Origin of the sequence: Rhodoplanes tepidamans (genome assembly GCF_030813915.1) — a bacterium.
GTDB lineage: Bacteria > Pseudomonadota > Alphaproteobacteria > Rhizobiales > Xanthobacteraceae > Rhodoplanes > Rhodoplanes tepidamans.
This window is the reverse complement of the sequence record NZ_JAUSUJ010000018.1, coordinates 1-56,045: the sequence shown is the minus strand read 5'-3', so window position 1 is coordinate 56,045 and position 56,045 is coordinate 1. Positions and strand designations below refer to the sequence as shown.

The window sequence follows — 56,045 nt, the reverse complement described above, 5'->3', positions numbered from 1 at the left end:
GTGGACGTCGATGTGCCGCGCATTCACGTAGATCGAATGCGGATTGTCCCAGAAGCCGACCCAGTCGCGGATGGTGGTCATGTCAGTGCCCGCCCTGAATTGCCGGTCGTTCCGGGGCGGCGCGTCAGCGCCGAGCCCGGAACCCATAGTCCCTGTGTGTCGTGAGCCATCGAGACCGGGCGTATGGATTCCGGGTTCGCGGACCTGCGGTCCGCGCCCCGGAATGACGGAGAATGCCATGCGCTCCGCGGCCCGCTCTGCGGCGGCACGATCAGCAGGCGGTAGGGGGCCGGCCGGTTGGTGTCGCCGAAGAAGGTGCGGGTGACGACGAGGTCGACGGTGCGGGCCTCGGGCTCGGTGCGGGCGCGCGCCGCGAGCGCCTGGAGGCACGGCCGGTCGTCGGCGCGGCAGACCGCGACATAGCCGTCGCGCAGCAGCCGGTCCGGCGAGATCCAGGGCGTCGGGGCGAGCGTGAAGCCCGGCACCGAGTCCGGATGGTCGGGATGATAGAACGCGATCGCGGCGCCGAGATCGGCGTCGCCGATCACGATCGGCAGCCGCGTGCCGGTGGTCGCCACCCATTCGCGTCCGACCGCCTCGGCGAGCGGCGCGTAGTAGGCGCGGCCCTCCTTGTTGCCCTCCCAGTGGCGCAGCAACGCCAGCCCCGGCGCGGCGGCCAGCACCACCAGCGTGACGATCGCCACGGCGCCCGCCACGGCGGTGGCGGCGGGGCGCGAGATCGTCGCCTCGGGCGGGGCGAGCAGCACGACCGGCAGCAGGAACCAGGCCTGCATGGTCCACAGCGAGGTCAGCTCGACGCCGACGAAGGGCGCCGACACGGCCGGGATCAGCAGCGGCAGGACGAGCAGATGCACCAGCATCCGCCGGTCGGGATCGGCCGGCCACAGCGTCGCGGCGACGAGCGCGCGGCCCGGCCGCACGATCGCGAGCCACACCAGGACCGGCACCGCCACATAGGCGACGGCGCCGATCAGATACAGAAAGGCCTTCCACAGGATCGCGCCGAGAGTGGCGCCGCCGTGCACCGCATAGGCGTAGCCGAACGGCTGGAATCCGGTCGTGGCGAGCCACCACAGATGCGGCGACAGCACCGCGAAGCCGGCCAGCATCGACACCCAGGGCGACGGCGACTTCAGATAGCTCCAGCGGGCCGGATGCAGCAGCGCGGCGAGCGGCAGGGCGGCGATCAGATAGATCGAGTAGTACTTGCCCAGCATCGCCAGCGCGCAGGCGGCGCCGGCGGCGGCGGACCACAGGATCGTCCGCGTCTCGAAGGCGCGCAGGAAGCACAGCACCGCGAGCGGCCAGGCGAGCAGCAGCGTCTGGTTGGAGGCGAAGCGCTGGCCGTGGAACTGATAGAACGGCGTCAGCAGCAGGAACAGCAGCACCAGCACGCGCTTGTCGCCCGACACCCAGCGGCGGGCGATGCGGTCGACGACGAACAGGGCGGCGGCCGCGTTGGTCATCGCCAGCAGGTGGAACGACCAGTCGGCGACCGGGAACACCGCGAACCACCCGGCCGCCATCAGGCCGCCGAGCGGCGGGTGCTTGTAGTAGCCGGGACTCGGATGCCGGCTCCAGGCGTAGATCTCGACGAGGTCGGGATGGAGGTCCAGCGACGCGTAGGAGATCACCTGGAACGCCGTCCAGGCCGCCACGAACAGGGCGAGCAGGATGGCGGTCGCGGTGCCGCTGTCGGCGCGGTCGAGCCAGGCGCCGATCACGCGGTTCGGCAGGGCGGGGCGGACGGGAGTCGCGGCCGTGCTCATGAGCCGACGGAGGCCCGGCGCGGTGCGGTCTCGCGGCCGGCGGCGGCGGGCGGCGCCGCCGACGTCTCGGTCTCGGCGACCAGGAAGGGCGGCCAGTTGCGGGTCTCGCGCAGCACCCGGCCGATATACTCGCCGATGATGCCGAGCACCAGGAACTGGCCGGCGCCCAGGATGGCGATCGCCGACATGGTGGAGGTCCAGCCCGCCACGGTGTGGCCGATGGCGAGGAAGCTGACGATCGAGTAGACGAGCAGCAGCACGCCGATCAGCGCGAAGACGAGCGCGAGGTGGATGGCGATGCGCAGCGGCTTCACGCTGTGGGCGATGATGCCGGTGACGGCGAGGTCGATCATCCGGCGCAGCGTGTAGGACGACTCGCCCTCGCTGCGCACGCCCTGGCGGTACGGCACCTTGACCAGCGGATAGCCGAGCCAGCGCACGAGGCCGCGCAGGAACAGGTCGTGGTCGTCGAAACCATTGATGGTGTCGACGACGACGCGGTCGAGCAGCAGGAAGTCGGCACTGCCGGGCTCGATGCGGACGTCGCCGATGGAATCGAGCAGCCGGTAGTAGAGCCGCGACGTGAGCCGCTTGAAGGCCGAGACGTCCCCGGCCGCGGTCTCGCGCTGGGCCGCGACGATCTTGGCGCCCTCGCGCCACCGGGCGAGAAGCTCGGGGATCAGCTCGGGCGGGTGCTCGAAGTCGCAGTCCATCAGCACCACGGCGTCGCCCCTGGCGTGCCGCAGGCCGGCCCGCAGCGCCGACTGGTGGCCGAAGTTGCGGGTGAAGGAGACGTAGCGGACGCGCGGGTCGGCGGCCGCCAGACGGCGCAGCTCGGCCAGCGTGCCGTCCTTGGAGCAGTCGTCGACGAAGACGATCTCGAAGCGGGCGAACGCGTCCGACCGGTCGGCGCTCAGGATCTCGGCCAGGCGGGCCGCCATCGGCCCGACATTGCCGGCCTCGTTGTAGGCGGGCAGCACGACCGAGAGGAGCGGCCCCTGGTCCGTCGTCCGCCGATCCGATCCGACCGCCACGAAGCTCTCCCGGTCTCGTTGTCGCGGGCCTTGCCGGCCCGGCCGGCGGGGCCGGCCGGGCGTGTCAGGGCACAGACGGGGGGAAGAATCAAGCCTCGCCGGGGCGCTCCGCCGGGGCCGGGCCGGCCGGAGGGGCCGGCGGCGGCGGTGCCGGGGTGGCGAGGTGCAGCCCGACCGCCACCGCCGCGAAGCCGACCATGACGGCCGCCATGGCGCTCGCCCCGAGGGTGTCGAACAGGGCCGCCACGATCGCGGAGGACAGGGCGCCGACCACCATCTGGGCGCTGGTCAGCACCGCGGAGGCGACGCCGGCCCGGTGCGGCAGGTCCCGCATCGCCGCATAGGACACGTTGGGCCCGACCAGGCCCACGCTGAACGCCGAGACGAACAGGAGGGCGACGATCGGCACCAGCCGCCCGGCGAGCGGTCCGGCCAGCGCCACCACCAGCAGCGTCGCCGCACCCGTCATCAGGGCGAGCCCGGCGCGCACCAGCGTCACCGGTGCGACGCCGCGGCCGAGCAGGGCGCCGTTGAGCAGCGTGCCGCCGATCGCGCCCGTCACCGGCACGGCGAACACGTAGCCGTAGGCGGCGGCCGACAGCCCCATGAAGCCGATGAACACGATCGACGAGCCGGAAATGTAGGCGAACAGCACGCCGAAGCACGCGGCGTTGAGCAGCGACGCCTTGAGGCTCACCGGATGGGTCAGCACCTCGCGATAGCCGGCGACGAGCTGGCGCGGCGCCAGCGCGTCCCGGTTCCGCTGCACGATCGATTCGCGGAATCCGAGTGTCACGGCGGCGAGCAGCGCGGCGCCGAACACCGCCATCAGCGCGTAGCCGGCCCGCCAGCCGCCGAACGCCAGCGTGTAGACCCCGATGGTCGGCGCGGTCAGCGGCATGATCGCGTTGATCGCCATCACCCAGGAGATCTTCTTGCGCGCCGCGATGCCGTCGAACAGGTCGCGGATGGCGGCGATGACCAGCACCGTGCCGGCCGCCGCGGCGAGCCCCTGGAACAGCCGGGCGGCGAGCAGCACCCCGATGGTCGGCGCCGCCGCGCACAGCACGCTGGTCAGGGCGTAGAGCGAGAGCCCGGCGAGCATCACGGGCTTGCGGCCGAAGCGGTCCGACACCGGCCCGTAGACCAGCGGGCCGGCCGCGAAGCCGAGCATGAACCAGCTCAGCGTCAGCGCGACGGCGGGCTCGCCGGTGCCGAGATCGGCGGCGGTCGCGGCGAAGGCCGGCAGACCGAGGTCGATGGACAGCGGCGGCAGGGCGACCAGCGAGCTGAGCAGGACCGTGAAGGCGAGGGAGGACTTGTCGAGCACGGGGGATCGCCGGACCGGAGATGCCGCGCGGAGCGGCCGAGCCGGCGGCATAGGCCCGGGACGCCCCGCCGTCCAGCCGCGCCCCGGCATGGCGGCCGCGCCGCCGACGGCCGCCTGGCGCAGCGGCGCGATCGTGGCGGGTCAGGCGGCGTGCTCGGCCTTGCGGCGCTCGGCGGCCGCCTTGGTCTCGGCGGCCCACAGCTTGACCAGCGGGCCGGCCTTGCCGTGCACCGGATCGCTCGCCGGCAGCGGCACCTGGGGAATGGCGGCCGTCGCCTTGGCGTGCTCGGCCTTGCTGCCGCGGCAGAGATCGTAGGTGCCGCTCGGCGGATAGGCGCCGATCACCACGAGATCGGCGGTGGCATGAACGCGCTGGTGGCCGGTGCCGGCCGGCAGCACGACGACGTCGCCGACCTTGAGGTCGACCTCGGCGCCGGTCTCGCCGCCGAAGCGCACGCGGGCGCGACCGCGGGCGATGCCCATCACCTCGTGGATGCGGGAGTGGTAATGCGCGTACGGGTAGATTCCGTTGCGCCACACCCCGACCCAGCCGTGACGCTGGAACGTCTTCTCGATCAGGTCTTCGGGATGCGGCGATCCCTTCATGTCGATCGCGTCGCGGAACACCACGAAGGACAGGGTCGGGTTGTTCGGAACGATCCCGTCGTCGGTGAACCGGAACGTCTCCGGGGCATGCCGTGGAAGCTTTGCGTGCATTCGTCCATCCTGGCCACCGCGCACGTGCGGCGTCGCGGGCGCAGTCTGCTGCCCCCGGCTTAAGGCGTACTTAAGCCGGATGTTCCAATTCGGCTGCGTCGCGACCGTAGGCCGGTGGCCGGACCCCAGGAGACGCTCCGGGAGCCGTCGGTGGCCTGCTTGGCGGCGAGCGTGCGCTCGGCGAGCTGGCGGACCGCGGCGGTGCGCGGCAGCGGGGCGAGATCGAGCTCGGCGTCGCTGCGCTCGCGCGGCCGGCGCAGGTCGGGCGGCAGGCGGGATCCCGGGGCGTGGTCGCGCCGGTCCGGGTGCTCGGCCGCCGCGGCGGCCTCGGCCGTCCACAGGGTCAGGAGCGGGCTGGTCTCGCCGTTCAGCGGATCGGACGGCGGCAGCGGCACCCGACGGACCAGCTCCCGCGCCTTCAGGCAGTCGAACATGTTGGGGCGCCAGAGGTCGTACTGGCCGTTGGGCGGATAGGCGCCGATCATCAGGAGGTCGGCGCTCGCCATCACGCGCTGGTGCGCCGTGCCGGCCGGCAGCACCAGCACGTCGCCGACCGCGAGATCGACCTCGACGCCGGAGCGGCCGCCGAGCCGCACGCGGGTGTGGCCGGCGGCGATCGCCATCGCCTCGTGGACCCCGGCATGGTAGTGCGGATAGGGGTACATCTCGTTGCGCCACATCCCGATCCAGCCGTTGCGCTCGAACGTCGCCATGATCCGGTCGGCATGGCGGGCCGAGCCGGCGAGGTCGATGCCCTGGCGGACCACCACGCAGGACAGGACCGGGTTGTTGGGGACGAGGCCGTCGTCCGCGAACCGGAACCGCTCGGGGACCGGGCACGTATTCCGAACATTTTGATTCTTCTTGAACATTCGTGCCTCCACCAGATCGCCGTGCGGGGGTGCGGTCGGCGTGGCCCCCTGTCTGGTGGCGGCGCTTTAAGCGGTGCTTAACCGGGAGCTTTCAATTCGGAAGCGTCGGGTGCCTGCAAAACGGAGATGCGAATCGTCCGTCCTAGGCCCGCCATAGCCGGATTCGCGCAGGCGTCCGAAAACAGCGGGCCTTCAATGCGGAAGGCGTCGAAGGCGGGAAAACTCGCTCAAAAGGACCGGATGCGGAGGAAAGCCCCGGCGGTCCGGCCGGCTTCGTCGCTCGCCACCGGATGAACGAAGCAGAGCAGCCGGGACGCCCAGCGGGCGCGACCAATGGGACGGCAGCCCGGGTCCGCCTGGTGCCGGGGGGCAGGCCGCGTGGGCGCCAAGATGGAACCGGCGGCACAGCCTGTCGATCGTCGTCGTCCGCGCAGGCGCAGGCGGACGCCCCAGGATCCACCGGACTCCGTTGCTTCAGTCGGGAGGCTGCGGCGTACTGGGTGCTCCGCCTTCGCGAGGGCTTTGCGTAGTCGGTCATTCCGGGACGGCGCGTAGCGCCGGACCCGGAATCCAGCTCAGAATGCCGAGTTCGTCGCTGGATTCCGGGTTCGCGCCTTTGGTGCGCCCCGGAATGACGAATTCTGCAAAGCCCTCGCCTTCGCGGAGCTCGACGGAGGAGAGGCTCGGGGCGGACGGTCTGAGGATGGCCCTGCGGCGAACCGGGGTCTTGGTCCTCCGACCCCCGTGTCAGGCCTGCTTGCGATCGCGCATCAGGCCGGCGAAGCGCTGGAACAGGTAGTGGCTGTCGCGCGGGCCGGGCGAGGCCTCGGGGTGGTACTGGACCGAGAACACCGGCCGGTCGGTGAGGGCGAGGCCGCAGTTCGAGCCGTCGAACAGGGAGACGTGGGTCTCCTTGACGTTGCCGGGCAGGCTGTCGCGGTCGACCGCGAAGCCGTGGTTCATCGAGGTGATCTCGACCTTGCCGGTGTCGAGGTCCTTCACCGGGTGGTTCGCCCCGTGGTGGCCCTGGTGCATCTTCCGGGTGGTGCCGCCGAGCGCGATGCCGAGCATCTGGTGACCGAGGCAGATGCCGAAGGTCGGCACGCCGGTCTCGACCACGGACCGGATCACCGGCACGGCATAGGCGCCGGTGGCGGCCGGGTCGCCCGGGCCGTTGGAGAGGAAGACGCCGTCCGGCTTCAGCTCGAGGATGTCCTCGGCCGAGGTGGTGGCCGGCACCACCGTCACCTTGGCCCCGATACCGGCCAGCAGCCGCAGGATGTTGCGCTTGATGCCGTAGTCGATGGCGACGACGTGCAGGTCCGGGGTCTCCATGCGGCCGTAGCCCCGGCCCCACACCCACTCGGTCTCGTCCCAGGAGAATCGCTGGCCGGATGTCACCCGCGGCACCAGGTCCATGCCGACGAGGCCGGGCCACTCCGCCGCCTCCGTCTTCAGGGCGTCGAGGTCGAAGCGGCCGTCCGGCGCGTGGGCGATCACGGCGTTCGGCATGCCCCTGGTGCGGATCAGGCTGGTCAGCGCCCGCGTGTCGATGCCGCCGAGGCCGACGATGCCGCGGGCCTTCAGCCAGGCGTCGAGGTGGCGGGTCGCCCGGTAGTTCGACGGCCGGGTCACGGCCGAGTGGAGGATCACGCCGCAGGCGCCCGGGGTGGCGGCCATGTTGACGGTCTCGATGTCCTCCTCGTTGGTCCCGACATTGCCGATGTGGGGGAACGTGAAGGTGATGATCTGGCCCGCATAGGAGGGGTCGGTGAGGATCTCCTCGTAGCCGGTCATCGCCGTGTTGAAGCACACCTCGCCGACCGCGTGCCCGGCGGCACCGAGGCCGAACCCCTCGATCACGGTGCCGTCCGCGAGGACGAGCAGGGCGGTGGGCTTGGGGTCCGCCCAGGCGGAGGTGTCGTTCGACATGGCGTCTCGGTCCAAGGCGTCTCGATCGGGATCGGGGGGCGGCGGGGGATTGCGGTAACCGAGCCCGAATTCTCCGGGCGACGGGCGGGCCGCGCTCTGGCCGTCCCGCCTTATTTGCGTATAAAAGGCGCCGAAGCAAGGTTCGGGGGCGCAGGAAAGGGTGCACGATGCTGCGTGACGACATCAACGCTGCGTTGAAGGAGGCCATGAAGGCGCACGACTCGCGCCGGGTCTCGACGCTGCGGCTGGTCAACGCGGCGCTCAAGAACGCCGACATCGAGGCGCGGGGCCAGGGCAAGGCGGCCCTGACCGACGAGGACGTGCTGGCGCTCCTGCAGAAGATGGTGAAGCAGCGCCAGGAGTCGGTCGACCTCTACGAGAAGGGCGGGCGGCCCGAGCTCGCCGCGCAGGAGCGCGAGGAGATCGAGGTCATCTCCGCCTATCTGCCGAAGCAGCTCTCCCCGGAGGAGACCGAGGCGGCCGTCAAGGCGGTGATCGCCGAGACCGGCGCGTCCGGCATGAAGGACATGGGCAAGGTGATCGCGGTGCTGCGCGAGCGCCATGCCGGCCAGCTCGACATGGGCAAGGCGAGCGGCCTCGTGAAGGGACTTCTGAAGTAGGGCGCGTCCGCCCCCCGAGGGCGCGCTCCGGACGCACGATCGCGGACCGCCCGGTCGGGGGTACGCACAAGGTCGTGCTCCACAAGCCGGCCGGCGCGGGCTAAGTCACCCGCCTCGGCACGAGGATGATCCGCCCCGCCGCGCTCGGCCGGAGGCGAGGCGGAGGGTGTTCCGGGGCCGCGGCTGTTCCGCCGCGGCGGCGGCCGACGATTGTTCGAGCTGTTCCATGCAGATTTTTTACGCGTCCCGCGACGGCCAGTCCCGCAAGATCGCGACCCATGTGGCGGGTCGCCTCGCCGCCCGCGGCATCACGGCGACCCCGATCGATCTCGCCACCGCCCAGCCGTCGGCGGCCGATCTCGCGCGGGCGCCGCTGGTGGTCGCCATCATGTCGATCCGCTACGGCAAGCACCTCGCCGAGGGGCTGCGCTTCGTCGAGACCTTCAAGGGGCTGGCGGCGCCGCCGCCGCTGGTCCTCGCCTCGGTCAACCTCACGGCGCGGAAGCCCGGCAAGGACACGGCCGAAGGCAACGCCTATCTGCGCAAGCTGATCGCCAAGAACGGCCTGAAGCCGGCGCTCGCCGCCGCCTTCGCCGGACGGCTCGACTATCCGCGCTACGGCTTCTTCGACCGCCACATCATCCGCTTCATCATGCTGATCACGGGCGGTCCGACCGACCCGACGACCGTGGTCGAATACACCCCCTGGGACCGGGTCGACGCCTTCGCCAACGACATCGCCGCGCTGGTCGACGCCGGCCGGAACGAGCAAGGGGGACGATGATGGGTTCGGCAGACACGATCGATCCGGTGCGCAGCGACAGCGTCCGGATCGGCATGACGCTGTCGCAGTTCACGATCGGCTGCGAGTTCCTCACCGCCAGCGGGCGCTGGCGCTGCACCGACGTGGGCACCCGCACCATCGTCGCGATCCGGCTCGACCTCGACCACGACCCGACCTGGTACGAAGGCCCGCCCTACGCGGTGCCGGAGCACGTCTTCGACGAGTACGATCTCGAGGACTGCAGCCCGGCCTCGCCGGAGGCCTACTACGACGACAGCGGCCGCGAGCGCCTGGTGCCGCTGCCGCGGGGATGATCCTCGGGTAGCCCGGCTGGAGCGGAAGCGACAGCCGGGACGTCGAGCGTCGAGCTTGCGGCTGCGCCGAGCCCGGATGTCGCTGGCGCACCATCCGGGCTACGAAGGGGTCCTACTCGCCATTCGCTGTTCGCTTCTTCCGTGCCTGCGCCATGTAGGACCGCAGCACCGCGTTGATCCGGCGCTGATAGCCGGGCCCCTCGGCCTTGAAGAAGGCGAGCACGTCGTCGTCGAGGCGGATCGAGATCGCGGTCTTCTTCGGCGGCACGACCAGCACGGCCTGCGACCAGTCGACGTCCACCGGCACCGCGTCGGGATCGGCCCGGACCGCCTCGGTGATCTCCTCGTCGGTGAGGGCATCGACCGCCGTCCAGTCAGTCTTCCCGGTTCGCGGAGCGTCCCAGGACACGATCGTGGAACCGTCGTCGCTCGTCCCGGCGGGCGCGTCGGGCCGAGATGATCCAGCAGAGGTCGCCGCGGAGCGTGCAGGCGACCGCGACCTCCCTGCCGTCGATCCATCCGAAGACCTGGTATCTGGTTTCGCCATGACGGTCCGATCGCCGTATGAAGACCTCTCCGTCGAAGACGGCGCGCGCGTCCTCGAAGTCGATCCTGTGGGTCCGCAGGTTGGTCTCGCGCTTGTTCGGGTCCCAGCCGAAACGCTGAATCCCCGTGAAGCTGAATCCCCGTGAAAAGATGCTGCAGGTCGTCGTCCGTCATGGCGATCCATCTCCGGGACGACGATGCGACCGTGCCGTGTGGATCCGCCATGCAGGTTGTGCCGAGATTCCGGCCGTGAGCGTGACCTCTGTCGTGTATATACGGACGTATGACGAAACATCAAGGCGCGGGCGGTACGCGCCGTTCGCCACATCGCCCGTCGCGGGTCGCGCCCCTGTGGAAACCCGGGACAACCCGGCTTCGCAACCCTGGCCGAGTCGCCGCCCGGCGCGGCGCCTTATATTGGCGGCACGGCCGGCCTAGGGTCCCGAATCACCATGCGGTTTCCGCCCGAGTTCCTCGACGATCTGCGCGCCCGCCTTCCGGTCTCGGAGGTGGTGTCGCGGCGCGTCAAGCTGAAGAAGGCGGGGCGCGAATGGAAGGGCCTCTCGCCCTTCAACAAGGAGCGGACCCCCTCGTTTTTCGTCAACGATTCGAAGGGGATGTGGTTCGACTTCTCGTCCGGCAAGAACGGCAACATCTTCGACTTCGTGATGGCCACCGAGGGGCTCTCGTTCCCCGAGGCGGTCGAGCGGCTCGCCGGGGCGGCCGGCCTGACGCTGCCGCGCTCGACGCCGGAGGCGGCCCAGCAGGCGCGCCACAGCCGCACCCTGCTCGACGTGGTCGAGATGGCGGCGAAGTATTTCGAGGCGGCGCTGCAGAGCCGGGCCGGCGCCCGCGCCCGCGGCTACCTGGCCGACCGCGGCCTCGATCCGGGGACCCAGCAGAAGTTCCGCATCGGCTACGCCCCGCCCGACCGCTTCGCCCTCAAGGAGCACCTGGGCCGCGAGGGCGTGTCGGTGGAGGACATGGTCGAGGCCGGGCTGCTGGTCGCCGGCGACGACATCCCGGTACCGTACGACCGCTTCCGCGACCGGGTGATGTTCCCGATCGGCGACCTGCGCGGCCGGGTGGTCGCCTTCGGGGGCCGGGCGCTCGACAAGGACGTCTCCGCAAAATACCTGAACTCGCCCGAGACCTCGCTCTTCCACAAGGGCGGGCTCCTGTACAACGGGGCGACCGCGCGGGCCGCCGCCCACGCCGGCGCGCCGCTGATCGCGGTCGAGGGCTATGTCGACGTCATCGCCATGGTGACGGCCGGCTTTCCCGGCACGGTGGCGCCGCTCGGCACCTCGCTCACCGCCGACCAGCTCGCCCTGATGTGGAAGATCGCCGACGAGCCGGTGCTGTGCTTCGACGGCGACTCCGCCGGCCGCCGCGCCGCCTACCGGGCCGTCGATCTCGCCCTGCCGCTGCTGCAGCCGGGCAAGAGCCTGTATTTCGCCACCCTGCCGCAGGGGCACGACCCCGACGACCTGATCCGGGCGAGCGGCAAGGGCGCGATGGCCGACGTGCTGGCCGCCGCCCGGCCGCTCGCCGACATCCTGTGGATGCGCGAGACCGAGGCCGGCCGGTTCGACACGCCGGAGCGGCGGGCCGGCCTGGAGGCGCGGCTGGACGCCATGCTGGGCGGGATCGCCAACGAGTCGGTGCGGAAATACTACCGGGCCGATCTCGGCGCCCGGCTGCGCGGGCTGCTGTCGCCGGAGACGGCCGGCGGGGCGGGCCGCTACCCGGCCCGGGCCTCGGGCGGCGGCTTCAGGGCGGACTTCAAGGGGGGCGGCCGCGGCCGGGGCTTCTCCCGCGGCGGAGCCGGCCGCCGGCCGGGCGGGCCGGAGCCCGCCCCGATGGTGCTGAGTCCGCGCATGTCGACCAGCCCGCTGGTGCGCGGCGCCCGCGCCGTGCTGCCGCCGCGCGAGGCCCTGATCGTGCTCTCGGTGCTCAACCATCCCTGGTTGCTGGACGGCCATGCGGAGGAGTTCGCCGCCCTCGACCTCGTCCATCCCGACGCCGACCGGCTGCGCCGGGCGATCCTCGACGTGATGGCGGCCCGCGAGGAGGTCCATGCCGACGTCCATGCCGCGGGCGAGGAGGCGAGCGAGGCGGCGGCGGTGCGCGCCGCGGTGCTCGCCCGCGACCTCGGCGGGCTGGTGGAGCGCATCGAGGCCGCTCTCACCCATGTGTCGGACTGGCCGGCCCGGCTCGGCGCCGCCCCGGAGGACGTCCGGCCCTGGTGGCGTCACGTTCTCACCTTGCATCATAAGAACCGGACGCTAAATAAGGAACTCAAAGAGGCCGAGCGCGCGCTGGGTGACGAGCCCAGCGAGCGCAATTATGCGTGGTTGCGGGATGTTCAGGGCCGCCTCGCCGCGATCGAGGGGACCGAGGCCTCGATCGAGGGCTTCGGGGCCCTGTCCGGCCGGCCGACGCGGGGGCTCTAGAGGGGATTGCGGCCGCGGGCACGCCCGCCGGTCCGTGGCAGGCGGGGCGACGCGGCAGGCGGGGCGACGCGGAGAGAACGTTTTTGCGAACCGGTGCGGCCGGCAGGCCGGGCGCGGGACGTGTAAGGCTTGGGATCCTGCAAGTTTCTCGTCTTGCAAGGTTTCTGTTCTTGCAAGGTTTCGGTGCGAAGGTTCGATCGGATCGAGCAGGTGAGGTGCGGTGACGCCGCACCGGGGCGGACGGCCCCGGGCACGGCGGCGACGAGCGGTCGCCAGGCGTCGATGTGGCCGTCGGTGACGTGACGGCGGGTACACGAGGCGGTCTGGGCGAGAGCGCGGCTTCAGGAGAACTCATGGCGACCATCAGGACGAAAGCGGCCGGCAAGGACAAGGTCGTGAAGGACAAGAAGGACGAGACGACCGAAGGCCAGACCCCCGACACGCCGGATACGCCGCTGCCGCTGCTCGACCTTTCGGACGCCGCCGTCCGCAAGATGATCAAGCTCGCCAAGAAGCGCGGCTACGTCACCCACGACCAGATCAACGCCGTCCTCCCCTCCGAGGAGGTGACCTCCGACCAGATCGAGGACATCTTCGCGATGCTCAACGAGATGGGCATCAATGTCGTCGAGCAGGAGGAGCACGGCGAGGAGGAGGCGGCCGAGGAGGCGCACGAGGACGACGACGACAGCGACGGCGAGCTGGTCGAGGTCACCCGCTCGACCCCGGCCAAGACCGAGCGCGCCGAGCCCGGCGAGCGCACCGACGACCCCGTCCGCATGTATCTGCGCGAGATGGGTTCGGTGGAGCTCCTCTCGCGCGAGGGCGAGATCGCCATCGCCAAGCGCATCGAGGCCGGCCGGGAGGCGATGATCGCCGGCCTGTGCGAGAGCCCGCTGACCTTCCAGGCGATCATCATCTGGCGCGACGAGCTGAACGCCGGCAAGGTGTTCCTGCGCGACATCATCGACCTCGAAGCGACCTATGCGGGGCCCGATGCGAAGGGCGGCGCGGCCGCCGCCGCCAACGGCCCGGAGCCGGAGGCGGACGCCGAGGGCGAGGCCGAGGAGGCCGTCGAGGCGCCGCCCGTGGCGCCGGCCGCCAAGCCGGTCGCGGCCAAGCCCGCCCGGGCGCCGCAGCGCGGCGCCGACGAGGAGGAGGGCGGCGAAGGCCCGATGCCGGACGGCGAGATGGACGAGGACGACATGGAAGGCTCCATGTCGCTCGCCGCCATCGAGGCCGAGCTGAAGCCCAAGGTGCTCGAGACCTTCGACATCGTCGCCGACACCTACAAGAAGCTGCGCCGCCTGCAGGACCAGAACGTCGAGTCCAAGCTCAAGAACGAGTCGCTGTCGCCGGCCCAGGAGCGCAAGTACAAGAAGCTCAAGGAGGAGCTGATCGCCGAGGTGAAGTCGCTGCGCCTCAACCAGGCCCGCATCGATTCGCTCGTCGAGCAGCTCTACGACATCAACAAGCGCCTGGTCGGCTACGAGGGCCGGCTGATGCGGCTCGCCGAGAGCCACGGCGTGCAGCGCGAGGACTTCCTGCGCAACTACCAGGGCTCCGAGCTCGATCCGCGCTGGCTCAACCGCGTCTCCAAGCTCTCCGCCCGCGGCTGGAAGAACTTCGTCGCCAAGGAGAAGGACCGCATCAAGGAGATGCGCGGCGACATCCAGAACCTCGCCGCCGAGACCGGGCTCGAGATCCTCGAGTTCCGCCGCATCGTCCAGATGGTGCAGAAGGGCGAGCGCGAGGCCCGCCAGGCCAAGAAGGAGATGGTGGAGGCGAACCTGCGTCTCGTGATCTCGATCGCCAAGAAGTACACGAACCGCGGCCTGCAGTTCCTGGATCTGATCCAGGAGGGCAATATCGGCCTGATGAAGGCGGTCGACAAGTTCGAGTACCGGCGCGGCTACAAGTTCTCGACCTATGCGACGTGGTGGATCCGGCAGGCGATCACCCGCTCGATCGCCGACCAGGCCCGCACCATCCGCATCCCGGTGCACATGATCGAGACGATCAACAAGATCGTCCGCACCTCGCGCCAGATGCTGCACGAGATCGGCCGCGAGCCGACGCCCGAAGAGCTCGCCGAAAAGCTCGGCATGCCGCTGGAGAAGGTGCGCAAGGTCCTGAAGATCGCCAAGGAGCCGATCAGCCTCGAGACGCCGATCGGCGACGAGGAGGATTCGCATCTCGGCGACTTCATCGAGGACAAGAACGCCATCCTGCCGATCGACGCGGCGATCCAGAGCAATCTGCGCGAGACGACCACGCGGGTGCTGGCCTCGCTCACGCCGCGCGAAGAGCGCGTGCTGCGCATGCGCTTCGGCATCGGCATGAACACCGACCACACGCTCGAAGAGGTCGGCCAGCAGTTCTCGGTGACCCGCGAGCGCATCCGCCAGATCGAGGCCAAGGCGCTGCGCAAGCTCAAGCACCCGTCGCGGTCGCGCAAGCTGCGGAGCTTCCTGGACAACTGAGCGGGTCGCTCAGGTTGGGTGGGCAAAGGCGCGCAGCGCCGTGCCCACGCGGTCGGGAGCATTGATGCGGTGGGCACGCTTCGCCTTGCCCACCCTGCGAGAGAGCGACGGACGCGAGGGCGATCGGCAAGCCACGCGAGGGGATTCGAACATGTCGAAGCCCGTGATCGTCACCATCGCGGCCGTGTGGCATGCCGAGGCCGCGGTGTGGAGCGGCCATGGCGACGAGATCCCGGCGGCGGCCGACGCGCCGACGCTCGACGCGCCGATGGCGGAAACCGTAGCAGTGCCGCTCGACGCCTGATCTCGTGCTGCAGGAAGCGTCCGGCGGTCTTTGTGGTGGGAACGTGAACGACGATCGTACGCGGGAGCTGGCCACGCGCAGGAGCGGCGCGGCGGCTTGGCCGGCGCTCCACCGCTTCGTCGGTGCGGAACGAGCGATCGCGTACAGGATGGCGAAGCGGCCGGCGACGGCCGTCCTCTACGAGCTCGTCCGCTTTGGTATGAAGCAGGCCTGGGCCTGCCTGTTCGGCGGACTGATGGTCTTTCTCCTGCTGGCCACGCATTACGCGTATCCAGCCAGCGCGCCCTTGTCCCGCTATGACTTCCTGTTCCTGGCGGCGCTCACGATCCAGGTGCTTCTGCTCGTGCTCCGGTTGGAGACCGTCGAGGAGGCGAAGGTCGTCTTCGCCTATCACGTGGTCGGCACCGTGATGGAGATCTTCAAGACGTCGGTCGGCTCGTGGATATATCCCGAGGCGGCGTTTTTCCGCATCGCCGGCGTACCGCTGTTCTCGGGGTTCATGTATTCCTGCATCGGCAGCTATCTGTGCCGTGCCTGGACGCTTTTCCATTTCGAGTTCGACGCCCACCCGCGGCTGGCCTGGCTCGCCGCCTTGAGCGTCGCGATCTACGCCAACTTCTTCCTGCATCACTATGTCGTCGATGCGCGCTGGCTGCTGTTTGCCGCCGCCGCCGTACTGTTCGCGCGCACCCGGGTCTACTTCGTCAACTGGCGGTCGCGCCGCTCCATGCCGCTGCTTCTGGGGCTCCTGCTCGTCACCGCCTTCATCTGGCTCGCCGAGAACATCGGCACCTTCACGAAGACCTGGATGTATCCGAACCAGCGCGACGGCTGGTCCATGGTGAGCGCCGGGAAGTTCGGATCGTGGTTCCTGCTGCTGATCATCAGCTACACGCTCGTCGCCGTGATCAAGACACCGAAGGACCGGGCTGAACGTCGGCCTGGGAGGCGTGTGGCGCCGCCGCCGGCCGACGACCGCCGGGGCTCGGTACCGGAGCCGTGGCGGCTGCGGGTGGCCTACGCCACGGCCGCTGTCGTCGTCATCCTCGCCGGTCTGACATGGCGCAGTCCCGAACTCGGATTGCCGCCGGTCGTAGCCAAGTATGGTGGATCGATTCTGTGGGGCTCGATGGTGTTCTTCGTCGTCGCGGCGATCCTGCCGTTGGCGCGCCTGAGGACCATCGCGGTTGCCTCTGCCGTTCTCGCCGCCGGTGTGGAGTTCAGTCAGCTCCTCCACGTCGACTGGCTCGACCGGTTTCGTGCCGGCACGGTCGGCGCCCTTCTTCTCGGCCGGACCTTCGACTGGCGGGATATCGCCGCGTACTGGGTCGGACTCGCGGCGGCCTGCGGGGGGACCGCCGTCCTGTCGCGGCACGGATCTGGATCGGACGGGCTGTCTGCCTTACGCAGTTCGCGTTCCCCGCCCCGAAGCCACACGCCGAAGACGTGAGGCGTGAACGACGTGGATGGCCGCGCCGGGCGCGGCCATGACGGGGACGTGGCGGACCAGTGCGCCTCGGCCGCATGGTTCGAGACGCGATCCTGCGGATCGCTCCTCACCACGAGGAGAGACGCGGAGCGAAGCCGCTCTGCCTCGGCCCGCGTGCCGGGGGCCGTTCGAGCGGCCCCCTCACTCCACCCCTTCGACGAAGCGCATGTCGCGCACGGCGCCGTCGGCGAGGACGTCGAGGGCCTTCTGGTAGCCGGGGCTGTCGTGGCAGGCGATGGCGGCTTCGAGGCTCGGGAACTCGCCGACCACGACGCGCTCCTTCACGCCGGCCTCGTGGGCGACGGCGGCGGGGCCGCGGCAGAGATAGCGGCAGCCGAACTCCGCCATCACCGGTCCGGCCAGCGCCGCATAGGCGGCGACCTTGGCCGGATCGTTGATGGTGCGATAGGTGGTGACCCAGTAGCCCTTCGGCATGGTGGCTCCGTCCGGGAATGGCGACGCGGCGTCGCCGGGGCCGGCACCCTAGAGCATGCGCGGGGCGCGGGGCAGCGGGGTACCGCGCGGGGCTGGCGCGACCCGGATGCAAGGGCGGCGATGCCACCCCGCGGCCCCGGTCCCGCCGGAGTCGGCGAGCCGGCCGCCGGCTTCGTGCGCCGTTCCGCCCGTGCTATCCTGCCGCGCATGAACGAGGCCTTTCGTCCGCCCGGTCTGTCGCCCGTCACCAACGCCGCCGAGGGTCTGCCACGGCGGCGATTCACCGTCGCCGAGATCGAGGAGATGACGGCCAAGGGCATCATCGCCGAGGACGAGCGCATCGAGCTGATCGGCGGGGAGATCGTGCCGATGTCCGCCAAGGGCAACCAGCACGAGATGCTGAAGGCGGCGCTGACCGTGCACTGGGCGCGGCGGCTGCCGGACGACCTGATGATGGTGACCGAGACGACCTTCCGGCTGACCGTCGACACCTATCTGGAGCCGGATTTCGTCTTCTATCCCAGGGCGAGCGGCATCAGGGGGCTCGGGGCCGGCACGGCGAAGCTGGTCGTCGAGATCGCCGATTCCAGCCTCGGCTACGATCTCGGGCGCAAGGCGGCGCTCTATGCGGGGTTCGGCATCGCCGAGCTGTGGGTGATCGACGCGGTGCGGCTGGTGACGCATGTCCACCGGGAGCCGTCGCCCGACGGCTACGCCACCGTCGCGGCGCTCGGCCCCGATCGTCGCGTCGCCCCGCTGGTCGCGGATGCGCTTGCCGTGGTGCTCTCGGAGCTCGAGCTTCGCTGACCGGCCGGCGGGGGCGCCGGTCCGACAGCGGTGTTTCGGCACGATTCCGCCGCCTTTTCCCCGCCTTACCCGCGTGCCATGACTCCGCCCGATGGATGGTCGCGACTCGGGGATCGGAATGGCTCTTGGAACCTGTTCGGCGCGCCGCGTGGCGCTCGCCTGCCTGCTCGCTCTCGCGGCGCCGTTCGCCGCGGCGCCGGCCTCCGCGGCCCAGTGCGGCGGCGACTTCGGCACGTTCCTGGCCGCCATCGGGCGCGAGGCGCAGGCCGCCGGCGTGTCGCGCGCCGTGGTCGACCAGGCCTTCGCCGGCGTGACCTCCGATCCCGCCGTGCTGAACTTCGACCGGCGCCAGCGCTACACGTTCAAGAAGAGCTTCGAGGAGTACGCCGCGACCCGCATCGTGCCGGCCCGCATCAAGCGTGCCCGCACGCTGCTGCAGAAGCACGCGGCGCTGCTCGGCCGGGTCGAGCGCCAGTTCGGCGTGCCGAAGGAGCTCCTGATGGCGATCTGGACGCTGGAGAGCGACAATGGCACCGGCGACATGGGCAAGCTCCCGGTGATCCGCACCATCGCGACGCTGGCGCACGACTGCCGCCGCACCGAGCTGTTCCAGGGCGAGCTGATCGCCGCCCTGATGATCCTCCAGCGCGGCGACCTGCCGCTGCGCGACCTGATCGGCGCCTATGCGGGCGAGCTCGGCCAGACCCAGTTCCTGCCGTCCTCCTACATCAAGTACGGCGTCGACTACGACGGCAACGGCCATGTCGACCTGCGCCACAGCATCCCGGACGTGCTGGCCTCCACGGCCAATCTCCTCAAGGTCAACGGCTGGCAGCCCGGCGCCCCGTTCGGCGAGGGCACCCGGAACTTCGAGGTGATGCGCGAGTGGAACCGGTCGGTCATCTACCGCAAGACCATGGTGCTGTTCGCCGAGCGGCTGACCGAGTGAGGCCGCCGACAGGGCGACGTCGCCCGTCCTCCGCCGGGCCGGCGGCTTCGCGGACCGTCGGCCGGGGCGCCGCTCGCCGCCGTCCGGGTGGTCGGACACGCGCCTCGTGCCGCTGCGATCCGGCGTCGCCCGGGCCTCGATCGCCGGCCCGCCGAACGTCCGCTCTCCTGATGGCGGTACGACGATAGTGCGAGGTCCGGACCTCGCGGCGATTCGGCTCGCCCGGCTCGATCAGGGCGCGCTCAGCTCTTCGCGCCGCGGATGCGAGCGCCTATATGAAAGCCGATCGCCGCGACGAGGTCGTCGCCCCAAGTCGCTGCCGAAGTCCTGAATGCCGATATCGAAATTCGCCCTCATCCGCTCGACCGTCGCAGCCTTCCTGGTCGGGCTCGCGGCGCTGCTCGCGATCGTCGGCACGACGTTGTGGCTGGTGAGCGAGGCGCGCACCTATTCGGATCTGTCGGTCGCGGTCCGACTGCAGCGCGCCGCGCTGGTCGACCTGAGGAGCCTGCTCCAGGATACCGAGACGGGACAGCGCGGGTTCCTGCTGACCGCAGAGGACGCCTATCTGGCGCCCTACGAGCAGGCGCGGCGCCAGCTCGCCGCCCAGCTCGAGCTCGTGCGGGAACGTCTTTCCGGCGATCCGTCGCTGGCCGCTCCGGTCGCCCGCATCGCCGAGATCATCGACGCCAAGATCGCCGAGATGCAGGACACCATCGACCTCGTGCGGGCCGGACGCCGCGACGACGCGGTGGCGATCGTGCGCAGCGATCGCGGCCGCGCCCTGATGGAGGAGGCGCGCGGCATCTTCGACCGGCTGATCCGCGGCGCCGAGGACCGCATCGGCGACGCGGTGAGGCACCAGTACGGCACCATCTCGTGGCTCATCTGGGTGACGCTTCTCGGTGCCCTGGTCATCGTCGGCGTGGTCGCCGCCGCCGCCTGGATGGCGACCGTCTACACCCGCCAGCTCGTCGCCGCCCAGGAGGAGGTGCGGGCCCTCAACGCCGGCCTGGAGCAGCGCGTCGCCGAGCGCACGGCGGACCTCGGCCGCGCCAACGACGAGATCCAGCGCTTCGCCTACATCGTCACCCACGACCTGCGGGCGCCGCTCGTCAACATCATGGGGTTCACCAGCGAGCTGGAGGCGAGCCTCGGCGCGATCCGGGCCTGGTTCGAGAAGGCCGGCGTGCCGGCCGACGATCCGCTCGCCGGGGAGGCCCGGCTCGCCGCCGTCGAGGACGCGCCGGAGGCGATCGGCTTCATCCGCTCCTCCACCCGCAAGATGGACGGCCTGATCAACGCCATCCTCAAGCTCTCGCGCGAAGGGCGGCGCACCCTGCGGCCGGAGCGCGTCGAGCTCGGCGCGCTGCTGTCGGCGGCGGCCGAGAGCATCCAGCATCAGGTCGTGGAGGCGGGCGGCGAGGTGACGCTCGCCCCCGACCTGCCGTCCGTCGTGTCGGACCGGCTGGCGCTCGAGCAGGTGTTCGGAAATCTCCTCGACAACGCCGTGAAGTACCGCAGCCCCGACCGCCCGATCCGCATCGCGATCCGGGCCAGGCCGGAGCCGGGCCAGCGCATCCTGGTCGAGGTCGAGGACAACGGCCGCGGCATCGCCCCGCAGGACCACGAGCGCGTGTTCGACCTGTTCCGCCGCTCCGGGGCCCAGGACCAGCCGGGCGAGGGCATCGGCCTCGCTCACGTCCGCGCCATGGTGCGCAACCTGGGCGGCGACGTCACGCTCGCGTCCGAGGTCGGACGCGGCACCACCATGAGACTCAATCTGCCGCGCGACCTGCGCCAGGTCGCCCGCACCGCCGGGAGTGAACCGACGTGAACCAGAATGCGAGGCCGGTCCGGATCGTGATGATCGAGGACGACGAGGGGCACGCCCGCCTGATCGAGAAGAACATCCGCCGCGCCGGCGTGAACAACGAGATCCTGCCGTTCACCAACGGCACCGAGGCGCTCGCCTATCTGCTCGGCGAGGACGGCTCCGGCGAGGTGAGCGCACGGCGGCAGCTCCTCATCCTGCTCGACCTCAACCTGCCGGACATGACCGGCATCGACATCCTGGAGAAGCTGAAGTCGAACCAGCACACCCGGCGCTCGCCCGTCGTCGTCCTCACCACCACGGACGACGCCCGCGAGATCCAGCGCTGCTACGACCTCGGCGCCAATGTCTACATCACCAAGCCGGTCAACTACGAAGGCTTCGCCAACGCGATCCGGCAGCTCGGCCTGTTCTTCGCCGTGATGCAGGTTCCGGAAACCGACTGACCATGCCGAACTCGTCCGTCACGGTCCTGCATGTCGACGACGATTCCGGACTGGCGCGGCTCGTCCAGAAGGCGCTCGGCCGGCGCGGCTACGTGGTCGAGCGGGTGACGACGGCCGAGGAGGGCTTCGCCCGCCTCGCGCGCGGCGGCATCGACGTGATCGTGCTCGACCACTTCCTGCCGACCGGCACCGGGCTCGACGTGCTCGCCGCCCTGAAGGACACCCCGGCGCCGCCGCCGGTCGTCTACGTCACGGCCTCGGGCGAGGCGGCCGTCGCGGTCGCGGCCCTCAAGGCCGGCGCCGCCGACTACGTGTCGAAGAGCGTCGGCGAGGAGTTCCTGACGCTGCTGGAGAGCGCCATCGACCAGGCGCTGGAGAAGGCGCGGCTCGCCGCCGCGCGCGATCGCGCCGAGCGCGAGATGCGCGAGGCCAAGGAGCACGCCGAGGTGCTGCTCCACGAGGTCAACCACCGGGTCGCCAACAGCCTCGCGCTGGTCGCGGCGCTCGTCCACATGCAGGCCAAGGAGATCGCCGACCCGGCGGCACAGACGGCGCTGCGCGAGGTGCAGGCCCGCATCATGGCGATCGCCGGCGTGCACCGCCGCCTCTACGACTCCGGCGACGTCCGCTCGGTCGAGATCTCGGAGTATCTCGGCGCCCTGCTCGGCGATCTCGAGGCCACCATGAAGGCCTCCGGCCACGCCGCGACCCTCTCGCTGTCGGCGGCGCCGGTGCGGGTGCCGACCGACAAGGCGGTGTCGATCGGTGTCGTCGTCACCGAGCTCGTCACCAACGCGTTCAAATACGCCTATCCGGCGGACCGGGGCGGCGAGATCCGGGTGCGGTTCGAGCGGTCCGGCGACGGCCGGGTGGCGCTGCGGGTCGAGGACGACGGCATCGGCTGGCGTGGCGAGGGGCCGACGAAGGGTACCGGCATGGGCAGCCGCATCGTCGCGGCGATGGCCCGCGGGCTCGGCTCCGAGGTCGCCTATCCGGCTCCGGCCGGGCCGCGCTCCGGGTGCTGCGTCAGCCTCGAGTTCGAGGTGTGAGCCGTTCGGCGCGCGTGCTGCAGTGCGGCACGCGTGCGTGCGCCGCAGCGGTGCGGCGCTGCCGATTGCCGTTGAGACCAGTGTAAGGTCCGTGTAAGTTCGGGCTCTCAGACGCCGCCGCCGTTCGGCGGATCCCGGCGTCGCCGTTCCGTGTCACGGAACGCTCGTCCTCGACCGTCCGCGGAGGCCGTCCATGAAGGCGCTCATCCTGTACGTCGTGTTCGTCCTGGTCGGCGCCACCATCGCCGCCGGCATCAGCTACTACATCGAGATGTACGTCTCGGTCACGGCCAGCCTGATCACCTTCCTGGCGCTGTTCTTCACGAACTTCGCCACCGCCTGGCTCGCCGTCATCCTGGTCATGGACGGCTCGCTGCGCAACCCGACCGGGCGGGCCGAGCAGATCGCCATCGAGGCGGCGAGCCGCCGCGCCCACTGAGCGCGGCGGCCGAGCGGGACCGGCGGCACCCGGTTTGCCGCGGCGCCGTTCGGGGCTAAGCTCGGCACCGGTGTGTCGTTCCCGGTGAGCTCGATGTCGTTCCTGAAATCCCTGTTCGGCGGCCGAACGGCCGCGCCCGCGCCGCCGCCGCGCGGCGAGCCTGTCGCGTACAAGGGCTACGTGATCCGCGCGGAGCCGTTCCAGAACAACGGCCAGTATCAGACCGCCGGCGTGATCGAGAAGGAGGTGGACGGGGTCCGCAAGGAGCACCGCTTCATCCGCGCCGACAGTCACGCCTCGCTCGACGACGCGACGAGCTTCTCGCTCTCCAAGGCGCGCCAGATCGTCGACCTCCAGGGCGACCGGATGTTCGAGTGAGCCGTGGCGGTCGCCACGGCCGGGCGGCTGGGCAGCCGCGCCGGCCGTCGCCGCCTCACCAGAGCCAGCCGCTGCGCTTCGGTCCGAGCTCGTCGATCCTGGCTCTCTGGCCGGTGTCGAGCGCGCCGTAGAAGGCGTCGAAGGCCGGTCGCAGCAGACGTACCGCCTGAATGGCGATGTCGAGCCGTTTCTCCATCATGGCGAGCTGGTCGGGCGCCGCCTGCAGGCGCGGGGCGCGCCTGGGGCAGGCGGTGGCGAACAGCTCCGCCGCCTTGGCCGACGCCGCCTTGAGGTCGTCGAGGGGCTTGCGCTGCGCCTCCGTCGGCTTGATCACCCGCTCGATCCAGGTCACGCGCCACTGGGTGAGGCCGACCGAGCGCGGATCGCACAGGCGGCGCATGCCGCCGGTGCCGAGTGTTCCCGGTCCCGTCATCACGCCGGGCAAGAGAACCATTCCGCGCGCGCCGCGGATCGGCTCCGGACCGGCCGGCGTCTGCGCCGGGGCCGGCGCCGCCGACAGGCCGAGCAGGCCGAGGCTCACGGCCGCTGCGACGAAAAGCTTCGTCGTCATGACACACCTCCTGCGTACTCTGTAAGTGTCGCGCTGTGGGCTCGTGCGACGTTGACCTGGGTCAATCACGGCAGGTCGATCGGCCCCGCGGCACGGGTGAGTTCGTGGCGCGCGGCGGACGGCGGTAGCGGGCGGCGCCCACGGCTCGTGCACCGGACCCGGTGCGCAGGCGTACCAGATATGTCCATCGGCACGGACCCGGAATGCGTTTCGTGCGTTGTCGAAGAGCGCGGAAGTCAACGCGTCTCGCCGGCGCTCGTCCATCAAGCCAAGACCTCGACGCGATGTCCGGTCGCCGGATCGGAAGCACGGGAACGCCCGACGGCACGGCCGCGTGACAAACAGGTGCGGTGATGCGGGATCAGCAGTATTTCGACGACCTCTCGGTACGGGCGGCGATGGCCGCGTGGCGGAGCGGGGAGGCGGCGTTCTCGGCGGAGATGAAGTCCGCCACGGTGCTCACCGTGCGGACGCTCGACCGCTGGCTCGCCTTCTGGGACCTCGACGACCGGCTGCGCCGCGGCCAGCGCCAGCAGTTCCTCGACTTCCTGGAGACCACGGCGCGGCCGGCCTTCTGCGGCGTGCTGGAGTCGTCGCCGGAGGCGTTCGCGTTGCTCGACGAGGTGAACTTCAAGGCGGTGCGCGAAGGTGTCACCACCGCGTCCCTGATGGCGCTGCTGACCCGGTTCGCCTGCTCCTGCGAGCCGGCCGTCTACGCCCCGGCGACCCAGCACAGCCGCCGCGGCATCCAGATCCTCGGCCGCAAGCTCGCCGACATGAGCTACCGGAGCTACATGCTGACCTTCATGAAGGAGCGCGAGCGCTTCGCCGACCGGGTGGCGACCCTGGTGCTGGCGGCGGGCAGCGACGCGAAACGCCCGGCGATGCCGCTCGACGTGCTGGTGATGCGGGCGCTCGACCGGCGGCTGATGCTGGCCGGCGGCTTGCCGCCGGAGCGGTTCGAGGCGCTGCTGAAGCCTGCCACGGTCGCGACACCGCTTGCCGCGGCGTCGCCGGCCGGCCGCGACCTGCTCCCCGACCAGACGCCGGGCTGAGCCGGCGCCGCGGCTCACGCCTCGGAGGACACCGCCGGGGTGCGGGCGTCGACGACCGCGCGGATCAGCGCCGGCAGGTCGGTGGGGCGCTCGCAGAGGGTGAGCGCCCGCGCCGCCCTCAGCTCCTCGGTGCCGCCGAATCCCCAGGTGACCCCGATGCAGTCGAGCCCGTTGACGCGGGCGCCGTTCACGTCGTGCTCGCGGTCGCCGACCATGATGCAGGTCTCGGGATCGATGTCCTCGGTGCCGAGACACATGGCGATGATGTCGCCCTTCTGGTCGATGCGGCCGTCGAGCGACGAGCCGTAGACCCGCTCGAAGCGCGGCGCGAGGCCGAACCGGGCGACGATCTTCTCGGCGAAGCTCACCAGCTTGGAGGTCGCCACGAACAGGCGGAAGCCGTCGTCGGCGAGCGCCGCGATCGTCTCCGCCATGCCGGGATAGAGCCGGTTGTCGTAGAGGGCGCCGGCCGCGTAGTGGGTGCGGTAGTGCTGCAGCGCCTGCGCCGTCTTCTCGGGATCGTCGAGCAGCAGCATGAAGCTTTCGCGCAGCGGCGGGCCGATGATCCAGGCGAGCGGCTGGTCGTCGGGCCACGGCCGGCCGACCTGCGCGAGCGCGTGGCGGAACGAGGCGTAGACGCCGCCGGCCGGATCGCTGATGGTCCCGTCGAGGTCCATCAGCACGGTACCACGGGGGGAGGCGGTCACGCGCGCCCGCCTGCGTTGCTCACGACGGTCCGGGGCATCGGATCAGGCGGCTGCGCTGGCGCCGGACTTCGGCCCGCCGGCGCCGGTGCCAACGTTCTCCGGGTCGCTGTCGAAGTTGGAGATGCCGCCGTGCGCCGCCGACCACTCGGACGGCGACTCCAGGAAGGCCTTCACCTCGCGCAGCACGCCGGCGTCGAAATGGCCGCTGGCGGTCGCCACCTCGAGCACGTCGCGCCAGGTGGCGAGGTGGTGCAGCTCGACCCCGAGGTCGCGCATGTTGCCCGACACCATCGGGAAGATGTCGTAGTAGAAGAGCACGAAGCAGTGGTCGACCGTCGCGCCGGCCTTGCGCAGCGCGTTGCAGAAGTTGACCTTGCTGCGCCCGTCGGTGGCGAGATCCTCGACCAGCAGGGTGCGGGAGCCCGGCACCACCTCGCCCTCGATCTGGGCGTTGCGGCCGAAGCCCTTCGCCTTCTTGCGGATGTACTGCATCGGCAGCATCAGCTTGTCGGCGATCCAGGCGGCGAACGGGATGCCGGCGGTCTCGCCGCCCGCGATGTTGTCGATCGACTCGTAGCCGACCTCGGTGAGGATCGTCGACGCGGCGAAATCCATCAGGGCCGAGCGCAGCCGCGGATACGAGATGATCTTGCGGCAGTCGACATAGACCGGGCTCGCCCACCCCGACGTGAACACGAAGGGCTGCGCCGCATTGAACTGGATCGCCTTGATCTCCAGCAGCATCTTGGCCGTCTGGTGGGCGATCACGCGTTTCTCGGTCGGGGGGGAAAACGTGCTCACGGGGTCCTCCGTCTCTGGCACCGTCATGAGCCGCGCGCGAAAACCGCCGGGCAGCCGAAGCTGCCGGCGTCGAGTTCCGTCTCGAGCATGAGCGCGACTCGGCTCTTATCGCCTCATGCGTCCGGCCGGTCAAGCGACTCGGCCCTCGGGGGAATTTCGGTTTCCCCAGATTCTCCAATCGATACCGCCGACCGCCGCGGCCCGCGGAGCGGCTCCGCGGCGGTCGGTGCAACCATCGGTCGGCGCCGCCGGCTCACGGCCCCTCGACCGCGAAGGCGTGCATCAGCGCGACGCCCTGCATGAAGTCGTCGATGTCCATCGCCTCGGCCGGGTTGTGCGAGCCGTTGGCGTTGCGCACGAAGATCATGGCCGACGGGATGCCGGCGTTCGAGAACACCGCGGCGTCGTGGCCGGCGCCCGAGGCGAGCGTCTCGGTCGGCAGGCCGAGGCGCTCGGAGGCGGCGAGGAGCTTGCGCACCAGGCCCTCGTCCATGCGGGCCGGCTCGGCGTAGACCCGGTCGTCGAACTCGAACTTCACGTGCCGCAGGTCGGAGACGGCGCGGCACTCCGAGCGGAACAGCTCGTAGAAGGCCTCCAGCGTCTCGAAGCTCTGGCTGCGCACCTCGAACGAGAAGGCGACCTCGCCCGGGATGCGGCTGATCGCGTGCTCGTTCGGATCGGTGCCGATGACGCCGGCCGTGACGACGAGATCGAGGCCGCGCTCCAGGAGCCGCATCCAGTGCTCGTCCAGTCGCATCAGAAGATCGGCGACGGCGAACACCGCGTCGCGGCGCAGCCAGCGCGGCACCGTGCCGGAATGGCCGGCCTCGCCGCGGCACATGATCGAGCGGTGGCGCAGATTGCCGCGGATGCCGGTGACGACCGCGGTCGGGAACTTGCGCGCGATCATCACCGGGCCCTGCTCGATGTGCAGCTCGAGATAGGCCTTCACGGTCGCGGCGTCGATCATGCGGCGGCCGGCCGCGGCGGCCTCGACGTCGATGCCCGCGGCCTTCAGGGTCTCGCGCAGCGTATGGCCGGTGCCGCGGCGCTTCGCCTCCATGTCCTTCGGATCGAGCGTGCCGAACAGGAGCCGCGAGCCGATATTGGCGCGGCCGTAGAAGGCGCTCTCCTCGCCGCGCAGCACCATGGCGCGCACCGGGCAGGGCGGCCGCTCGCCCTCGGCGGCGATGCGGATCAGCGTGAGCAGCGCCGCGACCACGCCGGCGCCGCCGTCGAAATTGCCGCCCTGCGGCACCGAGTCGGCATGCGAGGCGAGCAGGAGCGCCGGCTTCGTCCCGTCGTCGCCGGGCAGCGACACGATCATGTTCTGGGCGGCGTCGAATCGGACCTTGAGGCCGTGGCGTTCGGCGGTCTCGCGATAGATCTCCATCGCGGCGTTCTCGCCCTCGCCGTAGCACTCGCGCGTGATGCCGGTGCCGTCGAACGTCTTCTCGCGAAGGGCGTCGAAGAGGTCTTGCGCGATCTCGCGCAGGCGGAGCGGTTCGGGAAGGCGGACCACGGCGGCGTCACTCATGGGACGGTCTCGTGCAATGGCGTCAGGCGTGTAGTCGCGGCATTCTCAGACTCGTCATGCCCGCGCTCGTCGCGGGCATCCACGGCGCGACCGGAGGTCGCGAAAAGGCGCGGATGGCCGGGACGAGCCCGGCCATGACGGCGGAGAGGATGGAGCGCGACCACCGCTGTCGCGACGTGTGTCGGGGCGGTCGTGATCACGAGGCGGCCTCGTGGGTGTCGACCGTGAGATCCGCGTCGTGGATCGCACCGGTGAGATCGGCGACGCGGGCGAAGCCCTTCCGGCGGCAGTAGTCGACGAGTCCGTCGATCACCGTGAGCATGGCGGTCGGGCGCACGAAGGTGGCGGTGCCGACCTGCACGGCGGCGGCGCCGGCCAGCATGTACTCGACCGCGTCGGCCGCCGTGGCGATGCCGCCGCAGCCGATCACCGGGATGTCGACGGCGCGGGCGCACTGGTAGACCATCCGCACCACGATCGGCTTGACGGCGGGGCCGGACAGCCCGCCCATCACGTTGCCGAGCCGCGGCCGGAACGTCTCGATGTCGATCGACATCGCCAGGATCGTGTTGGCGACCACCAGCGCGTCGGCGCCCGCCGCCTCGGCGGCGCGCGCGACGCTCGCCACGTCGCCGGTGTTGGGGGACAGCTTCACCCACAGCGGCAGGCTGGTGGCGCGCCGCATCTTCTCGACGACCAGCGCGGTCGGGCGCGGGTCCATCGCGAAGGCCTTGCCGTCCTCCTCGATGTTCGGGCACGAGATGTTCGCCTCGATGGCGGCGACGCCGGGCACGTCGAGCCGTCTCACCGCGTCGGCGAAGGCGTCGGCCGACAGCGCCGACACGCTCGCCACCAGCGGGGTCGGAACGCCGCGATAGAGCGGCAGCGTCTCGGCGACGAAATGGTCGAGGCCCTTGCTCGGGATGCCGATCGCGTTGAGCATGCCCTGGCCGACCTCGCAGACGCGCGGCGTCGGGTTGCCGCCGCGCAGCTGCGGCGTCACCGTCTTGGTGACCAGCGCGCCGAGCTGCTCGAACGGCACGATCCCGGCGAGGGTCTCGGCGAAGGTGCCGGACGCCGGCATCACGGCGTTCCTCAGCGTCAGGCGGCCGATGCGCACGGTCTGGTCGATCGTGAGAGCGGGGCCCGGGCCCGCACCGTGCAGCGTGGCGGCGTCTACCATGGCATCGCCTCGTCGAGCGGGAAGACCGGCCCCTCGGTGCACACGCGGCGCGCCTCGACGGCGCCGTCGACCGAGAAGTTGCGCACGCAGCAGAAGCACATGCCGAGTCCGCAGGCCATCTGCTGCTCGAGCGCCACCTCGCCCGGGATGGCGAGCTCGCGGCCGATGCGCTGCATCAGCAGCATGAGCCGGTTGGAGCCGCAGGTGTAGAAGGCGTCGGCACGGCCGCCGGCCGCCGCGTCGCGCAGCAGCATCTCGACGTTCACCGGATCGCTCGATCCGTCGGTGTCGAGCACCACGCGGATGCGGGCACCGATCGCGGCGAAGCGCTCGACCGACATCACCATCGCGGCGCTGCGCGCCGACAGGATGGCGGTGACGCCGATGCCGCGCGCCGCCGCCATCTCGGCGAGCGGGGCCAGCGTCGCCAGCCCGACGCCGCGGCCCAGCACCACGATGTCCTTCGCGGTCTCCGGAATCGAGAAGCCGACGCCGAGCGGACCGAGCAGTCGCATGGTGCGGCCGACCTTGATCGACGCGAGCGCGCGGGTCCCGACGCCCGTCACCTTGTAGAGGAACTCGACGCGGCCATAGGCGGGGTCCGCCCGGTAGAGGCTCATGGGCCGGCGCAGGAACGGCTTGTCCTCGGCGGTGTGCGGGCATTCGAGATTGAAGAACTGGCCGGCCTGCGCCAGCGGCGCGGGCTCCGGTGCCTCCAGCACCAGGTGGCGGTACTCGTCGTTCAGCCAGACATGCGAGACGACGACGCCGAGCACGTCGGCGACATGCGGGGCCGCCGGCAGGGAGGGGGCGTGCGGCATGGCGGCGGACTGCTGGGCCGGGCCCGGGCCGGGCCCCTGCGGGCCGGCTGCGGGCGCGCCGCCCGCTTGCGCGGCGGCGCCGTGGCGGACCGGCTGGAAGCTGATCGTCTGGCCCATGGCGCCCTTTCTGATCGGCCGGCCTCCGGCACCGGCCGGAGCCATTCGAATCGTTTCGGCCGCCGCTGGCCGGTGGAGCTCACCGTCGCCGAGGGCTGGCCGACCGTCTAATTTCTGAGACTGTCGCAGGCGCGCGACCGTTTGTCAATCCGCCGGCTGGAGAGGCATGAATTTACGACGGTAAAACAACGCTGTCATGAATCGCCGATGACATGGTTCCTGCTCCAGGCGGTCCCCGGGCCCGCCGCTCGGCGCGATCAAATCTCTTTTTTTCTCCTCTTGTTGTGGTATCAACGGTAGTTTCTTCTCCGTGGGCGCCGCCGGCGCCTGATCGCTGCATTCGAGGGAGGGAACGCTCTTGGACGAACTGCTCACCTGGCTGAAGGCCCAGCACAACGGCCTTCGGACCTACAAGGATTTCCAGCAGAGGGTGCTCAACCTCGCCGGCTCCGACCGCGAGCACGTGGCGCTCTATCAGATCCTCGCGCTGCTGGTCGGCCGCTTCATCGACTCTTACGAGGAGCACCCGCTGACCGGCGACGTCGCCGACCAGGCGTTCGACCACCTGATCGAGATCACCGAGAAGGCGACCGCCTCGCTGGGCGCGGCGCCGGCCGACCAGCTCGCCACGCTCAACGCGATCGCAGCGGCCGATCTCGGCTGACCGGTTCGGTGGCGCGCCGGCTGCGGCCGGCCGCGCCCGACCCGCGACCTCCCCGAGTTCAACAGAAAAGAGTGCCCTCGCGGGCACTTTTTGGTTTGGGCTCGTGGTTCGGGACTTGCCGCCCCGGCCGGTTCCGAGGTCATGGCCGGGCTCGTCGCCGGCCGTCCACGTCTTGCGCGCCGCGGAGCCGGGTCGTGGATGCGCGGCACGAGGGCGGGCATGGCGAGTCGGCGGGCCTGACGAGCCGGAGAGCCTGGGCCGCCCTCACGTCAGCGGAGCGACCTCGCGTTCGGCGGATCGCCAGCGCGGTCGCGACGATGTCGGCCACGTCGAGCACCGACGGGCCGCGATCGCCACCGCGAACGCGTGCTGCGCGGCCGGTGCGCCGACCACGACCCCTCCCGCACGGGGGCAGGACGATCGACGGCCGCCACCAGAGGTTCAGGTCCGTTCTGTGCAGTTCAGATCCGCGACCTGACGAAGATCGACCCGGTTTGACAGCATTTCGGCCATAGTCTAAATTTTGATACAGCCCCGTCTCACCTGTAACAGCCCGTATCACCCATAAAAGAGAGAGCCCCATGGCTTCACGGCGCGAGTTTCTGAAAATCACGAGCGGCGCGCTCGTCGTCGCTGCGTCCGCCTCCAAGGCGTCTGCCCAGTCGGCCAAGTACACGGCCAAGATCGCGCATCTCGAAGCCCCGACCCAGCCGCGCCATCGCGGGCTGGAGAAGGTGGCCGAGCTCGTCAAGGTGCGCACCAACGGCGAGGTCGAGTTCAAGCTGTTCCCGGCCTCCCAACTGGGCAATGCGCGCCAGATGGTCGAAGGAACGCAGTTCGGCTCGATCGAATGCACGGTCATGCCGGCCGCCTTCCTGGGCGGGTTCAATCCGGTGGTGTCGGTGTTCGACATTCCGTTCCTGCTGCCCAACGATGTCGCCAAGGCGAATGCGCTGCGCACCGGCCCGTTCGGCCGGTATGTGCTCGACACCTTCTCCAGCCGCGGGTTCGTCGCCATCGCGCTCTGGCCGAACGGCCGCAAGAGCCTGACCTCGAACAAGCCGATCAACTCCCTGCCGGCTTTCAAGGGGCAGAAGTTCCGGGTGATGGACTCGCGCATCCTGATCGAGCAGTTCGGCGCGGTCGGCGCGAGCGCCATCGCGATCCCGTTCGGCGAGCTCTACACGGCCCTGCAGACCGGCGTCGTGGACGGCGAGGAGAACCCGCTCGACACGATCTCCACCATGAAGTTCCACGAGGTTCAGAAGTATCTCGTGGTGTCGGATCACGGCGCGATGGAAGACTTCGTGCTGTTCAATCCGACGTGGTGGAAGTCGCTGCCGGAGGGACACCGCAAGATCATCACCGACACCTTCGTCGAGGTCCGCCCCGAGGTCGAGAAGATGAAGGCCGATGCGAAGATCGCCGCACTGGACATCATCAAGAACGCGGGCAAGACCGAGATCGGCGACCTGAGCGAGGCCGACCGCAAGGCCTGGCAGTCGGCGATGGTGCCGAAGTCGGAAGCCGCCTTCATCGCGCGCGCCGGCGCGGAAGGCCAGAAGGCGATCGACCTCTACAAGGCGGAGATGAAGAAGCTCGGCGGTTGACGGACGAGAGCGGTCTGCACCGAGGTCGGCCCACACTCCGCCCGTTCCCGCGGGAACGGGACCCGGGGTGCCACGACCTGTGGCCCCGGGTCCCCGCCTTCGCGGGGACGAGCCGCGATCGGGTCCGCTTCGTCGCGACCGAAAGCCGTTCCGGTGACGCGCCCGGCCCGGAGGCGGGCGCGTCACGACCGTTCCGACAGCGAGCCGACATGTCTACCCGGCAGAGATGGTAAAGAAGACAAGCATGTTGGCTCGCGCACTGGACATCGTCCGCATCGTCGAGAGAACGTTCATCGCGGTCGTGCTGATCGCGATGTCGTTCATGTATTTCGTCAACGTCGTGATCCGGTACTTCAGCGCGGAACTCGCCACCGAGCTGGCGTGGATCGACGAGGCGACGCTGTTCGGGCTCGCGTGGCTGGTCTTCGTCGGTCTGGGGCTGGCGCTGGAGCGGCGCAGGCACATCGCCATGACCGTGCTGATCGACCAGATGCAGGGCCGAGTCGCCCGCCTGGTGCAGATCGCGATCAATCTGGCGGGCCTGGTCTTCTGCCTGATCTTCACCAAGTTCAGCTTCGATCTCGCGCTGTTCATCCTCCAGAGCGGGCAGATCAGTCCGACGCTCGGCACCACGATGCTGTGGCTCTATGCCCCGCTGCCGGTCGGATTCGCGCTTCTGTCGCTGCGTTACCTGCTTGAGCTCACCGGCGTCCAGAACCGGTTCACGATTCGCGATGTGCTACAGGATCACTGAGGTAAGCGCGCGATGACCGTCATCCTTCTCTGCGTCATTGCGGTGATCCTTCTCGTGCTGGGCTTCGAGATGTTCCTCGTCATGGGGATCCCGACCCTGCTGGCGTGGCATTTCCTGTTCTCGTCGATCCCGCCGGTCGCCCTGGCGCAGAAGCTCCTCGGCGGCGTGAACGTCTCCACCCTGCTCGCGATCCCCTTCTTCATCTTCGCCGCCGACATCATGGCGCGCGGAACCATCGCGAAGCGCCTCACCGACCTGGTCAAGACCAATATCGGTCACGTCCGCGGTGGAATCGGTCATACGACGGTCGTCTCCTGCATGGGCTTCGGTGCCATCTGCGGATCGGCGCCGGCGACCGTCGCGGCGCTCGGCCGGCTGTTGCATCCCGAACTGCTGAAGGCGCGCTATTCCGAGACGTTCTCGCTCGCCCTGATTGCCTCGAGCGCGGAATGCGCGCTGCTGATTCCGCCGAGCATCACGCTCATCATCTACGGCTGGCTGACCGGCACGTCGATCGCAGACCTGTTCGCTGGCGGCTTCGCGGTCGGCGTCGCGCTCGGCGTCGCGTTCATGATCTACGTGCAGATCGTCACGTGGCGCACCGGCGCCGGCCTGTTCCCGCGCGCGACGCGGGGCGAGCGCATGCTCGCCCTGCGCGACGGGCTCGTCGCGCTGGGCATGCCCTTCATCATCCTCGGCGGCATCTATGGCGGGATCTTCACGGCCACCGAGGCCGCGGCTGTCGCCGTCGCCTATGCGCTCCTGATCGAGATGGTCGTCTACCGGTCGATCGGCTTCAAAGTCCTGCTGGAGATCGCCGAGGGCTCGGCGATCACCGTGGCCGTCATCTTCATCCTGCTGGCCACCGGGTCGATGCTGTCCTTCCTCATCACCCTGGCGCAGGTGCCCGCCTTCTTCACGCAGCTGTTCGCGGCCTGGAACGTCGACTGGATCGTTTTCCTCCTGATCGTGAACGTCGTTCTGCTCGTCGCCGGGATGTTCATCGATCCCAACTCCATTCTGCTGGTCCTCATCCCGACGTTCTATCCGGTCGCGACGTCGCTGGGGATCGACCCGGTCCATTTCGGCCTCGTCGTCTGCCTCAACATCTGCATCGGAATGATAACCCCGCCGTTCGGGCTCGACCTGTTCGTCGCGTCGTCCACGCTGCGCCGGCCGGTCGAGCTGATCATTCGCGGCATCTGGCCGTTCATCGCCGTCAACGTTCTGGTGCTCTTGCTCATCACCTACGTCCCGCAGATTTCCACGGGAATTCTATCGATCATGCGCTGATGCTCGCCGCCGCGATCCATAGAGACACGAGACGACACGATCCCGGACACCGTCCGCCGCCGCATCGAGGTGGATCACGGGGAGAATGATGTCCGACCATCTGGCCGAGATCGGCCGACGGCTGCGCGCCTATCGGCTCGGCAAGAACCTGACGGTGAGCAAGATCGCCGAGTCGATCGGCGTGTCGCGGGCGGCGGTGTACCGGCTGGAGCGCGGCGAGCTCGTCAAGATCGAGACGCTCGAGAAGATCTCCGAGCTGCTGGAGACGTCGCTTCCGTCCCTGATGGGGGTCGGGGTCGAGTACTACGCCAACGCCGTGTCGTTCTTCGAGCGCATGCGCCAGCTCGAGGAGACCGCCGTCCACGTGCTCGGCAACTTCTCGCCGTTCTCGTTCCTGCTGCAGTCCGACGAGTACATGGAGCATCTCCGCGTGATGCTGCTCGAAGGCATCCCGGAGAGCCACCGCGAGCCGGCCGCGGCGCGGGCCGAGATCGACGCCCTGCTGGCGATCCTGCACGCGCGCCGGCGCGGCGCCGCGATGCGGCGCATCCCGGTGCTCAGCATCGTCTCGGCGCCGGACATCGAGCGGTTCCTCCACTCCGGCCTGGTCGGCCGCTGGGATCTGCCGGCCGCCGTGGTGCGCCAGCGCCGGGCGCTCGCCGCCCGCGAGGTCGAGCGCGTCGCCGGCCTGCTGGAGCATCCGCCGATCGGTGTGCAGATCGGCGTCATCGACGACCAGGCGCCGTTCCAGACCTTCCAGGTGTTCGAGGCGGCCGACTCGGCCGCCGTGACGCTCAGCCCCTACCGGCTCGGCGACCACCCGAACATCACCTCCGGCATCGCCATGGCGACGGCGACGCCCGAGGCGGTACGCCTGTTCAAGACCATCATCACCGAGCAGTGGGGGCGCGCCCAGAAGGGCGAGGCCGGCGCCCGCATGCTGCGCACCGTGCTGGCGCGCACCGCAGGGTGAGGCGCGCCGGCCCGGCCATCGGATCCCCGGACTCGTCATGCCCGCGCTCGTCGCGGGCATCCACGGCCCGGACGTTTCGCAAGACCAGAGATCGTGGATGGCCGGGACGAGCCCGGCCATGACGGCGGAGGAGGGCCGAGCGGACGAAGGCTGATATCAGGACCGATCCCAGATCATCGCGGCGATGCGCGGATCAGCGGCGAAGCAGGCGCGGTCGAAGGTGATGCGCGCGGCCGGCGCCGCGCAGATCGCGTGGACGCCGGTGTCGCTGATCCGCAGCCGCCAGGTCTGCTGCCCGGTCGGGGCAGGGCTGGCGAAGGCCCGGCAGGACAGCAGGGCGAGGTTCGCGCCGCCGCCGGGATCGCGCACCGAAGGATAGCGGATCACGTCGATGCCGGCCTCGCGGGCCGCGTCGGCGATGGACTGGCCGATCGTGTAGTCGGTCGGATGCGTCACGGCCGCTCGGATCGATGCGAGGGCTCCGGCGTCGAGATCCAGGGCGCGCCCCGTCGCATGATCCACGGCGAAGGCCGTGAACTCGGCCGGATTCGACGGCCAGGGTGTCGCCGGCGACTCGGCGAAGAAGAGCAGGCGATGGAAGGAGGTCTCGGCGACGGCGGTGGCGGGTGCCTCGGCCGCGTAGAAGACGCCGGGCGTCGCCCCGGCGCGGCGAAAGCGCGACCCCTTCGGATACGGGCCGTAGCGGAACGGGGTGTAGAGCAGATGATGGAGCCCGCGGCATTCCGGCGGGATCGCCGGCTTGGTCTCCTCCACGAGGCGCTCCAGCAGCTCCTGCTCGGCGACCGAGTCGACCAGCTTCAGGGTCGAGACGTGGTGCTGCGCCTCGACCAGCCGCCATGCCGTCCCGGCGAGCGGCGTGGCCTCAGACGACAGCGCGGCGGGCGTCCAGGTACTGGATGACATTGACGAGCCCGGGCACGGTCTGGACGAGGGCGATCGGCTCCGCGTCGAGCGCCGCGTTGCGCGCCTTCATCCAGGCCGCGGCCGCCGCATCGTCGCCGCCCATGACGGCGTCGAGCGACCGGTAGAGCCGAACGAACAGCACGGCGAGCTCGAACGGCTTCTGGCCGCGATGAAGGAGGTGCGTGCCGGCCCGCATCCGCGAGACCGTCGCCTCGGACACGCCGATCACGCCCGACAGCGCCCGGCTGGACAGGCCGAGGCGGGTCGCCGCCCGCAGCGTCGCCCTGGTGATCACCACGGCCTCGTCGGGCACAGCCGAGAGGGCAGGCTCGCTCTGCATGGCCTATCCTTTCCTGGGAAAGGATAGGCCATCAATGTTTCATGTGCAAGACGATCGTCATCCCACCACGCGGATCGCCGCCGGGCCGTCTTCGACGTGGCCGATGCGGCTCGCCGCCGGGTAGCCGGCCTCGACGATGGTGCGCAGGAGCGCGTCGGTGCGCTGCGGAGCGCAGGCGATCAGCAGGCCGCCCGAGGTCTGCGGGTCGGTGAGGACGTGGCGCCGCCACTCCGGCAGGCTTTCGGGGAGCTCTACGGCGCTCCCGTAGCTCGCCCAGTTGCGGTGCGAGGCGCCGGTGACGCAGCCGGCCTCGGCGAGCTCGGCCGCCCGCGACAGCAGCGGCACGGCCTGCAGCGAGGTGGTCAGCGTCACGCCGGCGCCCCGCGCCATCTCCAGCCCGTGGCCGAGCAGGCCGAAGCCGGTGACGTCGGTGACGGCGTGCACGGCCGGGTCGCGGGCGAGATCGGCGCCGATGCGGTTGAGCAGCGTCGTCGAGGCGATCATCTCGTCGTAGGCGCCCTCGGGCAGCACGCACTTCTTGATCGCCGACGCGTAGATGCCGACGCCGAGCGCCTTGGTGAGGATCAGGTCGTCGCCGGGCCGCGCGTCGGCGTTGCGGCGGACCTGGTCGGGCCGGCAGGTGCCGATCACGGCGAGCCCGTAGATCGGCTCCGGCGAGTCGATCGAGTGCCCGCCGGCGACCGGGATGCCGGCCTCGGCACAGATGCTGGCGCCGCCCTTCAGGATGCTGCGGATCGTCTCGGGCGGCATCTTGTCGATCGGCATGCCGAGGATGGCGAGCGCCATGATCGGCCTGCCGCCCATCGCGTAGACGTCGGAGATCGCGTTGGTGGCGGCGATCCGGCCGAAGTCGAACGGGTCGTCCACCATCGGCATGAAGAAGTCGGTGGTGGCGATCACGCAGGTGGTCTCGTCGATCTGCCAGACGGCGGCGTCGTCGCCGGTCTCGGTGCCGACCAGGAGCTGCTTGAAGGGGCCGGCCGCCGGCTGCGCGGCGAGGAGCTGCTGCAGCACCGCGGGGGCGAGCTTGCAGCCGCAGCCGCCGCCATGGGCGAGGCTGGTGAGGCGGACGTCGTGGATGGTCATGTGGGGGCTCCGGAGAGGCGCGGGGCGGCCTCGGCCGCGGCGCGCAGGCGCCGCCAGGCGGCGGCGAGATGGTCGGCGGCGGCCTCGACGTCGGTCGCCGTGGTGGCGCGCCCGAGCGACAGGCGCACGGCGCCGAGCGCCGCGGCCCGGTCGATGCCGAGCGCCAGCAGCACGGCGGAGGGCTCCTCGCTGCCGGCATGGCAGGCCGAGCCCGTGGAGGCGAGCACGTGCGGGCAGGCCTCGAGCAGGGCGCGGCCCGAGACGCCGGAGAACAGCAGGTTCAGCGTGTTGGGCAGCCGCTGGTCGGGATGGCCGGTGAGCGCCAGCCCCGGCACGGCGCGCTGCAGCCGCACCAGCAGCTGGCCGGCGAGGGCCCCGATCCGCACCGCGTCGCGGTCGAGCTTCCGGGCGGCGATGCGGCAGGCGGCGCCGAGCGCGACGATGAAGGCGACGTTCTCGGTGCCGGGCCGCATGCCGTGCTCCTGGCCGGCGCCGGCGAGCAGCGGCGGCAGCGCGATGCCGCCGCGGACATAGAGGGCGCCGATGCCCTTGGGGGCGTAGAGCTTGTGGCCCGCGATGGTGAGCAGGTCGACGCCGAGCGCGTCGACGTCGACCGGCACCTTGCCGAGCGACTGCGCCGCGTCGGCGTGCACCCAGACGCCGCGCGCCCGGGCGGCGCGCGCGATCTCGTCCACCGGCTGCAGCGTGCCGATCTCGTTCTGGGCGTGGATGAGGGTGACGAGCGCGACGGTGTCGTCGAGCGCCGCGATCACGTCGTCGGCGGCGACGCGGCCGTCCGCTCGCGCCGCGACGCGGCGCACCGGATGGCCGGCACGCTCCAGCAGGCGGCAGCATTCGTCCGTCGCCGGATGCTCCAGCACCGTCGTGACGATGCCGCGCCGTCCCTCCCGGGCCGCCGCGGCGCCGCGGATCGCCGTGTTGCTCGCCTCGGTGCCGCCGCTGGTGAACACGATCTCGTCGGGGGCGGCGCCGATCAGGCCCGCCACCTCGGCCCGCGCGGTCTCCACCGCCTCGCGGGCGCGGCGGCCCGGCGGATGCGACGAGGACGGGTTGCCGAACCGCTCGCGCAGATAGGGCAGCATGACGGCGAGGACGTCCTCGTCGATCGGCGTCGTCGCGTTGTGGTCGAGATAGACGGGGATCATGACGGTTCGTCCAGGCGGCCGTGCGGCCGTTCAATGCTGCTTCACGATGCGGAAGACGTAGAGGTCGCCGGTCCTCTCCTGGCCGCCGAGCCGGTGACCGGTCTGCGCGACGAAATGCGGCACGTCGATCACGGTCAGCGGGTCCGTGCATTCGAGCACCAGCGTGCCGCCGACCGGCACGTGCCGCAGCGCCGTCTTGGCCTTCAGCACCGGCAGCGGGCAGTAGAGCCCGCGGAGATCGAGGACGGTTTCGGTGGTGTTCGCGTCTGTCATCGTCCTCGCTCTTCACTCTCCGCTCGTCCCCGCGAAGGCCGGGACCCAGGGGCCTCACGACGTGTGGCCCTGGATTCCCGCTTGCGCGGGAATGAGCGGAGAACCGGGATGCCTCGTCGCTCGCGACGATCGTTCACGCCGCCGTCGTCTCCTTGGCCCTGATCACGTAGCGGAACGAGTCCGGATCGAGGCAGTCGAGGCGCTGGCTGGCGGTCTCGGCCTGCGGATACATCAGGAAGCCGATCTTCGGCCCCTGCGCGCCCGGCAGCGCGAGGTCGTGCGCGACATTGTAGGCGAGCCAGTTGGTCTCCCAGGCGCCGAACAGGGCCGCGCGGGCGGCCGTCACCTTCGGATCGCTCAGCGCGAGGTTGGCCGGCGGCTCCTCCAGGACCACCTTGCGCACGTCGGCCGGATCGACCGGCACCCAGCCGAACGCCGCGAGCCACACCTCGGCGCGGCAGTGCTGCGCCTTGGTGATCACCTCGGAGCCGGCGCCGAGGCTCTTGTAGCCGAAGGCGGAGGGCGCCAGGCGGATGCCGTAGACGTCGCGGGCCGGCAGGCCGGCGGCGCGGGCGAGGCCGACATAGAGCGCGTTGAGGTCGGCGCACTTGCCGCCGAGATGGCCGGTCTTCAGCATCGCCGCGATGTCGCCGATGCCGCAGCCGCGCACCTTGGCGTCGCGGAACGTGTTGTCGACGATCCACTCGTAGATCGCCTTCGCCTTGGCGACGTCGTCGCGCGCGCCGGCCGTGATCTTCTCCGCCGTCGCCTTGACGATGCCGTCGACCGGGATGAGATCGGTGCCCTCGGTGTAGAGCGCGCGCTCGGCCGCCGACAGCGGGGCGGGACGGACCGGCGTCGAGAAGTCGGTCGCCCGGTCGCGGGTCGCGACGCGGCTGCGCACCTCGACGAACGGCGCCGCCTCGCCGGCCGCCCATTCGACGTGGATCATGCCGGCGCCGTATTTCGGCTCGCGCACCAGCGCGGCCTCGCCGTTCGACGTGAAGGTGCTGTCGAGCGAGCGGAACCAGGCCTCCTCGTCGACGCTCGGCACCGGCACCCAGGCCTGGGTGCGGCCCTCGGGCCTCGCGATCTCCAGCCGGGTCGTCACCTCGAAGCTGCGCCACGCGCCGGGCTTCGGCGCGAAGCCGGCAGCCGCCGCCGACGACGCGGCGCCTTGCGCCGGCGCGAGCCCGGGCAGGGTGGCGGTCGCCGCCAGGGCGGCACCGGCCTTCAACACGTCGCGTCGATGCATGCTTGTCTCCTCCCGTCGGGGGTTGGCGTGGCGAGCGTCACGATCGGATCGGTCACGGCGGTGGTCCGCCAGTCGAGGTCGCCCTCGGCGATCAGCCGCGGCGTCAGGGTGGCGTCGAGCACGATGGTGGTCGGCAGCGCCGAAACGCCGAAGGCGCGCGCCACCGCGCGGTCGCGGTCGAGCAGCACGGGTCGCCTCCAGCCGATCTCGCCGGCGAAGCGCTTCACCCGCGCGTCGACCTCGCCGACGTCGACGGCGAGCGTGATCAGGTCGTCCCGGCGGTCGGCGAATTCCTGCAGCAGGACCAGCTCGGCCCGGCAGGGCCCGCACCAGGTCGCGAAGAAATGGAGAATCACCGTCCGGCCGCGGGCATCGTCCAGGGCGACGCGGGCGCCCGTCGTCGCGTCGAGCGCCACGCCGGTCGGACTCGTACCGCTCCACGGCCGCAGCCGCGTCTCGGACGCGGCCGCCGGTGCGACGGGCCCGAATCCGCCGGGCAGGAGCTCGACGAGGAGGCCTGCAGCAAAAAGGCGCAGCAGATCGCGGCGCTGCAACCGCGACGCGCCGCGACCGCGCGCGGCGGGCGCGACCTCCGCGGCGCAACGGAATACCGGCCCGGTGCGGCGCCGGTGCTGCGATAAGGCTTGCGACAAGGTGAGGGGGCCCCGGCACCCGGGAGCCGTGCTCGCGATCACGGCCGCACTCTGCGAGAGCGGCGTCCCCCGCGTCAACGGCTTTCGCGCGAGCGGCGCGCGACGTGATCAGTTCGTCAAGGACGCACGACAGCAGGACGGCGGCTTTGTGCGATGCAGCGTGACGGCCGCGTCGCAACGGCGGGATTCGGCCGCGCGGTTGCGCGACCTCCGCGGGTCAACGTTCGGAATCGTTTTGACTTTGGCAGCGTTCCAAAATAGCGTTTTGCCCGACCACCTGACTCGATGACCCGATCGGAGCTGCGTCCCCCGCGCAGCTCCCTCACCGTCCCCCGCGGGGGCCAACGTAACCAGGAGGGAAGCATCCATGAACATGGAGCTCTCGCGGCGCGGCTTCTTGGCCGGCGCAGGCGCGGGTCTCGCGGGCACCACGCTCGGTGCGTTCGGCTTCGGCGACGTCGAGGCCGCGCATGCGGCGGCGATCCGGCCGTTCAAGCTCGCGAACACCGCCGAGGCCCGCAACACCTGCACCTACTGCTCGGTCGCCTGCGGCATCATCATCTACTCGAAGGGTGATCTGAAGAAGGGCGAGAAGGCCGAGATCGTCAACATCGAAGGCGACGCCGACCATCCGACCAATCGCGGCACCCTGTGCCCGAAGGGCGCGGCGCTGCGCGATGTCGTCCACGCCAAGACCCGCACCCTCCATCCGCAGATCCGCAAGGCGGGCTCCGACAAGTTCGAGCGCGTCTCCTGGGATCAGGCGCTCGACCGCATCGCCCGCCTGATGAAGGACGATCGCGACCAGAACATCGTTCTGAAGAACAACGACGGCGTGACCGTGAACCGGTGGACGACCACCGGCTTCCTGGCCGCGTCGGCGACGACCAACGAGACCGCGTGGGCGACCTACAAGGTCGTCCGCAGCACCGGAATGGTGGCGTTCGACAACCAGGCCCGTGTTTGACACGGCCCGACGGTGGCCAGTCTGGCCCCGACGTTCGGCCGTGGTGCGATGACGAATTCGTGGACCGACATCAAGAACACGGACCTCGTCGTCGTCATGGGCGGGAATGCCGCCGAGGCGCATCCTTGCGGATTCAAGTGGGTCACCGAGGCCAAGGCCAACCGTGGCGCCAAGCTGATCGTCGTCGACCCGCGCTTCACCCGCACGGCGTCGGTGGCGGACTACTACGCGCCGATCCGGCAGGGGACCGACATCGCGTTCCTGCTCGGCGTGATCAACTACTGCATCCGGAACGACAAGGTGCAGTGGGAGTACGTCAAGAACTTCACCAACGCGGCCTTCGTCGTGAAGGAGGGGTTCGGCTGGCAGGACGGCCTGTTCACCGGCTACGACGAGCAGAAGCGTGACTACAACCGCTCGACCTGGGACTACGAGATCGGGCCGGACGGCTTCGCGGTCGTCGACGAGACGCTGCAGAATCCGCGCTGCGTCTGGAACCTGCTGAAGAGCCACGTCTCGCTCTACACGCCCGAGCTGGTCGAGCGCATCTGCGGCACTCCGAAGGACAAGTTCCTGACGATCGCCAGGATGATCTCCGAGTGCTCGTCTCCCGTGAAGACGATGACGTCGATGTACGCCCTCGGCTGGACCCAACACTCGAAGGGGTCGCAGAACATCCGGTCGATGGCGATGCTGCAGCTCATCCTGGGCAATATCGGGGTGCGCGGCGGCGGCATGAACGCGCTGCGCGGTCACTCCAACATCCAGGGGCTGACCGACATCGGGCTCATGTCGAACCTGATCCCGGGCTATCTGACGATCCCGACGGAGCGCGAGCCGAGCTTCGACGCCTACATGTCGACGCGCGGCTTCAAGCCCCTGCGGCCCAACCAGATGAGCTACTGGCAGAACTACCGGAAGTTCTTCGTGAGCTTCCAGAAGGCCATGTGGGGCGACGCCGCGACTCCGGAGAACAGCTTCGCCTACGACTGGCTGCCCAAGCTCGACGTGCCGGCCTACGACGTGCTGCGCGCCTTCGAGCTGATGCACCAGGGCAAGATGAACGGGTACTTCTGCCAGGGCTTCAACCCCCTGCTGTCGTTCCCGAACCGCAAGAAGATCACCTCCGCGCTCTCGAAGCTGAAGTTCCTGGTGGTGATGGACCCGCTGCAGACCGAGACGGCGCGGTTCTGGGAGAACCACGGGGCGAACAACGACGTCGACCCGTCGAAGATCCAGACCGAGGTGATCGAGCTGCCGACCACCTGCTTCGCCGAGGACGAGGGGTCGCTGACCAACTCGGGCCGCTGGCTGCAGTGGCACTGGCCCGGCGGCTCGCCGCCCGGCGAGGCGAAGACCGACGCCTGGATCATGGCGCAGATCCATCTGCGGCTGAAGGAGCTGTACCGCAAGGAGGGCGGCAAGGTCCCGGAGCCGATCGTCAATCTCGACTGGCGCTACAAGGACCCGCACGAGCCGACCGCCGAGGAGCTCGCCAAGGAGCTCAACGGCTACGTCGTCTCCGACGTGCCGGATCCGAGCGATCCCACCAAGACGCTGCTCACCAAGGGCAAGCAGGTGGTGTCGTTCGCGGCCCTGCGCGACGACGGCTCGACCGCGTGCGGCTGCTGGATCTATTCCGGCTGCTTCAACGAGGCGGGCAACAACATGGCCCGCCGCGACACCTCGGACCCGGACGACACCGGCGCCTATCTCAAGTGGTCGTGGTCGTGGCCGGTGAACCGGCGCATCCTGTACAACCGGGCCTCCTCGGACCTGCAGGGCAAGCCGTGGGACGAGAGCCGCAAGCTCCTGTGGTGGGACGGCGCCAAGTGGACCGGCTACGACGTGCCGGACATCGCGCCCACCGCCAAACCCGACACCGTGATGCCGTTCATCATGAACCCGGAGGGCACCTCGCGGCTGTTCACTCGCGCCATGATGCGCGACGGGCCGTTCCCGTCGCACTACGAGCCGTTCGAGTCGCCGGTCGTCAACGTCGTCGCGCCGAAGGTGCGCGGCAATCCGGTGGCCCGGGTGTTCCGCAACGACTTCGAGCAGTTCGGCGACGCCAAGGAGTTCCCCTACGCCGCGACCTCCTACCGGCTCACCGAGCACTTCCACTTCTGGACCAAGCACGCCCACGCGAACGCCGTCCTCCAGCCCGAGTTCTTCGTCGAGATCAGCGAGGAGCTCGCCAAGGAGAAGGGCATCGAGAAGGGCGGCACCGTCCGGGTGTGGTCGAAGCGCGGCAGCGTGACGGCCAAGGCGGTGGTGACCAAGCGCATCAAGCCGCTGACCTGCGACGGCAAGACCGTCCACATCGTCGGCATCCCGCTGCACTGGGGATTCACGGGCGCGGCCAGGAAGGGATTCGGACCGAACTCGCTCACCCCGTTCGTCGGTGACGCCAACATCGAGACGCCGGAATACAAGGCGTTCCTGGTCGACATCGAGCCCGTCGCCGGGCCGGTCGCGTAAGGGAGGACACGAGAGATGTTTCCCCCGCTCCCGAACCCGACCACCGCTCCGACCCCGCCGCGCTTCGGCGACCAGGACCTGATCCGCCGGTCGGCGTCCACCGTGACGCCGCCCGCCAAGCGGCAGACCGAGGTGGCCAAGCTCATCGACGTGTCGAAGTGCATCGGCTGCAAGGCCTGCCAGTCGGCCTGCCTGCAGTGGAACGACATGGTCGAGGAGGTCGGCGTCAATGTCGGCGTCTACGACAACCCGCACGACCTGACGCCGGCGTCGTTCACGCTGATGCGCTTCACCGAATGGGAGAACCCGGAGACCAAGAACCTCGAGTGGCTGATCCGCAAGGACGGCTGCATGCACTGCGAGGATCCGGGCTGCCTCAAGGCGTGCCCGGCGCCGGGCGCGATCGTGCAGTACTCGAACGGCATCGTGGACTTCGTCCACGACAACTGCATCGGCTGCGGCTACTGCGTGAAGGGATGTCCGTTCGACATCCCGCGCATCTCCAAGGTCGACAACAAGGCCTACAAGTGCACGCTCTGCTCCGACCGCGTCGCGGTCGGCCAGGGCCCGGCCTGTGCCAAGGCGTGCCCCACCCAGGCGATCGTGTTCGGCACCAAGGACGACATGAAGCAGTGGGCCGACGGCCGCATCAAGGACCTGAAGTCCCGCGGCTTCAAGAACGCCGGCCTGTACGATCCGCCGGGGGTGGGCGGCACGCATGTGATGTACGTGCTGCACCATGCCGACAAGCCGGAGATCTACGCCGGCCTGCCGAACAACCCGCGGATCAGCCCGCTGGTCGAGATCTGGAAGGGCGTCGCCAAGTACGCCGGCTTCGCCGCCATCGGCGCGATGGCGGCCGTCACGGTCGTCCACGGAATCTTCTCGGGGGCGAGCCGCGTCTCCCCGCACGACGAGGAGAAGGCCAAGGAGATGGCCGAGAAGCCGCCGGCCGGCGAGAACGCCTAGGGAGAACGCGTGATGAGCGTGACGAACGAAAGACGAGAGGTCGTCAAGGGCGACGCTCTCGAGAAGGGCGATCCGGTCGTCGAGCCGGTCGTGGTCGTCCGCTACTCGACGGCGGCCCGGATCAACCACTGGCTGACGGCGGGGGGATTCGTGCTCCTCGCCCTCTCGGGGTTCGCGCTGTTCCACCCCAGCCTCTACTGGCTCACCGGCCTGTTCGGCGGCGGCCAGTGGACCCGGACGATCCATCCGTGGTTCGGCGTCTTCCTGTTCCTCGGCTTCACCGGGCTGTTCCTGCGCTTCTGGCGGGTCAACCTGTGGTCGCCGGCGGACGGGAGCTGGCTCAAGAACATCCACACGTTCCTGGCCGGCGACGAGGACAAGATGCCGGAGGTGGGGCGCTTCAACTTCGCCCAGAAGGCGGTGTTCTGGTGGATGGGCATCCTGATCCTGATCATGATCGGGACCGGCGTGGTGATCTGGGAGCAGTATTTCGGCGCCTACACCACGGTGGAGCAGAAGCGCGTCGCCGTGCTGGTCCACTCGCTCGGGGCGATCGTGATGGTCTGCATCCTGATCGTCCACATCTACGGCGCCGTGTGGGCCCGCGGCACCATGACCGCGATGGTCAAGGGCAAGGTCTCGGGCGGGTGGGCCTTCAAGCACCACCGCATGTGGCTGCGCCAGCTCGCCCGGAGCGAAAAGACCAACCACGTGCGCACCCCGACCGGCACGCCGGCGGAGTGAGGTGTCGCGTCGCGGGCGCCGCCAGTTGATCTTCGGGGCGCCGGGCACGGCGCCGGCGCTCCCTCTCCCCGCGTGCGGGGAGAGGGTTGGGGTGAGGGGGCCTCGCGTGGATACGCAGGCTCGTGGACACGGAGACGCCCCCTCACCCGGATTTCCCGCGCAAGCGCGTGAAATCCGACCTTTCCCCGCGTGCGGGGAGAGGTGACGTTTGGCGCAATCCCGTTTTTCTGATTAGCTTCCGCGGTCCTGGTCCTGTCACGTGGCCCGTGCGGTTCGTGAGGTGAGTGATGACTGATTTCGGTTCCGGTGCGGGCAGCTACGGCGAGCTCGGCACCATCACGGCGCCGCCCTTCGCGGTGCGGCCCGATCCCGAGACCCTGTTCCTGCGCCGCAGCGACCGGTTTCGCGCCCTCGCGGACGGGCATCCGCTGAAGCCCTACCTGATCTTCCTGGCCGATCTCGCCAGCGCCCAGCACTGGGTGCAGCAGGAGCTGCCGCCGGTGACGCCGCCCGAGGCCGAGACGGTGGCGCGCGCCCGCGCCCACCACATGCCGCCGCTCGACCGCCAGGGCTTTTCGCCCGACGCCGTCTGCACGGCGACGCTCGACCGCCTGCTGGTGCTGTTCGCCGACTGCCACATGCCGGACCAGGCCCGGACCGCGCTCCGCCGTGTGGCGGAGGCCGATCCGGCGAGCCGCACCGTGATGATGCGGGCCGTGCTGGCCGATGCGATTCCGGTCGAGGCGATCGCCGAGCACGTGCTGGTCGCCGCCGCCCTGCAGGTCCATTTCGCCCGCCTCGCCGCGACGCTCGACCCGAAGGCTCTCGTCCAGGTGGGCGACGCCGTGTGCCCGGCCTGCGGCGGCCGCCCGGTGGTCTCGGTGATCGACGAGATCGGCGGCGCCAACGCGGCGCGCTACTGCATCTGCGCCCAGTGCAGCACGCAGTGGAACTATGTCCGCATCCGCTGCACCTCCTGCGGCAGCACCAAGGGCATCTCCTATCAGGAGGTCGAGGGCGCCGGCGGCACCATCAAGGCGGAGACCTGCTCGGAGTGCGGCCATTACGCCAAGGTGCTGTACCGCGACAAGGACCCAGGCCTCGATCCGGTCGCCGACGACGTCGCGACGCTCGGGCTCGATCTTCTGGTGCGCGAGACCGGGATGAAGCGCGGCAGCGTCAACCCGTTCATGCTCGGCGTCTGAGGCCCGGAATGAGCTCCCGGGCGATGGTCCGAGACGCGGCGCTCCGCCGGCTTCCGTCCGTGGACGAGGTGCTGAAGACCGGCACGGCGGCCGTCGCGGTCGATCGGTTCGGCCGGCCGGCGGCGGTCGCGGCGGTGCGGGCCGCGCTCGACGAGACGCGGACGGCGCTGCGGGCCCAGGGGGCCGCCGACACGGCGCCGTCGGCCGACACGCTGGCGCAGGCGGCGCTCGCGAGGCTCGTCGCCGATGCGACGCCGGCGGTGCGCCCGGTGCTCAATCTCACCGGCGTGGTGCTGCACACCAACCTGGGCCGCGCCGTGCTGGCCGAGACGGCGGTCGAGGCCGCCGTCGCGGCGATGCGGCGGACCGTGGCGCTCGAGTTCGACCTCTCGACCGGCAGGCGTGGCGAGCGCGACGGGCTGGTGCGCGATCTCCTGTGCGAGCTCACCGGCGCCGAGGACGCGACCCTCGTCAACAACAACGCCGCCGCCGTGCTGCTGGTCCTCAACACGCTGGCGAAGGACCGCGAGGCGATCGTCTCGCGCGGCGAGCTGATCGAGATCGGCGGCGCCTTCCGCATGCCCGACATCATGGCCCGCGCCGGCACGGTGCTGGTCGAGGTCGGCACGACGAACCGCACGCATCCCGGAGACTATGCCGAGGCGCTCTCGGAGCGCACCGGCCTGGTGCTCAAGGTGCACACCTCGAACTACCGCATCGAGGGATTCACCGCGGCCGTCTCCGCGAAGGAGCTGGTGGCCATCGCGCGTGAGAGGAACGTGCCGGTGGTCGACGATCTCGGCTCCGGCACGCTCGTCGATCTCGCCCGCTTCGGCCTCGCCCGCGAGCCGACCGTCGCCGAGGCGGTGGCGGCGGGGGCCGATCTCGTCACCTTCTCGGGCGACAAGCTGCTGGGCGGCCCGCAGGCGGGCTTCGTCGTCGGGCGCAAGGACCTGATCCAGCGGATCAACCGCAACCCGATGAAGCGGGCGCTGCGCATCGACAAGATCCGCCTCGCCGCGGTCGAGGCGACGCTGCGGCTCTATCGCGATCCCGACCGGCTGGCCGACCGGCTGCCGACGCTGCGCCATCTCGCCCGGCCGCAGGCCGAGATTCTCGCCCAGGCGCGGCGGATCGCGCCAGCGCTCGCGGCGGCGCTCGGCGACGGCTTCGAGGTGACGGCCGGCGACTGCGCCAGCCAGATCGGCTCCGGCGCGCTGCCGCAGGCGACGCTGGCGAGCGCCGGCCTCTTCGCCCGTCCGCGCGACGAGCGGGGCGCCGGCCGCGCCGTCGAGAGCCTGGCGAAGGCGCTGCGCGAGCAGCCGGTGCCGGTGATCGGCCGCATCGCCGACGGCGCCGTGGTGCTCGACCTGCGCTGTCTCGACGACGAGTCGGGCTTCCTCCAGGTCCTCGCGTCCATGCCCGGAGGCGCCGATGCGCTGGCTTGACCGTCTGCTCGGCCGCGAGACGCCGGCGATCGACGTGAAGGCCCGCATGGCCGAGGCCTACGATCTCGCCGGCCGCGGCGAATACACGGCCGCGCTCGACATGTGGGCCGAGCTCGCCCATGCGGGCGTGCCGCGCGCCCAGAACAATGTCGGCGCCTGCTTCGCCGAAGGGCTCGGCGTCGAGCGCGACCTCGCGCTGGCGCGGCGCTGGCTCGAGCTCGCCGCCGGCAACGGCGATCCGGTCGGCCAGCGCAACCTCGCGGCGCTCCATTTCAAGGGCGAGGACCGGGCCCCCGATTTCGCCGAGGCGGCGCGCCTCTACCGCGCCGCCGCCGAGCAGGGCGACGGGGTGTCGCAGGACATGCTGAGCTGGATGCTGCTCGAAGGCGAGGTGATCGAGCGCGACGTCCTCGAAGCGCGTCGATGGGCCGAGGCCGCGGCGAAGCAGGGCGTCGCCGCGGCGATGACCCGCATGGGCATGCTCCATCACGACGCGCTGGGCGTGCCGCGCGATCCGGCCGAGGCGGTGCGCTGGTGGCGGCGCGCCGCCGAACGCGGCGACGCCGCCGGCCAGGCGATGCTCGGCGCGGCCATGATCATGGGGGCCGGAGTCGAGGCGGATCCGATCGAGGCGCTGGCCTGGCTGCTGCGCGCCCAGGCGGGCGGCAGCGCGCTCGCCGCGCAGTACCTGCCGGCGGCCCGCAACCCGCTCGACTCCGCCGGCCTCTCGGAGGCGGCCCGCCGCGCCGCCGCGCCGCTGCCGGATCCCGGACCGCTCGATCCACCCGCGGGACAGGCGACATGATCGTCGGCACGGCGGGCCATATCGACCACGGCAAGACCTCGCTGGTGCGGGTGCTGACCGGCGTCGACACCGACCGCCTGAAGGAGGAGAAGGCGCGCGGCATCTCGATCGACCTCGGCTTCGCCTATCTGCCGGTCCCGGCGGACCCGGCCGGCGGCGACGCAGGGGCGGACGGCGGCGTGCTCGGCTTCGTCGACGTGCCGGGCCACGAGCGCTTCGTCCACACCATGGTGGCGGGGGCGAGCGGCATCGACATGGTGCTGCTGGTGGTCGCCGCCGACGACGGGGTGATGCCGCAGACCCGCGAGCATCTCGCCATCGTCGATCTGCTCGGCATCCGCCGCGGCGTCGTCGCGCTGACCAAGGTCGACCTCGTCTCCGCCGAGCGCCGCGGCGCGGCGACCGCGGAGATTCTGAGCGCCCTCGACGGCACCGGCCTCGCGGAAGCCGCCATCGTTCCGGTGTCGTCGGTGACGGGCGAGGGCATCGCGGCGCTGCGCACCCGCCTGTTCGAGGCGGCGCGGCGCTTCGGCCGGCGCGAGGGGACGGGGCGACGGTTCCGGCTCGCCGTCGACCGGTCCTTCACGCTGACCGGCACCGGCACGGTGGTGACCGGCACGGTGCTGTCGGGCCGCGTCGCCGTCGGCGACCGCGTCGCCGTGAGCCCGTCCGGGCTCGCCGCCCGCGTCCGTTCGATCCATGCGCAGAACCGTCCGGCCGGCGAGGGCGTCGCCGGCGACCGCTGCGCCCTCGCTCTCGCCGGCGAGCAGATCAGCAAGGAGGCGATCCGGCGCGGCGACATGGTGCTCGACCCGGCCCTGCACGCGCCGGCCGACCGCATCGACGTCGTGCTGCGCCTGCTGCCGGGCGAGCCGAAGCCGGTGACGCAGTGGATGCCGGTGCGGCTCCATCACGCCAGCGCCGAGGTCGGCGCCCGCATCGTGCTGCTCGACGACACCCCGCCCGGGCCCGGCCGCGAGGGCCGGGTGCAGCTCGTGCTGGAGCGGCCGATCGCCGCCGCGGCGGGCGACCGCTTCGTGCTGCGCGACGTCTCGGCGAGCCGCACCATCGGCGGCGGCCGCTTCCTCGACCTGCGCGCCCCGGCCCGCAAGCGCCGCACGCCCGAGCGCCTCGTCCAGCTCGACGCGCTGGCGCTCGACGATCCCGGCGCGTCGCTCGCGGCGCTGCTGGGGCGCCCGCCGTCTCACGTCGAGCTCACCGGCTTCGCCCGCGACCACGCGCTCTCCGACGACGCGCTCGTCCGCCTGGTCGAGACGCTGCGCGTCGTCTGCATCGCCGACCGGGATCTGGTGATCGGGCTCGCCGCCTCGACCTGGGAACGGCTCGTCCGCGACATCGTCGCCCGGCTCGACGCCTTCCATGCCGAGAACCCGGACCTGCCGGGCGTCGGGCTGGAGCGGCTGCGCCTGCAGATCGAGCCACGCCTGCCGGCCCCGGCCTTCCGCTCGGTGCTGCAGGGCCTCGCACGCGAGGGGGCCGCGGTGCTGGACGGCGCCTGGGTGCGCCGGCCCGGCCATGCCGTGCGGCTGAACGAGGCCGAGGAGCTGCTCTGGCAGGCGATCGCGCCGACGCTCGGCGGCACCGAGAAATTCAAGCCGCCGCGGGTGCGCGACATCGCCGGCCGGCTCGCGGTCGACGAGGCGGTCGTGCGGCGCGTCCTCAAGCTGACGGCGCGCACCGGCCGCATCGACGAGGTGGCGCACGACCATTTCTTCCTGCGCGACACCGTCGCCGAGATGGCGGCCATCGCGGTCGATCTCGCCACCGGCCACGCGGGCGTGTTCACGGCGGCGCAGTTCCGCGACCGGCTCGACAACGGCCGCAAGGTCGCCATCCAGATCCTGGAATTCTTCGATCGTCACGGCGTGACCTTGCGTCGCGGCGATCTCAGGCGCATGAACAGGCATCGGCTCGACCTGTTCGGTCTGCGGGCGGACGTTCCACGAACGGACGATCCACGAGGCGATGGGCCGCCTGCCGACGACGCTGGAAGACATTACAACGGAAGAGAATCGTCCCCGGTGGGGCGTCCGGACTTCAAATCCGGGAGGGGCCGCGAGCCGGTCTCTGGTGGGTTCGACTCCCATTCTCTTCCGCCACCTCTCGGGAGCGCGCGATGACGACGCCGGTCTCCTCCCTGTCGGTCGTGAAGTCCCTCGAAGCGGCCGCCGGCCATGCCGAGACGGCCGAGCGCGAGTATCGCCGGGAGGCGGCGCAGCGCATCGCCGCGCTCGAGCAGGAGCGCGCCTTCGCGTATCGCCGCCTCAACCTCGTGCGCGAGCTCGCCGAGGCGATGGCGGGCGCCGACGCCGAGGAGAGCGCGGTGGGCATCGCCTTCGCCATGCTGCGCGGCAAGCTCGGCTGGAGCCAGGACAGCGAGGCCCGCAGCGAGGTGATCGAGCGTTTCGCGACCTTCGCGCAGGCGCTGTTCCGCTCCCTCACGAGCGAGGACGAGCCGGAGCCGTCGGCCCCGGCGGCGCTCGCCGAGTTCGAGAACTGGTACGTCGAGAACCGCCACGCGCCGTTCTGGATTCTCTTCGAGCACTACATCCCGGAGACGCCGCTTGTGGACTTCTGAGGGACGTCCGGCATCGACGAATGGACACCGGTTCCGCTCGTCCCCGCGAAGGCGGGGACACGGGGGCGTCTCGACGTGCGGCCGCTGGAGTCCCGCATTCGCGGGACTGAGCGGCGGGTGGGGCGACTTCGGCGAAAACCCCGCGAAGCCCGGCCCATGACCCGCCGCCTGCTGATCGTGCTGCTCAACACCGACCCGCGCAATCCCGAGGAGCTCGGTGCACCGTTCTATCACGCCGCCGTCGCCGCCGCGATGGACTACGCGGTCGACGTGGTGTGCACGGCGACGGCCGGCCGGCTGATGCGGAAGGGCGTCGCCGAGGGCATCCACATCAAGTCGGGCCACCCCAAGACCGTGCACGACTGGATCAGGGAGGCGCACGACCAGGGCGCCCGCTTCTGGGCCTGCCCGGCCAATCTCGATCTGTTCGACATGACCGAGGCGGATCTGATTCCGGAATGCAGCGGCATGATGGGCGCCGCGGCGATGATCCGCGACCTGATGGAAGGCGAGTGCCGGGTGCTGACGTATTGAGATATCCGGTAGTCCCGGCTTGTTTCTGAGTCGTCATGCCCGGCCCTGTGCCGGGCATCCACGATGCGGCCGTAGGCCGCGGACAGGCGTGGATGGCCGGGACGAGCCCGGCCATGACGGAGGCTTTGGAGGGAGCTTCCTCGTGGCCAAGGTGCTGGACGCCGACTATCCGGACGATCTCTTCTACGACATGGAGAACCAGATCTGGTACGCGGCCGAGCCGGACGGTGCGGTGCGGGCCGGCTTCACGCCCTGGGCGGTCGGTCTGATGGGGGACGTGCTGGTGTTCACGCCGAAACGCACCGGGCTCGACTTCGAGAAGGACCGCTGGATCGCCATGGTGGAAGGCGGCAAGTGGGTCGGCGCGGCGCGCGCGGGATTCGACGGCACCGTGCTGGGTCACAACGCGCGACTGGTGGACGAGCCCGAGCTGATGATGAAAGATGCGTTCGGCGAGGGCTGGATGATGCGCCTGCGTCCCGCCCGCGACGACTGGCGCGACGGTCTCGTCACCGGCGAGGCCGTCACGGCGGCGTTCGACGCCTGGCTCCTCACGGGCGCCTACAAGGACCGCACCGGGTAGCCGCCCGGTTCTGCCCACCGAGACGGCCCTCCGGGCCGACACGACATCCAACCGAGACATCCAACGAAGAACGCGCGCCCTCGCCGGCGCCACGAGGAAATGCCATGACCCGACGACTGCGCGTCGCCGCGACCCTGCTCGCCTTCGCCGTGCTTCCCGCCGCCGCCCAGACTCCGGCGCCCGCATCGCCGCCGCCCGGCCTCGCCGGTCCGCTGGTGCTGGCGAAGCAGGGCAGCTTCTTCGTCGGCGGCCGCACCATCAAATCCGACACGCTGTCGACCCTGCCCGCCTACGCGCCGTCCGGCACCATCACGGTCGAGCAGATGTATGTCCGCTATCAGGTGCCGGTCGAGGCGCGGCGGCCGCCCGTGACGCTGATCCACGGCTGTTGCCTCACCGGCAAGACCTGGGAGACCACGCCGGACGGCCGCATGGGGTGGGACGAGTATTTCGTCCGTCGCGGCCACCCGACCTACGTGATCGACCAGGTGTCGCGCGGCCGCTCGTCGGCCGATCCGAGCCTCGTCAACAGCGTGCGGCTCGGCAAGACGCCGCCCGACAAGACGCCGCCGATCTTCGCGGCCGGCCAGGAGGCAGCGTGGGCGATCTTCCGGTTCGGCACCGAGTATCCGCAGGTGCATCCCGGCATGCGCTTCCCGCTCGCCGCCAAGGACGAGTTCTACAAGCAGATGGTGGTCGACTGGATCGCCACCATGCCGACCCCGAACCCGACCGTGACGGCGCTCTCGCAGCTGGCGAAGCAGCTCGACGGCACCGTGCTGATCAGCCACTCGCAGTCCGGCATCTACCCGTTCCAGACGGCGGCGCTCGACACCAGGGGCATCGCCGCGATCGTCTCGATCGAGCCCGGCACCTGCCCGTCGGCGACCGGCGACCTGAAGCCCTATCTCGGCATCCCGATCATGGTGCTGTGGGGCGACTACGTGGAGACCTCGTCGCGCTGGGCGCCGCGCCTGAAGGCGTGTCGCGCGTTCGCCGAGGCCTTGACCAAGGCGGGCGGCCGCATCGATCACGTCGTGCTGCCCGAGATCGGCATCAAGGGCAACTCGCACATGCTGATGCAGGACGACAACAGCCTGGAGATCGCCGACCGGCTGGTCGCCTGGATCGAGAAGACCGTCGCCGCGAAGAAGAACTGAGCAACGATACCGGCGTCCGGCGCCGCCGCGGCGGGCTCACAGCCCGGCGCGGCGGAACATGCCGCGGGTCTCGGACCGGGCCGCGGCGCCGTAGCCCGCGGCCGAGGCGACGAGGCCGCTCTGCCAGCGGCCTCCCTGCGCGACCGTGTCCCACGACAGGATCAGCATCACCATCACCAGCAACGCAATGAACACGCGCATCGGCCGCACTCCCCGAAGAACCGGGCACGCCCGGTCGGCTGCCATCGTGACGGATGGTCGGCGGGAGACGCGGGCCGCGGCGCTGTGCCTCGCCGTGGCGCCCGCGCTCTCGCCGCCGTGAGGACAGCGTAGCGCGCGAGACTTGCCGCGGCGGTTAGGGCGATCGGCTGTTCCGTGGGGGTCGATGTCGCGAAAAGTTTCGTCGAATGCGCGCGGTCGGCCGGTCAGGGCGAGACGCGCCGGGCGCGGCGAAGAGTCTGGCCGGGCGGCTCGCCGAACGCAGTCTTGTAAGCGGCGGTGAAATGGCCGAGATGGGAGAAGCCGGACAGCCGGGCGATCTCGGCGATGGTCGTCTCGGGATCGCCGTGCTCGAGCCGGGCGCGGGCGAGTGCCAGCCGGTGCCGGCGGACATACTGCACGATGGTGCAGTCGTGGTTCGCCCGGAACAGGATCTGCAGCGAGCGCAGCGACAGGCCGGCGTGGCGGGCCATCGCGGCGAGATCGACGTGCCGCTCCGCATGCGCCCGGATGTACTCCTCCGCGCGCTGCAGCGCCGCGGTGTTGCGGCCGACGGCGCGCCGCGTGTCGGAGGCGGCCGCGGTCGCCAGAACCTCGGCGAGTCGGAGCACCAGAATCTGATCATACGCCGCTCGGAACGCGGGCAGGTCGATCACCGCCTTCGGTGAGTCGTCGAGCGTCGCGATCGCCCGTCTGACGTGGTCGGCCAGAAGCTGGAGACCGGGCAGGCCGGGTTCCAGGAAGAACCGGCCCAGAATGGTATCGGCCTCGGCGTCGCATTCGAAGAGCCTTACCGCCGCATCGACACGCGACCGGTTCGCGGAGGCGCAGATGTGATGACCGGCCGTGAGCCGGAGCGCCAGCTCGTCCACGGGCAGAAGCCCGGCAATCCCGGCGGCGGCCAGGCTGCGGACCGTCCTGCCGTGGACGATCTCGAACGACGACGTGGTCGGGATCACCAGACGGACGCCGGTGCTGGGATCGGCGACGAGCGACATGGCGGAGGTCTGCTGGACCGAGAAGATCCCGGTACAATCGGCCGTCGTGTCGAACGTGAATCCCGTGACGTCGCATCGGAACGGGCCGGCCCGCTCCGGATCGAGGCGCACGATTTCAGGGATGATCTCCTTTGCGCGCGCGCGATGCTCGTCGAAGCTGCTCGTGGTCAGGAACTTGAAGCGGTCCAGCATGTCGGTCCGGGGGCGGAATGCTGAATACTTAGTCTGCTCACGAGAAACGGATGTCTATAATACCTTTTCCGGTGATGTTGCGGAAATGGGATAGTCTTGCGGATTTCGGAGTATCGGAAATTGAGTGTAGCTTAATATAAACTTAGAGGTTTCGTTCGAGAATTACATGTCATAATACAAAATGGCTAAAGCCCGTACCTGCCGTTCGACCGAGCCGGGGGGGGGGGGCCACGGGGGCGCCCCGCGCGCGGGCCACGCCGATCAGGGTTGGGCCAGGTGGGAGGTGTAGCCCCAACCCCAAAATACCAAAAAAAACAACCATAAGTCAC

General features: G+C 70.4%; 55 protein-coding genes, 1 tRNA gene and 1 pseudogene (1 of these 57 running past the window's edge). 32 read left to right on the top strand and 25 right to left on the bottom strand.

Features of this window, described 5'->3' with window-relative positions; translation table 11 throughout:
• The 7 genes from J2S22_RS20505 to carA form a co-directional block, all read right to left on the bottom strand.
• Positions 1–81, bottom strand: the 5' portion of a protein-coding gene (locus tag J2S22_RS20505; RefSeq protein WP_272776987.1) for a class I SAM-dependent methyltransferase. It extends 624 nt beyond the left edge of the window; only the first 81 of its 705 coding nucleotides appear in the window; it begins with the start codon at positions 79–81; its stop codon lies beyond the left edge, outside the window.
• A complete protein-coding gene (locus tag J2S22_RS20500; RefSeq protein ID WP_272776988.1) occupies positions 78–1,790 on the bottom strand; it encodes a glycosyltransferase family 39 protein in 1,713 nt (570 codons plus the stop codon). The genes J2S22_RS20505 and J2S22_RS20500 overlap by 4 nt, the downstream gene beginning before the upstream one ends.
• Entirely contained in the window at positions 1,787–2,824 is a 1,038-nt protein-coding gene (locus J2S22_RS20495) for a glycosyltransferase family 2 protein (RefSeq protein ID WP_272776989.1), read from the bottom strand. The genes J2S22_RS20500 and J2S22_RS20495 overlap by 4 nt, the downstream gene beginning before the upstream one ends.
• An 88-nt stretch (positions 2,825–2,912) precedes the next feature.
• Positions 2,913–4,154 (bottom strand): multidrug effflux MFS transporter, encoded by a 1,242-nt coding sequence (locus J2S22_RS20490; RefSeq protein ID WP_272776990.1) that lies wholly within the window; start codon positions 4,152–4,154, stop codon positions 2,913–2,915.
• A 141-nt stretch (positions 4,155–4,295) separates the two neighbouring features.
• Positions 4,296–4,871: a hypothetical protein gene (locus J2S22_RS20485; protein WP_272776991.1), complete on the bottom strand. Its 576-nt coding sequence runs from the start codon at positions 4,869–4,871 to the stop codon at positions 4,296–4,298.
• Positions 4,872–4,930: 59 nt separating this feature from the next.
• On the bottom strand, positions 4,931–5,743 hold the full coding sequence (locus J2S22_RS20480) for a hypothetical protein (RefSeq protein ID WP_272776992.1): 813 nt from the start codon (positions 5,741–5,743) through the stop codon (positions 4,931–4,933).
• 747 nt (positions 5,744–6,490) lie between these two features.
• The gene (gene carA, locus J2S22_RS20475; protein ID WP_272776993.1) at positions 6,491–7,675 is read right to left on the bottom strand and encodes a glutamine-hydrolyzing carbamoyl-phosphate synthase small subunit; all 1,185 of its coding nucleotides are present in this window, start codon (positions 7,673–7,675) and stop codon (positions 6,491–6,493) included.
• 167 nt (positions 7,676–7,842) lie between these two features.
• Here carA and J2S22_RS20470 point away from each other — a divergent pair, with 167 nt between their 5' ends.
• The 3 genes from J2S22_RS20470 to J2S22_RS20460 all read left to right on the top strand — a co-directional run bounded on the left by J2S22_RS20470 (position 7,843) and on the right by J2S22_RS20460 (position 9,393).
• Entirely contained in the window at positions 7,843–8,295 is a 453-nt protein-coding gene (locus J2S22_RS20470; RefSeq protein WP_272776994.1) for a GatB/YqeY domain-containing protein, read from the top strand.
• 226 nt (positions 8,296–8,521) lie between these two features.
• Positions 8,522–9,079 (top strand): menaquinone-dependent protoporphyrinogen IX dehydrogenase, encoded by a 558-nt coding sequence (gene hemG / locus J2S22_RS20465; protein WP_272776995.1) that lies wholly within the window; start codon positions 8,522–8,524, stop codon positions 9,077–9,079.
• Complete coding sequence (locus tag J2S22_RS20460; protein ID WP_272776996.1) at positions 9,076–9,393, top strand: hypothetical protein; 318 nt, start codon at positions 9,076–9,078, stop codon at positions 9,391–9,393. The genes hemG and J2S22_RS20460 overlap by 4 nt, the downstream gene beginning before the upstream one ends.
• A 112-nt stretch (positions 9,394–9,505) precedes the next feature.
• Here J2S22_RS20460 and J2S22_RS20455 read toward each other — a convergent pair whose 3' ends face one another.
• Together J2S22_RS20455 and J2S22_RS30935 are read right to left on the bottom strand one after the other, a co-directional pair.
• Positions 9,506–9,802 (bottom strand): BrnA antitoxin family protein, encoded by a 297-nt coding sequence (locus J2S22_RS20455; protein ID WP_272776997.1) that lies wholly within the window; start codon positions 9,800–9,802, stop codon positions 9,506–9,508.
• Positions 9,768–10,004, bottom strand: a complete 237-nt coding sequence (locus tag J2S22_RS30935) for a BrnT family toxin (RefSeq protein ID WP_370878228.1) — start codon at positions 10,002–10,004, stop codon at positions 9,768–9,770. Before J2S22_RS30935 ends, J2S22_RS20455 begins: the two co-directional genes overlap by 35 nt.
• Before the next feature lie 387 nt (positions 10,005–10,391).
• On the opposite strand from J2S22_RS30935, the gene dnaG reads away from it, so the two are divergent.
• The 4 genes from dnaG (at position 10,392) to J2S22_RS20430 (ending at position 16,632) form a co-directional block, all read left to right on the top strand.
• A complete protein-coding gene (gene dnaG, locus J2S22_RS20445; protein ID WP_272776999.1) occupies positions 10,392–12,395 on the top strand; it encodes a DNA primase in 2,004 nt (667 codons plus the stop codon).
• Between the two features lie 362 nt (positions 12,396–12,757).
• Positions 12,758–14,878 (top strand): RNA polymerase sigma factor RpoD, encoded by a 2,121-nt coding sequence (gene rpoD / locus J2S22_RS20440; protein WP_370878227.1) that lies wholly within the window; start codon positions 12,758–12,760, stop codon positions 14,876–14,878.
• A gap of 151 nt (positions 14,879–15,029) precedes the next feature.
• A complete protein-coding gene (locus tag J2S22_RS20435) occupies positions 15,030–15,182 on the top strand; it encodes a DUF1902 domain-containing protein (RefSeq protein WP_272777001.1) in 153 nt (50 codons plus the stop codon).
• Between the two features lie 43 nt (positions 15,183–15,225).
• The gene (locus tag J2S22_RS20430) at positions 15,226–16,632 is read left to right on the top strand and encodes a DUF817 family protein (protein WP_307155866.1); all 1,407 of its coding nucleotides are present in this window, start codon (positions 15,226–15,228) and stop codon (positions 16,630–16,632) included.
• Between the two features lie 180 nt (positions 16,633–16,812).
• Here the strand turns inward: J2S22_RS20430 and J2S22_RS20425 are convergent, their stop codons facing one another.
• Positions 16,813–17,106 (bottom strand): DUF1330 domain-containing protein, encoded by a 294-nt coding sequence (locus tag J2S22_RS20425; protein WP_272777002.1) that lies wholly within the window; start codon positions 17,104–17,106, stop codon positions 16,813–16,815.
• Between the two features lie 207 nt (positions 17,107–17,313).
• Here J2S22_RS20425 and J2S22_RS20420 point away from each other — a divergent pair, with 207 nt between their 5' ends.
• The 7 genes from J2S22_RS20420 (at position 17,314) to J2S22_RS20390 (ending at position 23,008) form a co-directional block, all read left to right on the top strand.
• Positions 17,314–17,913 (top strand): Uma2 family endonuclease, encoded by a 600-nt coding sequence (locus tag J2S22_RS20420; RefSeq protein ID WP_272777003.1) that lies wholly within the window; start codon positions 17,314–17,316, stop codon positions 17,911–17,913.
• A gap of 118 nt (positions 17,914–18,031) precedes the next feature.
• Entirely contained in the window at positions 18,032–18,862 is an 831-nt protein-coding gene (locus J2S22_RS20415) for a lytic murein transglycosylase (RefSeq protein ID WP_272777004.1), read from the top strand.
• A 331-nt stretch (positions 18,863–19,193) separates the two neighbouring features.
• Complete coding sequence (locus tag J2S22_RS20410) at positions 19,194–20,699, top strand: sensor histidine kinase (protein WP_272777005.1); 1,506 nt, start codon at positions 19,194–19,196, stop codon at positions 20,697–20,699.
• A gap of 29 nt (positions 20,700–20,728) precedes the next feature.
• Positions 20,729–21,142, top strand: a complete 414-nt coding sequence (locus J2S22_RS20405) for a response regulator (RefSeq protein ID WP_272777044.1) — start codon at positions 20,729–20,731, stop codon at positions 21,140–21,142.
• 2 nt (positions 21,143–21,144) lie between these two features.
• On the top strand, positions 21,145–22,191 hold the full coding sequence (locus J2S22_RS20400) for a histidine kinase dimerization/phosphoacceptor domain -containing protein (RefSeq protein WP_272777006.1): 1,047 nt from the start codon (positions 21,145–21,147) through the stop codon (positions 22,189–22,191).
• 193 nt (positions 22,192–22,384) lie between these two features.
• A complete protein-coding gene (locus tag J2S22_RS20395; protein ID WP_272777008.1) occupies positions 22,385–22,630 on the top strand; it encodes a hypothetical protein in 246 nt (81 codons plus the stop codon).
• A gap of 93 nt (positions 22,631–22,723) precedes the next feature.
• A complete protein-coding gene (locus J2S22_RS20390) occupies positions 22,724–23,008 on the top strand; it encodes an HlyU family transcriptional regulator (RefSeq protein ID WP_272777009.1) in 285 nt (94 codons plus the stop codon).
• Between the two features lie 55 nt (positions 23,009–23,063).
• On the opposite strand, the gene J2S22_RS20385 is transcribed toward J2S22_RS20390, so the two are convergent.
• Positions 23,064–23,579 (bottom strand): Spy/CpxP family protein refolding chaperone, encoded by a 516-nt coding sequence (locus J2S22_RS20385; protein ID WP_272777010.1) that lies wholly within the window; start codon positions 23,577–23,579, stop codon positions 23,064–23,066.
• A 353-nt stretch (positions 23,580–23,932) separates the two neighbouring features.
• Here J2S22_RS20385 and J2S22_RS20380 point away from each other — a divergent pair, with 353 nt between their 5' ends.
• Positions 23,933–24,634, top strand: coding sequence for a hypothetical protein (locus J2S22_RS20380; RefSeq protein WP_272777011.1), 702 nt, complete (start codon positions 23,933–23,935; stop codon positions 24,632–24,634).
• A gap of 14 nt (positions 24,635–24,648) precedes the next feature.
• On the opposite strand, the gene J2S22_RS20375 is transcribed toward J2S22_RS20380, so the two are convergent.
• From J2S22_RS20375 to J2S22_RS20355, 5 genes are all read right to left on the bottom strand, one after another.
• Positions 24,649–25,341, bottom strand: a complete 693-nt coding sequence (locus J2S22_RS20375; protein ID WP_272777012.1) for an HAD hydrolase-like protein — start codon at positions 25,339–25,341, stop codon at positions 24,649–24,651.
• Positions 25,342–25,383: 42 nt separating this feature from the next.
• Complete coding sequence (locus J2S22_RS20370; RefSeq protein ID WP_370878226.1) at positions 25,384–26,169, bottom strand: orotate phosphoribosyltransferase; 786 nt, start codon at positions 26,167–26,169, stop codon at positions 25,384–25,386.
• Positions 26,170–26,395: 226 nt separating this feature from the next.
• Positions 26,396–27,679, bottom strand: coding sequence for a Zn-dependent hydrolase (locus J2S22_RS20365; RefSeq protein ID WP_272777014.1), 1,284 nt, complete (start codon positions 27,677–27,679; stop codon positions 26,396–26,398).
• A 196-nt stretch (positions 27,680–27,875) separates the two neighbouring features.
• Complete coding sequence (locus J2S22_RS20360; protein ID WP_272777015.1) at positions 27,876–28,862, bottom strand: dihydroorotate dehydrogenase; 987 nt, start codon at positions 28,860–28,862, stop codon at positions 27,876–27,878.
• Positions 28,856–29,800, bottom strand: coding sequence for a dihydroorotate dehydrogenase electron transfer subunit (locus J2S22_RS20355; RefSeq protein ID WP_272777016.1), 945 nt, complete (start codon positions 29,798–29,800; stop codon positions 28,856–28,858). Before J2S22_RS20355 ends, J2S22_RS20360 begins: the two co-directional genes overlap by 7 nt.
• A gap of 358 nt (positions 29,801–30,158) precedes the next feature.
• Here J2S22_RS20355 and J2S22_RS20350 point away from each other — a divergent pair, with 358 nt between their 5' ends.
• The 5 genes from J2S22_RS20350 to J2S22_RS20330 all read left to right on the top strand — a co-directional run bounded on the left by J2S22_RS20350 (position 30,159) and on the right by J2S22_RS20330 (position 35,094).
• Positions 30,159–30,464 (top strand): hypothetical protein, encoded by a 306-nt coding sequence (locus J2S22_RS20350; protein ID WP_272777017.1) that lies wholly within the window; start codon positions 30,159–30,161, stop codon positions 30,462–30,464.
• 581 nt (positions 30,465–31,045) lie between these two features.
• Positions 31,046–32,074 carry a TRAP transporter substrate-binding protein gene (locus J2S22_RS20345; protein WP_272777018.1) on the top strand — a complete coding sequence of 343 codons (1,029 nt, stop codon included), beginning with the start codon at positions 31,046–31,048 and terminating at the stop codon, positions 32,072–32,074.
• Between the two features lie 244 nt (positions 32,075–32,318).
• Positions 32,319–32,828 carry a TRAP transporter small permease gene (locus J2S22_RS20340; protein WP_272777019.1) on the top strand — a complete coding sequence of 170 codons (510 nt, stop codon included), beginning with the start codon at positions 32,319–32,321 and terminating at the stop codon, positions 32,826–32,828.
• Positions 32,829–32,840: 12 nt separating this feature from the next.
• Positions 32,841–34,121, top strand: a complete 1,281-nt coding sequence (locus J2S22_RS20335) for a TRAP transporter large permease (RefSeq protein ID WP_272777020.1) — start codon at positions 32,841–32,843, stop codon at positions 34,119–34,121.
• 88 nt (positions 34,122–34,209) lie between these two features.
• Positions 34,210–35,094 (top strand): helix-turn-helix domain-containing protein, encoded by an 885-nt coding sequence (locus tag J2S22_RS20330; RefSeq protein ID WP_272777021.1) that lies wholly within the window; start codon positions 34,210–34,212, stop codon positions 35,092–35,094.
• Between the two features lie 156 nt (positions 35,095–35,250).
• Here J2S22_RS20330 and J2S22_RS20325 read toward each other — a convergent pair whose 3' ends face one another.
• From J2S22_RS20325 to J2S22_RS20295, 7 genes are all read right to left on the bottom strand, one after another.
• Complete coding sequence (locus tag J2S22_RS20325; protein ID WP_272777022.1) at positions 35,251–36,018, bottom strand: RES family NAD+ phosphorylase; 768 nt, start codon at positions 36,016–36,018, stop codon at positions 35,251–35,253.
• Entirely contained in the window at positions 35,978–36,358 is a 381-nt protein-coding gene (locus tag J2S22_RS20320) for an MbcA/ParS/Xre antitoxin family protein (RefSeq protein WP_272777023.1), read from the bottom strand. The genes J2S22_RS20325 and J2S22_RS20320 overlap by 41 nt, the downstream gene beginning before the upstream one ends.
• A gap of 57 nt (positions 36,359–36,415) precedes the next feature.
• Entirely contained in the window at positions 36,416–37,465 is a 1,050-nt protein-coding gene (gene selD, locus J2S22_RS20315; protein ID WP_272777024.1) for a selenide, water dikinase SelD, read from the bottom strand.
• Entirely contained in the window at positions 37,462–38,631 is a 1,170-nt protein-coding gene (locus tag J2S22_RS20310; protein WP_272777025.1) for a cysteine desulfurase family protein, read from the bottom strand. The genes selD and J2S22_RS20310 overlap by 4 nt, the downstream gene beginning before the upstream one ends.
• 30 nt (positions 38,632–38,661) lie before the next feature.
• Positions 38,662–38,904 (bottom strand): sulfurtransferase TusA family protein, encoded by a 243-nt coding sequence (locus J2S22_RS20305; RefSeq protein ID WP_272777026.1) that lies wholly within the window; start codon positions 38,902–38,904, stop codon positions 38,662–38,664.
• Positions 38,905–39,037: 133 nt separating this feature from the next.
• Entirely contained in the window at positions 39,038–40,159 is a 1,122-nt protein-coding gene (locus J2S22_RS20300) for a transglutaminase-like domain-containing protein (RefSeq protein WP_272777027.1), read from the bottom strand.
• Complete coding sequence (locus J2S22_RS20295) at positions 40,138–40,575, bottom strand: TlpA family protein disulfide reductase (RefSeq protein ID WP_307155865.1); 438 nt, start codon at positions 40,573–40,575, stop codon at positions 40,138–40,140. The genes J2S22_RS20300 and J2S22_RS20295 overlap by 22 nt, the downstream gene beginning before the upstream one ends.
• 604 nt (positions 40,576–41,179) lie before the next feature.
• On the opposite strand from J2S22_RS20295, the gene fdnG reads away from it, so the two are divergent.
• The 12 genes and pseudogenes from fdnG to J2S22_RS20235 all read left to right on the top strand — a co-directional run bounded on the left by fdnG (position 41,180) and on the right by J2S22_RS20235 (position 54,307).
• On the top strand, positions 41,180–44,260 hold the full coding sequence (fdnG, locus tag J2S22_RS20290) for a formate dehydrogenase-N subunit alpha (RefSeq protein WP_272777029.1): 3,081 nt from the start codon (positions 41,180–41,182) through the stop codon (positions 44,258–44,260).
• Between the two features lie 15 nt (positions 44,261–44,275).
• Complete coding sequence (gene fdxH, locus J2S22_RS20285; protein WP_272777030.1) at positions 44,276–45,229, top strand: formate dehydrogenase subunit beta; 954 nt, start codon at positions 44,276–44,278, stop codon at positions 45,227–45,229.
• A gap of 12 nt (positions 45,230–45,241) precedes the next feature.
• A complete protein-coding gene (locus J2S22_RS20280; RefSeq protein ID WP_272777031.1) occupies positions 45,242–45,973 on the top strand; it encodes a formate dehydrogenase subunit gamma in 732 nt (243 codons plus the stop codon).
• 287 nt (positions 45,974–46,260) lie between these two features.
• Complete coding sequence (gene fdhE, locus J2S22_RS20275; protein WP_272777032.1) at positions 46,261–47,178, top strand: formate dehydrogenase accessory protein FdhE; 918 nt, start codon at positions 46,261–46,263, stop codon at positions 47,176–47,178.
• An 8-nt stretch (positions 47,179–47,186) separates the two neighbouring features.
• Positions 47,187–48,626 carry an L-seryl-tRNA(Sec) selenium transferase gene (gene selA / locus J2S22_RS20270; RefSeq protein WP_307155864.1) on the top strand — a complete coding sequence of 480 codons (1,440 nt, stop codon included), beginning with the start codon at positions 47,187–47,189 and terminating at the stop codon, positions 48,624–48,626.
• Positions 48,613–49,431: a tetratricopeptide repeat protein gene (locus tag J2S22_RS20265; protein ID WP_272777034.1), complete on the top strand. Its 819-nt coding sequence runs from the start codon at positions 48,613–48,615 to the stop codon at positions 49,429–49,431. The genes selA and J2S22_RS20265 overlap by 14 nt, the downstream gene beginning before the upstream one ends.
• Positions 49,428–51,290 (top strand): annotated as a pseudogene (gene selB, locus J2S22_RS20260) (selenocysteine-specific translation elongation factor); the annotation flags it as partial. The gene J2S22_RS20265 and the pseudogene selB, both read left to right, overlap by 4 nt.
• 165 nt (positions 51,291–51,455) lie before the next feature.
• Positions 51,456–51,551: transfer RNA gene (locus J2S22_RS20255), tRNA-Sec, on the top strand.
• 17 nt (positions 51,552–51,568) lie between these two features.
• Entirely contained in the window at positions 51,569–52,030 is a 462-nt protein-coding gene (locus J2S22_RS20250; protein WP_272777035.1) for a hypothetical protein, read from the top strand.
• Between the two features lie 156 nt (positions 52,031–52,186).
• Positions 52,187–52,564, top strand: coding sequence for a DsrE family protein (locus J2S22_RS20245; RefSeq protein ID WP_272777036.1), 378 nt, complete (start codon positions 52,187–52,189; stop codon positions 52,562–52,564).
• Positions 52,565–52,706: 142 nt separating this feature from the next.
• A complete protein-coding gene (locus J2S22_RS20240) occupies positions 52,707–53,147 on the top strand; it encodes a biotin/lipoyl attachment domain-containing protein (RefSeq protein WP_272777037.1) in 441 nt (146 codons plus the stop codon).
• A 104-nt stretch (positions 53,148–53,251) separates the two neighbouring features.
• Positions 53,252–54,307 (top strand): alpha/beta hydrolase family protein, encoded by a 1,056-nt coding sequence (locus J2S22_RS20235; RefSeq protein WP_272777038.1) that lies wholly within the window; start codon positions 53,252–53,254, stop codon positions 54,305–54,307.
• Between the two features lie 36 nt (positions 54,308–54,343).
• Here the strand turns inward: J2S22_RS20235 and J2S22_RS20230 are convergent, their stop codons facing one another.
• A complete protein-coding gene (locus J2S22_RS20230) occupies positions 54,344–54,508 on the bottom strand; it encodes a hypothetical protein (RefSeq protein WP_272777039.1) in 165 nt (54 codons plus the stop codon).
• A 224-nt stretch (positions 54,509–54,732) separates the two neighbouring features.
• Positions 54,733–55,716 (bottom strand): AraC family transcriptional regulator, encoded by a 984-nt coding sequence (locus J2S22_RS20225; RefSeq protein ID WP_272777040.1) that lies wholly within the window; start codon positions 55,714–55,716, stop codon positions 54,733–54,735.
• Positions 55,717–56,045: the final 329 nt, after the last annotated feature.

Bases quoted from the DNA above. Each gene is read 5' to 3' on its own strand.
- J2S22_RS20500 (WP_272776988.1), bottom strand. From the start codon at position 1,790: ATGAGCACGGCCGCGACTCCCGTCCGCCCCGCCCTGCCGAACCGCGTG.
- J2S22_RS20485 (WP_272776991.1), bottom strand. From the start codon at position 4,871: ATGCACGCAAAGCTTCCACGGCATGCCCCGGAGACGTTCCGGTTCACC.
- J2S22_RS20480 (WP_272776992.1), bottom strand. From the start codon at position 5,743: ATGTTCAAGAAGAATCAAAATGTTCGGAATACGTGCCCGGTCCCCGAG.
- carA (WP_272776993.1), bottom strand. From the start codon at position 7,675: ATGTCGAACGACACCTCCGCCTGGGCGGACCCCAAGCCCACCGCCCTG.
- J2S22_RS20470 (WP_272776994.1), top strand. From the start codon at position 7,843: ATGCTGCGTGACGACATCAACGCTGCGTTGAAGGAGGCCATGAAGGCG.
- hemG (WP_272776995.1), top strand. From the start codon at position 8,522: ATGCAGATTTTTTACGCGTCCCGCGACGGCCAGTCCCGCAAGATCGCG.
- J2S22_RS20460 (WP_272776996.1), top strand. From the start codon at position 9,076: ATGATGGGTTCGGCAGACACGATCGATCCGGTGCGCAGCGACAGCGTC.
- dnaG (WP_272776999.1), top strand. From the start codon at position 10,392: ATGCGGTTTCCGCCCGAGTTCCTCGACGATCTGCGCGCCCGCCTTCCG.
- J2S22_RS20435 (WP_272777001.1), top strand. From the start codon at position 15,030: ATGTCGAAGCCCGTGATCGTCACCATCGCGGCCGTGTGGCATGCCGAG.
- J2S22_RS20425 (WP_272777002.1), bottom strand. From the start codon at position 17,106: ATGCCGAAGGGCTACTGGGTCACCACCTATCGCACCATCAACGATCCG.
- J2S22_RS20420 (WP_272777003.1), top strand. From the start codon at position 17,314: ATGAACGAGGCCTTTCGTCCGCCCGGTCTGTCGCCCGTCACCAACGCC.
- J2S22_RS20415 (WP_272777004.1), top strand. From the start codon at position 18,032: ATGGCTCTTGGAACCTGTTCGGCGCGCCGCGTGGCGCTCGCCTGCCTG.
- J2S22_RS20410 (WP_272777005.1), top strand. From the start codon at position 19,194: ATGCCGATATCGAAATTCGCCCTCATCCGCTCGACCGTCGCAGCCTTC.
- J2S22_RS20405 (WP_272777044.1), top strand. From the start codon at position 20,729: ATGATCGAGGACGACGAGGGGCACGCCCGCCTGATCGAGAAGAACATC.
- J2S22_RS20400 (WP_272777006.1), top strand. From the start codon at position 21,145: ATGCCGAACTCGTCCGTCACGGTCCTGCATGTCGACGACGATTCCGGA.
- J2S22_RS20395 (WP_272777008.1), top strand. From the start codon at position 22,385: ATGAAGGCGCTCATCCTGTACGTCGTGTTCGTCCTGGTCGGCGCCACC.
- J2S22_RS20390 (WP_272777009.1), top strand. From the start codon at position 22,724: ATGTCGTTCCTGAAATCCCTGTTCGGCGGCCGAACGGCCGCGCCCGCG.
- J2S22_RS20385 (WP_272777010.1), bottom strand. From the start codon at position 23,579: ATGACGACGAAGCTTTTCGTCGCAGCGGCCGTGAGCCTCGGCCTGCTC.
- J2S22_RS20380 (WP_272777011.1), top strand. From the start codon at position 23,933: ATGCGGGATCAGCAGTATTTCGACGACCTCTCGGTACGGGCGGCGATG.
- J2S22_RS20370 (WP_370878226.1), bottom strand. From the start codon at position 26,169: ATGACGGTGCCAGAGACGGAGGACCCCGTGAGCACGTTTTCCCCCCCG.
- J2S22_RS20365 (WP_272777014.1), bottom strand. From the start codon at position 27,679: ATGAGTGACGCCGCCGTGGTCCGCCTTCCCGAACCGCTCCGCCTGCGC.
- J2S22_RS20360 (WP_272777015.1), bottom strand. From the start codon at position 28,862: ATGGTAGACGCCGCCACGCTGCACGGTGCGGGCCCGGGCCCCGCTCTC.
- J2S22_RS20355 (WP_272777016.1), bottom strand. From the start codon at position 29,800: ATGGGCCAGACGATCAGCTTCCAGCCGGTCCGCCACGGCGCCGCCGCG.
- J2S22_RS20345 (WP_272777018.1), top strand. From the start codon at position 31,046: ATGGCTTCACGGCGCGAGTTTCTGAAAATCACGAGCGGCGCGCTCGTC.
- J2S22_RS20340 (WP_272777019.1), top strand. From the start codon at position 32,319: ATGTTGGCTCGCGCACTGGACATCGTCCGCATCGTCGAGAGAACGTTC.
- J2S22_RS20335 (WP_272777020.1), top strand. From the start codon at position 32,841: ATGACCGTCATCCTTCTCTGCGTCATTGCGGTGATCCTTCTCGTGCTG.
- J2S22_RS20330 (WP_272777021.1), top strand. From the start codon at position 34,210: ATGTCCGACCATCTGGCCGAGATCGGCCGACGGCTGCGCGCCTATCGG.
- J2S22_RS20325 (WP_272777022.1), bottom strand. From the start codon at position 36,018: ATGTCATCCAGTACCTGGACGCCCGCCGCGCTGTCGTCTGAGGCCACG.
- J2S22_RS20320 (WP_272777023.1), bottom strand. From the start codon at position 36,358: ATGCAGAGCGAGCCTGCCCTCTCGGCTGTGCCCGACGAGGCCGTGGTG.
- selD (WP_272777024.1), bottom strand. From the start codon at position 37,465: ATGACCATCCACGACGTCCGCCTCACCAGCCTCGCCCATGGCGGCGGC.
- J2S22_RS20310 (WP_272777025.1), bottom strand. From the start codon at position 38,631: ATGATCCCCGTCTATCTCGACCACAACGCGACGACGCCGATCGACGAG.
- J2S22_RS20305 (WP_272777026.1), bottom strand. From the start codon at position 38,904: ATGACAGACGCGAACACCACCGAAACCGTCCTCGATCTCCGCGGGCTC.
- J2S22_RS20300 (WP_272777027.1), bottom strand. From the start codon at position 40,159: ATGCATCGACGCGACGTGTTGAAGGCCGGTGCCGCCCTGGCGGCGACC.
- fdxH (WP_272777030.1), top strand. From the start codon at position 44,276: ATGTTTCCCCCGCTCCCGAACCCGACCACCGCTCCGACCCCGCCGCGC.
- J2S22_RS20280 (WP_272777031.1), top strand. From the start codon at position 45,242: ATGAGCGTGACGAACGAAAGACGAGAGGTCGTCAAGGGCGACGCTCTC.
- fdhE (WP_272777032.1), top strand. From the start codon at position 46,261: ATGACTGATTTCGGTTCCGGTGCGGGCAGCTACGGCGAGCTCGGCACC.
- selA (WP_307155864.1), top strand. From the start codon at position 47,187: ATGAGCTCCCGGGCGATGGTCCGAGACGCGGCGCTCCGCCGGCTTCCG.
- J2S22_RS20265 (WP_272777034.1), top strand. From the start codon at position 48,613: ATGCGCTGGCTTGACCGTCTGCTCGGCCGCGAGACGCCGGCGATCGAC.
- J2S22_RS20250 (WP_272777035.1), top strand. From the start codon at position 51,569: ATGACGACGCCGGTCTCCTCCCTGTCGGTCGTGAAGTCCCTCGAAGCG.
- J2S22_RS20245 (WP_272777036.1), top strand. From the start codon at position 52,187: ATGACCCGCCGCCTGCTGATCGTGCTGCTCAACACCGACCCGCGCAAT.
- J2S22_RS20235 (WP_272777038.1), top strand. From the start codon at position 53,252: ATGACCCGACGACTGCGCGTCGCCGCGACCCTGCTCGCCTTCGCCGTG.
- J2S22_RS20230 (WP_272777039.1), bottom strand. From the start codon at position 54,508: ATGCGCGTGTTCATTGCGTTGCTGGTGATGGTGATGCTGATCCTGTCG.
- J2S22_RS20225 (WP_272777040.1), bottom strand. From the start codon at position 55,716: ATGCTGGACCGCTTCAAGTTCCTGACCACGAGCAGCTTCGACGAGCAT.